Source organism: Streptomyces sp. JLBT605 (assembly GCF_058215555.1).
In genome coordinates, this window is record NZ_CM177087.1 from 2261501 (window position 1) to 2319171 (window position 57671).

Consider the following 57671-nt stretch of genomic DNA (forward strand, 5'->3'; position numbering starts at 1 on the left):
CCTGCCGGTCCAGGAGCGCGGCGGTGCCGGCGAGCGCGGCGTCGAGGGACTGCTCCTGCGGGGACGGGAGCACGACGGCGGACGGCGTGTGCCCGTCGGGCGGCGGAAGTACCAGCTCGCGGCTGGTGACGGCTATCGCGGTGGGCACTCGGCTACCCCGTTCACTTCGGCGCCGGGGGAGCTGTGGCCTTGAGGTCGATCCGGCCCTTCCCCCAGTGCGTCAGCACTTTATCCGTGAATGCGGCGGGAGAGAACAGCTCCTCGGCGGTCCCGCCGGAGGCCGGGTGGAACGCGGAGGGTTGACAAGCCCATTGGTCTGGACCAGCTTGTACGGCACGCTCCTGGGGCCCCGGGGCGCGCACCCGCACGAGTACCTCCACCACCGCACTTCCTCCCAACCCACCCCCACCCCACTTCCTCCCACCCACCCCCACCGGTATACCCCCCACTCGGAGGCAGACGTGGCTCGCGCACGATCACGCATGTACCGCAAGAACCTGCTCGGCGCCCTTACGGCGGCCGCACTGACGGCCGGCGGCCTGATCGCCGTCGGCGGCGCGGGCACGGCCGGCGCCGCCGGCACCGCCGAGGAGCCCTCGGCCGCGGCGGCCGTGCCCCGGAACGCGGTCACCGGTTACTGGCAGAACTTCGACAACGGCGCCACCGTCCAGAAGCTCCGCGATGTGCACGACGGATACGACATCATCGCGGTCGCCTTCGCCGACGCCACCGGCACCCCGGGCGCTGTGGACTTCACCCTGGATCCCGCGCTGCACTACTCCGAAGCGGAGTTCAAGGCCGACATCAAGGCCAAGCAGGCGGCGGGGAAGTCGGTCGTCCTCTCGGTCGGCGGCGAGCGCGGAGCGGTGAGCGTCAACGACGCCTCCTCGGCGGACCACTTCGCCCGGTCCGTCCTCGCGCTGATGGCCGAGTACGGCTTCGACGGCGTCGACATCGACCTGGAGAACGGTCTCAACGCCACCTATATGACGCAGGCGCTCAAGGCGATCCACGCCGAGAAGAGCGATGTCGTGGTCACGATGGCGCCCCAGACGATCGACATGCAGTCCACCTCGAACGAGTACTTCAAGACCGCCCTGGCGGTGAAGGACTTCCTCACCGTCGTCAACATGCAGTACTACAACAGCGGCTCGATGCTGGGCTGCGACGGCAAGGTGTACAGCCAGGGGTCGGTGGACTTCCTCACCGCCCTCGCCTGTATCCAGCTGGAGGGCGGCCTCGACCCCTCCCAGGTCGGCATCGGGGTGCCCGCCTCCCCCCGGGCCGCGGGCAGCGGCCACGTCTCCCCCGCCGTGGTCAACGCCGCCCTGGACTGCCTCACCAGGGGCACCGGCTGCGGCTCCTTCAAGCCGCCGCGCACCTACCCGGGCCTGCGCGGCGCGATGACCTGGTCGACCAACTGGGACGCCACCGCGGGCAACGCCTTCGCCACCGAGGTCGGCTCGCACGTCCACGGCCTGCCGTAGCAGCCGGCCGGCCCGCATCCGCCGGACTCCGCGCTCCCCACGGGCCGCCGCCGCGCACCACGGCGGCGGCCCGTCGCAGCCCGGTCACAGGACTGCCGCAAGACCGAACCCGGGGCGGGGGCACCACCCCGCCGGGCGAGGGGGCTGAGAGGATGGCCGTTGTACCCGCCAGCCATCGCACGGAGATTTGGGAAAGAGACGCCCCGTGAAGAAGATCCTCACCACCGCCGTGGCAGTCACTGGCGCGGCGCTCGTCCTCGCCGCGTGCGGCAGCGACGGGGGCTCCGACGACAAGGACGACATCAAGGGCGCCGAGTCGGCACCCGCCTCGAAGTCGGCGTCCGGGCCGGCCGGGGAAGGCGACCGGCCCGGCCACCCGAAGATCGCGCTGCCCGACGACCTGAAGCTGACCTTCGAAGGCTTCACCACCGGCGACAAGAAGAAGGACGCCGTCCTGGCGGACACCGCCGCGCGGGTCCGCGCCCTGGACGAGGCCAAGGTCGAGGGCGAGACCGAGTCCGACGCGGTGACGTTCTACACGCATCCGATGGCCCAGGCCGGTGCGCGCAAGGTCCTGAAGTTCTACGTCGACGAGGGCTACTCGCTCACCGGCGCGTTCCGCTACTACCAGCCGAACGTCACGCTGGGCAGCAAGAGCGCCCAGGTGACGTACTGCGGCGACGAGAGCAAGGGCTTCGCCAAGGTCCGCAAGACCGGGAAGGTCCTCAAGACCAAGGCGAGCAAGGATTCGTACGTTCTGTACACCGCCATGCTGCGCAAGAGCCCGGCCGGGGTCTGGCAGACGGCGGACATGAGCACGGACAGGGGGGCGGCACAGTGCCGGCCGTGACATCAGCAGGTAAGCGGGCGGCCGCGGTGGCCGCCGCACTCTTTCTCGCCATATCGCCGGCCGTGGCCCACGCGGACGTGCCGGGCGGCGGTTCGGACGAGCAGACGCGGCCCAAGCCCGGCGACGCGCACGGTGGCAGCGACAACGACGAGCACACCATCAACTCGACGGTCCACGGCATCGTCTACGACCGCTCCAAGAACGGCAGCGGCAAGTCGACCGGCCCGGTCACCCCGAAGGTGAACACCGCGCCGCCGCCGAAGTGCTGGTTCTCTCCGAGCATGACGCCCGAGGAGTTCAAGAAGGTCTGGGAACCCCGCCTCGAGCTGTCCAAGGACACCGACTGGGGCAAGCAGAAGATCGACGAGTGGGTGAAGGGCCACCCCATCAAGGACTACAACACCGGCAACGCCGACAAGGGCAACTGGTGGGTCCCGGAGATCAATGACGACCCCAATGCCCAGGGCGACATCGACAAGTGCTGGGAGGACTCCAGCTTCTGGGCGGACAAGGGCGAGAAGCCCAAGGTGAAGGAAGCCATCGACGCCGAGAAGCTCTCCCGGCTGGCCTACGCCGAGCTGCGCGTCCCGGACACCGACATCACGCTGAATCCTTCCGCCGAGGGCAAGCAGACGGTCAACATCCCCACCTGGGCGTGGCTGGACAAGGCCACCTTCAAGCCGGTGTCGGTCACCGCCTCGGTGCCCGAGATCGGTCTCTCGGCGACCACCACGGCCGAGCCCATGGGGGTGACCATCGAGCCGGGCACCTCCGAGGCACAGGTGTACCCGTCCTCCGGCACCTGCGAGATCAGCAAGGACGGCAGCATCGGCACCCCGTACACCCCGGGCCACTCCAAGGACACGCCGCCGTGCGGCGTGACCTACCTGCGGTCCAGCTCGGGTGAGCCGTACCGGTTCAAGGCGACCATCACCTGGAAGATCAGCTGGAAGGCCAGCGACGGCTCCCGCGGTGACCTGCCGGAGGGCACCTTCGGCACCACCACCGACGTCACGGTCCAGGAGGCGCAGGCGGTCAACCGCTGATCCGTGCCCCGGCCACGGGCCGGTTCCCCGCCGAGCGGGCGGGGAACCGGCCTGACGCATGTCTCGGGCGCCTCGCGGCGGTTACGGCTTGGGCAGGGTGCACTCCGGCAGGCTCAGGTCGATCTTGTTGCCCTCGGCGACGCACCGGGTGATCTGGTAGGTCTGCTGGGCGTAGTTGATGCCCTGGTGGACGGTGACGTCGCCGTTCTCGTCGACCTCGCACGGGTTGTTGTCCGTGCAGCGCTCGCCGTCCTCGTTGCCGGTGTTGTTCACCGCGACCACCTTGCCGGTGGCGGTGTCGACGACCGGCGAACCGGAGGTGCCGCCGATGGTCTTGCAGTCCGGGGTGTAGCGGACCGAGTCCTTCCAGATCCACTGGCCCTCGTGCAGCTCGTGGACGAAGCCGTCCACGTTGCAGCTGTAGATCTTCTTCCAGTAGCCGGACACCACGCTGATGGAGGCGGACTGGGCGGGCCGCTCGGCGGAGAGGGCGAGCGGCTTGACGCCGAACTTCTCCTGGATCTCGGCGTAGGTCGCGTCCACCTCGTACAGCGAGACGTCGGTGTCGGTCATCGTGGCGTACGAGATCTTGGTGGCGTGCACGGTGCCCGCGTTGCCCGCGCGCGCGTCCAGCAGGGTGAAGCGCCGGCTGGAGGGCTGGTCGACGATGACCTCGCCCGGGCCGGGGAAACCTTCCTCCAGGCAGTGGCCGTTGGACATGACCAGGGCCGGGTCCTGGTCGGTGGAGTTGGGCATCTTCACGACCGAGCCGGAGCAGTTGCTCAAGGCGACCGTGCCCTCGAAGTTCACGGCCCGCGGCTTCTTGGCGGCGGTCCCGGTGTCCGCCGCGGAGGCGCTCTGCGCGCTCAGCCCGGCTATGCACGCGCCGCTCAGCACCAGGGCCGAGAGCGCGCCGATGAAGGACTTGTTCATGTGGGGGGTTTCCTCCATACCGAAGTGCTCGGATTTGACGTGCGCATTGTGACGTTCGAGTCCATGCGAGAGCAATGGATCGGGCGGCCGGAAAAGGGGCATCGGGGGCGGCCGGGACAGGTGCGCACTCCCCGCACCCTTGACCGTCCCCTCCCGGGCACCAACCATGGGCGCCGGTACTCACCCAGCCCCCAACTACCGCAACAGCCACCTTCAATCACCGGGGGTGAGTGCCCCAACCCCCCACCCGTCGCACTGGAATTCCCAGGAGACGAAAACATGCGACTGCAGATACGCGGCCGGCGGTCCACCGCCCTGGCCGCCCTGTTGGCGATGGCACTCGCGGTGCCCGTCGCCGCCCAGGCCACCGACGGCGCGTCCGCGCGCCACCCCTCCCCCCACACCTCCGCCTCCGGCACCAAGACCCCGCGCGCCTACGAGGTCAGCGGCGCGGACACGGTCGCGCGGCGCACCGCGCTGGCGGCCACCGGCGCGTCGATCGACGCGGTCCGCAGGCATTCGGTGGTGGTCTCGGCCGACGCGGACCAGCTCGGCCGGATCCGTGAACTCGGCTACCAGGTCAAGGAGCTGCCCGCTCCGCCGAAGCGGGGCGGGCCGAGGATGGCCGGCACCCGGGACTTCCCGTCCGACGACGCCGGCTACCACAACCACACCGAGGCGCTGGCGGAGATCGACGCCGCCGTCACCAAGCACCCGGAGATCATCAGCAAGCAGGTGATCGGGAAGTCCCACGAGGGCCGGGACATCACCGCGGTGAAGATCAGCGACAACGTCGGTCAGGACGAGGACGAGCCGGAGGTGCTCTTCACCCACCACCAGCACGCCCGGGAGCACCTGACCGTGGAGATGGCGCTCTACCTCATCAAGGCGTTCGGCGACGGCTACGGCTCCGACGACGCGGTCACCAAGGCGGTCGACGGCCGCGAGATCTGGATCGTCCCGGACGTGAACCCGGACGGCGGCGAGTACGACCTCACCGACGGCGAGTACCAGATGTGGCGCAAGAACCGGCAGCCCAACGAGGGTTCGCAGGAGATCGGCACCGACCAGAACCGCAACTGGGACTACAAGTGGGGGTGCTGCGGCGGCTCCGACTCCGAGCCGGGTTCGGAGACCTATCGCGGGGCGTCGGCCGAGTCGGCGCCCGAGGTGAAGGTCGTCGCCGACTTCGTCCGCAGCCGGGTCGTCGGCGGCAAGCAGCAGATCAAGGCGGCCATCGACTTCCACACCTACAGCGAGCTGGTGCTCTGGCCGTTCGGCTGGACGAACGACGACACCGCCGAGGGCATGACCAAGGACGACCACGACGTCTTCGCCACGATCGGCAAGGACATGGCCGCGAGCAACGGCTACACCCCCGAGCAGTCCAGCGACCTGTACATCACGGACGGCACGATCGACGACTGGCTCTGGGGCGACCAGAAGATCTTCGCGTACACCTTCGAGATGTATCCGGGCGAGAACGGCTCGGACGGCTTCTACCCGCCCGACGAGGTGATCGAGAAGGAGACCAGCCGGAACCGGGAGGCCGTGCTGAAGCTGCTGGACAACGCGGACTGCATGTACCGGGCCATCGGCAAGGAGGACCAGTACTGCTCGGCGAGCTGACCGAGGCCGTTCCCGGCGGCTGAACCAGCCGATCCGGCGATGGACCAAGGGCGCCCCGCGGCCGCGCGGGGCGCCCTTGCGTCGTCCTCTCGCGTCCTTGCGTCGCCCCCTGCGTCGTCCCGGCGTCCCCGCGTCGTCCTCGCGTCGTTCCGGTGTCGTTCCGGTGTCGTCCGCTCGCCGCCGCACCGCCGTGCGTGCACGGAAGCCGGACTCAAGTTGGCGCATTCCGACCACCCGACACCCTTGACCGTGTCATGCCCATGGCCGAACACTGACCCCAGTCGCTACGCCTCTTCACCCCCCACCGCACCCACCGCACCCCCCGCACCCCCGGGGCCCCACACACCCCGGCGCCCGAGCACCCCAGCACCCATGGAGCCACCCCAGGAGCCACTCACCCCCCAGGAGATTCCATGCGACTCCGTATCCGCGGCAGACGGGCCCCCGCTCTCGCCGCCGTGCTCGCCCTCGCCCTCGGCGCCCCGATCGCCGCCCAGGCCGACGACTCGTCCGCTCCGCGCCACACCGCCGCATCCGCCCCCACGGCCGACGAGCCCCAGCGGCAGTACGAGGTGGCGGGCCGGACCACGGTCGACCAGCGCAACGCCCTCGCCGCCACCGGCGTGTCGATCGACGAGGTGGACGCCCGCTCCCTGGTGATCACCGCCGACCCCGCCCAGGTGAAGGCGGTGCGCGCACTGGGCTTCGAGGTCTCCGCGCTGCCCGCTCCCCCGGCCCGTACCGCCGGGGCGCCGCCGAAGCTGTACGACTTCCCCTCGGCGGACGCCAAGTACCACAACTACGCGGAGATGACCGCCGAGATCAACGCGGCGATCACCAAGTACCCGAACATCATCAGCAAGCGCGTCATCGGCAAGTCGTACCAGGGCCGGGACATCATCGCGGTCAAGATCAGCGACAACGCCGGCCAGGACGAGAACGAGCCCGAGGTGCTGTTCACCCACCACCAGCACGCCCGGGAGCACCTGACCGTGGAGATGGCGCTCTACCTGATCCGCGAGTTCACCCAGGACTACGGCACCGACTCGCGCATCACCAACGCCGTCAACGGGCGCGAGATATGGATCGTCCCGGACGTCAACCCGGACGGCGGCGAATACGACATCTCCACCGGCTCCTACCGCAGCTGGCGCAAGAACCGCCAGCCCAACTCCGGCTCCTCGGCCGTCGGCACCGACCTGAACCGGAACTGGAACTTCAAGTGGGGCTGCTGCGGAGGCTCCTCCGGCAGCCCCAGCTCCGACACCTACCGCGGCACCTCGGCCGAGTCCGCGCCCGAGGTGAAGGTGGTCGCCGACTTCGCGCGCAGCCGGGTCGTCGGCGGCAAGCAGCAGATCAGGTCCGCGATCGACTTCCACACCTACAGCGAGCTGGTGCTCTGGCCGTACGGCTACACCAACGCGGACACCGCCCCCGGCCTGACCCAGGACGACCACGACGTCTTCGCCACGGTCGGCAGGAAGATGGCCGCGAGCAACGGCTACACCCCCGAGCAGTCCAGCGACCTGTACATCACGGACGGGTCGATCGACGACTGGCTGTGGGGCAACCAGAAGATCTTCGCGTACACCTTCGAGATGTACCCGTCGTCCTTCGGCGGCGGCGGTTTCTACCCGCCCGACGAGGTGATCGAGCGGGAGACCGACCGGAACCGCGACGCGGTGCTCCAGCTGCTGGAGACCTCGGACTGCATGTACCGGGCCATCGGCAAGGAGCAGCAGTACTGCTCGGGCAGCTGACAGCAAGCTGACGGCACACGCGTGACCCCGGGGCCGGCGTCAGCCCGTCCCCGGGGTCATCACCGTGCGGTGGCACACTTCACACCACCTCCGGCGATCCGGCCACTTTCGAAGCCCGGCGGACCGCGTCGACCGGTATTCCGCATGTGGGTACCGACGGTCGCATTGTGATCGGACAGCCGCCGGGCCGGCGCGGGGCGGGGGCGGCCCCCGGGGCGGGCCGAAACGCCGCGCGGCGCCCGTCGCGGCGCGCGTATCGTGGCGGTCATGCAGGTGATCCAGTCCACGAAGCTCGCCAATGTCTGCTACGAGATCCGGGGTCCGGTACTTGAGGAGGCGATGCGGCTGGAGGCAGCGGGTCACCGCATTCTCAAGCTCAACACCGGCAACCCGGCGCCGTTCGGGTTCGAGTGCCCGCCGGAGATCCTCGAGGACATGCTGCGGACGCTCGGCGGCGCGCACGGGTACGGCGACGCCAAGGGTCTGCTGTCCGCGCGCCGCGCGGTGATGCAGCACTACCAGACCAAGGGCATCGAGCTGGACGTCGAGGACATCTTCCTCGGCAACGGCGTCTCCGAGCTGATCCAGATGTCGATGCAGGCGCTGCTGGACGACGGCGACGAGGTGCTGGTCCCGGCGCCGGACTACCCGCTGTGGACGGCCTCGGTCGCGCTGGCCGGCGGCACCGCGGTGCACTACCGCTGCGACGAGCAGGCGGACTGGCTGCCGGACCTGGCCGACATCGAGCGCAAGGTCACCGACCGCACCAAGGCGATCGTGATCATCAACCCGAACAACCCGACCGGCGCGGTGTACGGGGAGGAGCTGCTGCGCGGGCTCACGGAGATCGCCCGGCGGCACAACCTCGTCGTCTGCTCGGACGAGATCTACGACAAGATCCTCTACGACGGCGCCACGCACACCGAGACCGCCGCCATCGCCCCGGACCTGCTGACGCTCACCTTCAACGGCCTGTCCAAGGCGTACCGGATCGCCGGATACCGCAGCGGCTGGCTGGCGGTCTGCGGCCCCAAGGGGCACGCGGCCAGCTATCTGGAGGGGCTGACCATCCTGGCCAACATGCGGCTGTGCGCGAACATGCCCGCGCAGCACGCGGTGGCCACGGCGCTCGGCGGCCGCCAGTCGATCAACGACCTGGTGCTGCCCGGCGGCCGGCTGCTGGAGCAGCGCGACACCGCCTACGAGCTGCTGACCCAGATCCCCGGCGTGACGTGCGTGAAGCCCAAGGGCGCGCTGTACGCCTTCCCACGGCTGGACCCCAAGGTCTTCAAGATCAAGGACGACCGGCAGATGGTCCTCGATCTGCTGCGCGCCGAGAAGATCATGATCGTGCACGGCACGGGCTTCAACTGGCCCGAGCCCGATCACTTCCGCATCGTCACGCTGCCGGTGAAGGAGGACCTGGCGGACGCGGTCACCCGGATCGGCAACTTCCTGGACGGTTACAGCCAGCCGTGAGCCGGTAAACCTTCTGTAAGTCAGACAACTTTAGACAGGGTCTAAGTTAGGATGGTCTCCTGAGCTTGTCAGGAGGCCATCCCATGTACGAACCGATCCGCACCAAGTCGGTCCACAGCATGGCCGGGCGCGCGGACGACGTCCCGCACCGCTCCCGCCAGGAGGAGCTGGAGATCCGGCTCGCCGGACACCTCACGGCCCTGCTGACCATCAGCGATGAGCTGCGCGCCCTGACCCGGGACACCGCTTGGGACGACGCGGCGCAGCGTCTCGCCGACCAGGTCACCCGGCTGCGGGCGGGCCGCTCCCCGCTGCGGGCGGCGCCGACCGCGGCGCCGGACCGGGACCGGATCGCCGACCGGATCACCCAGCTCCACCAGCGGGCCCACACCCTCGCCGGAAACGCGCTGGTGGTGGCGGCTTCCTGCGGTGACACGGCGGGCGCTCGGCTCGCCGCCGAGCGGATGGACGCGCACGCCGCGGCGCTGGGCATCCAGGGCGAGTGACGACGCGAAGAGGGCCGGACGCTGATGCCAGCGTCCGGCCCCGCTTCATGCGGCTTGCTTCATTCCGCCTCAGCCCAGGCGCTTGACCAGCGCCCGGTACTCGTCCCACAGCTCCGTCGGAGTGTGGTCACCGAAGGTGTTCAGGTGCTCGGGGACCAGGGCGGCCTCCTCGCGCCACACCTCCTTGTCGACGGTGAGCAGGAAGTCCAGGTCGGCGTCGGCGAGCTCCAGGCCGTCGGTGTCCAGCGCGTCCCTGGTCGGCAGGATGCCGATCGGGGTCTCGACGCCCTCGGCCTTGCCGTCCAGGCGCTCCACGATCCACTTGAGCACCCGGCTGTTCTCACCGAAGCCCGGCCAGACGAACTTGCCGGCGTCGTTCTTGCGGAACCAGTTGACGTAGTAGATCTTCGGCAGCTTGGACTGGTCCTTGTCCTTGGCGACCTCGATCCAGTGGCCCATGTAGTCGCCCATGTTGTAGCCGCAGAAGGGCAGCATGGCGAACGGGTCGCGGCGCAGCTCGCCGACCTTGCCCTCGGCGGCGGCGGTCTTCTCCGAGGCGACGTTCGCGCCGAGGAAGACACCGTGCTGCCAGTCGAAGGACTCGGTCACCAGCGGGACGGCGGAGGCGCGCCGGCCGCCGAAGAGGATCGCCGAGATCGGCACGCCCTTGGGGTCCTCCCACTCGGGCGCGATGATCGGGCACTGCGAGGCCGGGACGGTGAACCGGGCGTTGGGGTGGGCGGCCGGGGTGCCGGACTCCGGCGTCCAGTCGTTGCCCTTCCAGTCGGTGAGGTGGGCCGGGGTCTCCTCCGTCATGCCCTCCCACCAGATGTCGCCTGTGTCAGTGAGCGCGACGTTGGTGAAGACCGAGTTGCCCCACAGGGTCTTCATGGCGTTGGCGTTGGTGTGCTCGCCGGTGCCGGGCGCGACACCGAAGAAGCCCGCCTCGGGGTTGATCGCGTAGAGGCGGCCGTCCTCGCCGAAGCGCATCCAGGCGATGTCGTCGCCGATGGTCTCCACGGTCCAGCCGGAGATCGTGGGCTCCAGCATGGCGAGGTTGGTCTTGCCGCAGGCGCTGGGGAAGGCGGCGGCGACGTACTTGGCCTCTCCCTGCGGGGGCGTGAGCTTGAGGATCAGCATGTGCTCGGCCAGCCAGCCCTCGTCGCGCGCCATGACCGAGGCGATGCGCAGCGCGTAGCACTTCTTGCCCAGCAGCGCGTTCCCGCCGTAGCCGGATCCGTAGCTCCAGATCTCGCGGCTCTCGGGGAAGTGCGAGATGTACTTGGTGGAGTTGCACGGCCACGGGACGTCGGCCTGGCCCTCGGCGAGCGGAGCGCCCAGGGTGTGCACGGCCTTGACGAAGAACCCGGCCTCGCCCAGCTCGTCCAGGACGGCCTGTCCCATCCGGGTCATGGTGCGCATGGAGACGGCGACGTACGCCGAGTCGGTGATCTCGACGCCGATCGCGGACAGCGGCGAGCCCAGCGGGCCCATGCAGAACGGGACGACGTACATCGTGCGGCCGCGCATCGAGCCCCGGAAGATCCCCTGCTCGCCCGCGAAGATCTCCCGCATCTCGGCGGGGGCCTTCCAGTGGTTGGTCGGGCCCGCGTCCTCTTCCTTCTCGGAGCAGATGAAGGTGCGGTCCTCCACCCGCGCCACGTCCGTCGGGTCGGAGGCGGCGTAGTAGGAGTTGGGGCGCTTGATCGGGTCGAGTCGCTTGAAGGTGCCCTTCGCGACGAGTTCCTCGGCGAGGCGCTCGTACTCCGCCTCCGAGCCGTCGCACCACACGATCTTGTCCGGCTCGGTGAGAGCGGCGATCTCATCGACCCAGGCGATCAGTTCCTGGTGGCGGGTGGGTGGGGTGCTTGGGGTGGTGAGGGGAGCCGCATTACTGCGCGCCACGATCGCTCCGTTCCGCCGGAACCGACCTGCCCCGGCGTTGACGTTGAGGGTTGGGCGGATACGTGCACGTGTATCCGCTTTTGGAGACAGCTACCCCTTGGGGGCTGCGACCCGGATGCAAGCTCATCCGGTGCCGACCGCGCTCATTTGATCCTCCGGCCAGTGAGCCAATATGTCCAGAGGGCGTTCTGGTGACCATCACCACTCGACACCAGCCGGTAACCTACGGTCGCGTAGGTAGCATGAACGCCATGACTGCCGCCGCGCCCGAAGCCGCCGACGACGTCCCTCCCGCGGGACCGGCCGACCTCACACTCCCCCTGCCGGTCAAGCCCCGACTGCGAGGCTGGCTGCATGCCGGGATGTTCCCCACCGCGCTGATCGCCGGGGTGATCCTCACCGCCCTCGCGGACAGCCCCCGCGGCCGTCTGGCCTGCGCGATCTACACGCTGACCGCCTGTGCGCTGTTCGGCGTGAGCGCGCTCTACCACCGCGGCGACTGGGGCCCGCGGGCCACCGCCGTGCTGCGCCGGCTGGACCACGCCAACATCTTCCTGATCATCGCGGGCACGTACACACCGTTCACCCTGCTGCTCCTGCCGGGCGGCAAGCAGCAGCTGCTGCTGTGGCTGGTGTGGGCGGGCGCGCTGGCCGGGATCACCTTCCGGGTCTTCTGGGTCGGCGCGCCCCGCTGGCTCTACACCCCCTGCTACATCGCGCTGGGCTGGGCCGCGGTCTTCTTCCTGCCCGACTTCATGCACACCGGCGGCATCGCGGTGATGACCCTGATCATCGTCGGCGGGCTGCTGTACAGCGCGGGCGCGGTGATCTACGGGACCAAACGCCCCAACCCGTCACCGCGCTGGTTCGGCTTCCACGAGGTCTTCCACTCGTTCACGCTGGCCGCCTTCGTGGTGCACTACGTCGGCATCTCGCTCGTCGCCTACCAGCACGGCTGAGCGATCAGCCGCGGTCCGGGCCGGCCGGGGGCGGGACGTCCTCGCCGGCGCCCCGGACGGCCGCGGCCAGCACCTTGGGGTCGGCCGTGGGCGCGTCGCAGGTGAAGTTGCGGCAGACGTAGCCGGCCGGACGGCCGCGGAAGAGCGGCCGGCCGGTGAGCAGCGGCACCTCGTCCGAGCCCGGCTCGCCGACGGCGACCACCGCGCCCGGCGCGGTCCCCAGCAGGGCCACCCGGTGCAGGGCCCGGGTCGCCGGGTCGCCGGCCGGGCCGACCACCGCGACCTCGCGCGGCCCGTCCAGCGCCGCCTCGGCCGCCGCCAGGCCCCAGCCGAGGAAGCGGGGCACCCGGGGGCCGAGCGCCTTGACCACACCAAGGGCCCGCTCGGCGGCTTCCCGGTGGCGGCTGCTTCCGGTGACGGCCGCGTAGCTCAGCAGTGCCTGCGCGGCGGCCGTCCACCCGGACGGGGTGGCGTTCTCCGTCGGGTCCTGGGGGCGGCGGATCAGCGCCTCCGCGTCGTCCGCGGTGTCGTAGAGCGTGCCGTCCGCGCCGGTGAAGTGCCGTAGCACGGTGTCCAGCAGCAGCCCGGCGAACTCCACCCAGACGCCCTCGCCGGTCACCGAGGAGAGCGCGAGGAAGCCCTCGGCGACGTCGGCGTAGTCCTCCAGCACCCCCGGGTGCGGGCCCGCGGTGCCGTCCAGCGAGGTGCGGGCCAGCCGCCCCTGGTAGTCCATGTGCACCCGGACCAGCAGGTCGGCGGCGCCGGTGGCCGCCTCGATCAGGTCCGGGCGGTCGAAGTAGGCGCCGGCTTCGGCCAGCGCGGCGATGACCAAGCCGTTCCAGGCGGCGACGACCTTGTCGTCCCGGCCCGGCCGCGGCCGGGCCTCGCGGGCGGCCAGCAGCCGCGCGGTCACCGAGGCGACCTTCTCCGCGTCGGCGAGCTCATCGGTGTCCGGGAGCCGCAGCACCGAGGCGCCCTCCTCGAAGGTCCCCTCCTCGGTGACCCCGAAGCGGCGGGCGGCGAAGGCCGCGTCCTCCTCGCCGAGCACAGCACGCAAGCGCTCCGGCGTCCAGACGTAGTACGCCCCCTCGGCGTGGTGCCCGTCGGCGGTCTCGCTGTCCGCGTCCAGCGCGGAGGCGAACCCGCCCTGCTCGGTGCGGAGTTCCCGCAGCAGGAAGTCGGCGGTGCCCAGGGCGATCCGGCGGGCGAGACCGGAGCCGGTGGCCCGCCACAGGTGCGCGTAGACCCGGCACAGCAGGGCGTTGTCGTAGAGCATCTTCTCGAAGTGCGGCACCACCCAGCCGGCGTCCACCGAGTACCGGGCGAAGCCGCCGCCGAGCTGGTCGTAGATCCCGCCGCGGGCCATCGCCTCACAGGTGGACCGGACCATCTGCAGGGCGGCCTGGGAGCCGGTACGCGCGTGGTGCCGCAGCAGGAACTCCAGCACCATGGACGGCGGGAACTTGGGCGCGCCGCCGAACCCGCCCCGCTTGTGATCGAATTGGCGGGTCAGCTCCAGCAGCGCGGTGTGCAGGTCCTCCGCGCCGGGCGGGCTGGGGGCCTGGTACGGCAGCGAGGTCTCGGCGAGGTCCCGCACGATCCGCCCGGCCACCTCGGCGACCTCCTCCCGCCGATCGGCCCACGCGGCCCGCACACCCTCGAGCACCTGGCCGAAGGAGGGCATGCCGTGCCGGGGCGCGGGCGGGAAGTAGGTGCCGAAGTAGAAGGGTTCGGCCTCGGGGGTGAGGAAGACCGTCATCGGCCAGCCGCCCTGCCCGGTGGCCGCCTGCACCGCCGCCATGTAGACCGCGTCGACGTCCGGGCGCTCCTCCCGGTCGACCTTGACCGACACGAAGTGCTCGTTGAGGAAGTCGGCGGTCGGCTGGTCCTCGAAGGACTCCGATGCCATGACATGACACCAGTGACACGCTGAGTAGCCAACCGACAGCAGAACGGGTACATCACGCCGCCGCGCTTCCTCGAAAGCCTCCGGCGTCCAGGGCCACCAGTCGACCGGATTGTCAGCGTGCTGAAGCAGATAAGGCGAGGTCACGCCAGCCAACCGGTTCATACACCCCAGCCTCTCACAATGCCCATCCCCGCCGGCGAGACCCGCACAGGCTCTGCCTCGCTTGGCCGAGCCGTGCCGTCACGTGGTGGCCAACGTCGACGTTGGCGGGTCGAGCAGGCCGCCACCGGTGTCCCGATCGTCTACACCTACGTCCTCGATCCTGCCACCAAGGCTTACAGGGACGGCGAGATGTTCACCGGCACGGTGAAGGCCATCGCGCCTTTCTCCATCACGGTTGATCTTGGGGATATGTGAGGGCGGAGAGGCTTTCCCCGCTCTCGCTATCCGACCGATAGCGCCCGGACAGTCTTTCGTCGCGAACCAAGCGATCATTGAGCCTTTCCCGATCAGGAACTGATCAAGGTCAGGTTGACGGAAGATCGCACCCGTCGGGGCGGCCGTCTACGAAGCCGACCCAAGGTTTGGCACCCGTTGCGGTTCATCGACGCGAACGGGCTACGGCCGGCCCCCTTCGCCATCGACGACACCAGCGCACCAGTCACGGGCTGGAACCGTGACACTGCCGGTACGAGCCAGCATTTCCGACCGCCAGCCGACCATCCATGCGCGCCACGACCGTGGGGTCGATCGGTGCACTGATCCCACCACACCACTTCTTGTGCAAGTGACAGTAACCGAAGTATCTTGCAGGACATGCAAGATGACGCCTGGTCACCCCCCTCTGTCCTACTGACGGTCGATCTCGTGATCCTGACGCTGCGACAGAGTCGTTTGCACGTCCTCCTGGTGGAGCGGGGCGAAGATCCCTTCCGGGGCATGCTCGCGCTGCCCGGAGGATTCCTGAGCCACGAGGGCGAGGAGATCCTGGACGCCGCTCACCGCGAACTGAGTGAGGAAACGGCCCTGACCTCCGGCTGGGTGCACCTTGAACAGCTCGCCGTGTACGGAAGATCGGGCCGCGACCCGCGGGGTCGAGTCGTCTCCGTCGCTCACCTGGCGATCGCACCAGGGCTGCCCGACCCTGTCGCAGGGACGGATGCCACCAATGCCGCGTGGATTCCCGCAGAAGCCGTCCTGTCCGGCGAGGCAACCCTCGCCTTCGATCACCATCGAATCGCCACTGACGGGATCGAACGCGCACGCACCAAGATCGAATTCTCGGCACTGGCCACCGCGTTCTGCGGGGAGAGCTTCACCATCGCAGAACTGCAGCAGGTGTACGAGGCCGTCTGGGGCACCACACTCGACACCCGCAATTTCTACCGGAAGGTCCAAGCCACGAAGGGATTCATCGTCCCCATCGGCACGGACCGCAGGACCACAGGAGGACGGCCCGCACGGCTGTACCGGGCCGGCCCGAGAACCGTGCTGTTCCCGCCGCTGATCCGACCCGCGCCATCTGCGGCGGAAGAGAACACGAGAGGGGAAGAGGAGTAAATGCCGAAGGGTCCAGTGGTGATTCTCACCGCGCTCAATCTTGAATATCAGTCCGTGCGCCAGAGGCTGGGGGATCTTCTGGTGCATCGCCATGAGCGCGGTACCCGGTTCGAAGTGGGAACCGTACGGGGCACATCGTGCCGCGTCGCGCTCGGCCTGACGAACAAGGGGAACCATTCCGCCGCGGTGATCGCCGAACGTGCGATCCAGGAGTTCTCACCGGTGGCCGTGCTGTTCGTCGGAGTCGCCGGCGCCCTATGGGACGCCACCAGGCTGGGTGACGTGGTGATGGCGTCACACGTGTACGCCTATCACGGCGGGACCAGCGAGGACGACGGGCTCAAAGCCCGTCCCCGGGTGTGGGAAGCGCCGCACGGCATCAGCCAGCTCGCCTCGCACCTGGCCCGTGTGAACGACTGGGCGGACCCCACACCCAGTCACGAGGACGAACCGCAGGTGCGTTTCGGGGCGATCGCCGCCGGCGAGATCGTCCAGAACTCGAGGATCTCGGCCGAGGCGAAGTGGGTCCGACAGCACTACAACGACGCGCTCGCCATCGAGATGGAGGCGGCTGGTGTGGCCCAGGCCGGTCATCTCAGCGGAGCACCGGTGGCCATCGTCCGGGGGATCAGCGACCGGGCGGACGGCACGAAGAACAGCTCGGAGGACCGCAACTGGCAGCCGCGGGCCGCGGCGAACGCGTCGGCGTTCGCCATCCGATTGGCAGTGGAACTGGTGGGCGAGCAGGAGGAGGCCGCAATGCCCCAGGGTGACAGGGCCCGTCCGGCCGACCGGTTCGACCGGCGCGTCAGTAACACCGTCCACAACAGCACCGTCGGCATCATGGCTGGCTTAGTCACGGGCAGCAGTGTCCACATGAACGCGGCCTCGAAGGCATCCGGCCCTGCGGACCTGATCACGGAACTGAACCGCTTCCGCGATCAGCTGGGGTGGCATCGCACCGAGGGCGCCCTCGACGAGGAAAGCTACCAGGAGGCCCTGACCGATCTGGACTCCGCCCTCCGGTCGGCCGGGGAGCGCACCCCTGAATCGACGAAGCGGACGGTCATGACGCTCAAGAGGCTGCGCGGACTGGTCGCAGAGTGCCCGGCGCTGGTGGCCACGCTGGTTCCCATGGTTGCTGCGGCCGGTGACCTGGCATGAGCCACAACGACGGTGCCGCGTACAGCTCGGCCGCGTACAACTCCACCATCGGGATCCAGGCCGAGACCGTACATGACTCCAATATCTACATTGTCCACCCGGACGCCTCGCCGCAGGAGAAGTACCGGGTCGGCGTACAACTCCTGGAGGACGGCGTCCCCAGCCGAGCCCGAGAAATGATCACTGATGCGATCGTCCGCGGTCACGACAGCACGGAGGTTCGTTTCCATTGGGTGCTCGCCATGCTCAGCGCACGCACGCACCACGACCTGAGCACCGAAGAGGTCCAGCGGCTGCGCTACACCTCCAGGCTCGTACGGGCCTACCCCGAGGACGAGTGGAAGGAAGCCCTGCGCGTCACTTTCGACCTGTTGGCGGCGCTCAGCACCACCGGCAGCGAGACCGGCCCCGTGCTGAAGCAGCTGCAGGACCTGCCGCGCCGCCAGCACGACGCGATCCTCCGCCACCTCGACCTCATGCTCACCGGAGGGCTGAAGGACGACCTGTGGGCGGAGACTCTCGAACGGGCCCATGCAGAACGCTTCGGCAATGACCGGGGCCGACGGGTCTGGGCCTACTTCGCGCCCATCCCGATCGGGGCGCGGGCCCTTCCACCTCGCCCGAGCACTGCTGCCGCAGCCAAGGCGGCCCTCCCTGTCCGGGCGGCCCTGTTCGTCGTCAGCAGTGCGCTCCTCTGGGGCCTGGCGCTGATCGCGGATCCGGCCCAGGCGATCGTCGAGTTATCGGTGGCACTCGGCGCGGGTCTGACTGCGGCCCGCTTCGGCGTCCGGTGGTGGGGTCGGAAGCCCAAGCCGGGTCTCGCGTCCGGGGCCCGCGTCCCGCACCCGCGCGACCCCGCACTCGCCGAGGACGGGTTCACCAAGGGCGTCCGCCATTCGTTCGATCACTACTTCAGTGTTCGCAGGCCGCACGGGTTCACCTCGGACGCCTGGCTCGCCCACACGGCGCAGATCCGCAGCAGTCTCGCCGCCGAAATCGGGGACCTCTATCGGGAGAGCCGGATTGGTGTGGACCGGGTCGACTGGCTGATCCGGTACCTCGCCGAGGACGCCCGAGATCGCTACAACAACGGCACGCTGTTCGATCAGCACCGCCAGGAGCAGACTCCGGGCAGGACGAAGGCCCTGACCATTGTGGCCCTCGCGGTTCTCGGTGCGGCGGCTCTGTCCGGGTTCGGCACGGCGGCCTCCGGGGCCGCCCAACCGCAAGCTCTGTGGGCGTTCCTGGCCGTGCTCGGTGCGGCCTGGTCCGGGCATGAGACCGCTTACCGATGGCTGGAGGTACGGCGTGAAGAGCACCGGCTGGACCGGGAGGCTCAGGAGTACACGGAGAATCTGACCGCACGACAGATCGCCTACCAGCGTTGGAAGTCGTTTCTAGACACCACGCGCCCCAGCGAGCTGGAGATGGAGACCTGGCTGGCTTGCGATAAGACGACCTTCGTCGATGAGGCACTCCGGCACCACCGGCTCACCTGGCGCGACCTCATCACCCACACCATCCTGGTAGCCCCGGCTCCTTCGTACAAACGGGGCCGGGTCCGAGGCGGCCCATGGCGGTACTCGCACTACGTCTTCCGTCTGTTCCTGTTCACCCAGGACGGTATCCGCGAGATCAGTTCCGAGTTCAACTTTTCCGACGCGACGCGCAGGAACGAGGAGCGGAGCAACTACCGGTTCGACGCACTGACCTCCGTGCAGGTGACGGAGAACGCCGACATCGGATACGACCTGGAGCTCGTCCTCACCAACGGACCGGCCAAGAAGATCCGCGTCAAGGACGCCGACGCCCATCAACTGGCACCGACCGAGGATTCCCAGGAAATCTCCGAGATCAACCTCAGCGCGGCCGGCTCCACCCACACCTTCCGCCTCCTGGAAGGGATAGCGGCGGACGGGAAGAGCTGGCTCGAACGGCACGGCCCCGACAGCCTGGCGCCCTTCCAGATCGCCGACTGATCCTTGACTCGAGCATAGGAGCGCCTGTGACCTGCACGGATGACGTCACCGAGGGCAAGATCCTGCTGGCCGAGTACGACCGACTCAAGGAGGAACAGAAGACCCGTATAGGGTTTCGCGACAACCTGCTCTACTTCACGCTCGCCGCAGCCACTGCGGTTGTGGCGATCACCACCCAGAGCGGACAGTCGCGGCTGTTGCTCTCCGTCCCCGCGATCTGTCTGATCCTGGGCTGGACCTACCTGGTCAACGACGAGAAGATCTCGGCGATCGGCTGCTACGTCCGCGACCGGCTGGGACCGCGCCTAGGGGAACTCACCTCCGCCCACGGCGCAGTGTTCGGCTGGGAGATCTACCATCGCAACGTTGCGGGCCGCACAGTGCGCAAGCGGCTTCAAACTGCGGTGGACCTGTTCACGTACCTGGTCCTGCCCATGGTCTGCACGACCGCGTTCTGGTGCTCTCCCGTCGTTCAGCCCCTGCCCATGCTCGCTTCTCTCGGGCAGACGCTCGCCCTGGCTGTACTGGGCTGGCAATTCCTGCGCCGTACGGAGCGGTAGCACCAGGCCTCGCCAGGCACGCGTACGATACCTCCGGCCGCGCCCCGGCGTACGGACCCGCCGTAGCGGCAGTACTTCGCAGTGCAACCCCTTGTGCGAGTTCACTGCCACCGGTGGCACGAGCTATACCCGACGATGAGCAGCACGGGCTGTGCACCCCGCCGGCCCGTCCCAGCCTTCCCTGGCCATCCCCGGCGAAGCAATCGTCCGGAATCCGCATCGATGCCGGACGCAGCTCTGCGATGATCACAGCGTTCCGAGGCAGGCGACCGGGAGACCTGATGGCTGATACCGATGACGCAGTGGACGGCAGTGCGGACGAGCCTCTGGGACGAGCCTCCTATCTGCTCGAAGGGCGGCGGGTGCTACTTTCCGACCTCGTCCGCGCCGGCCTGCTGAGCGCGGGGACGCACCTCACTTTCCGGCAGCGGCGGGCCGGGCAGGAACACCTCGCTCAGGTGACCGCAGACGGCAGGATCCAGCTGAGTGACGGCCAGCGGTTCAAGTCTCCTTCGGCGGCAGCAGCCGCCGCCACGGGGCGCGGGCCCTACGACGGCTGGACAGCCTGGGCACTGGACGACGGCACCCTGCTGGACGTTGTGCGGCAGAGGCTCCTGGACACGGCGGCGGAGCTGCCGCCTTCCGGCGATGTCTCGGCGGCAGACTCCGCCGCCCGGCACGCCCGTTTGAAGGACGCCCGGAGGCAGGCGGACGCCGACGCACCGGTCACAGTCACCGTCCGGGACCTGCTGGGCTGGTGGGGGGCATCCCGGCGCGGCTACCTGGTGACCGAGCGGGTAGCCGCCGAGCTGGCCAACCACGGCCTGTCCACAGTGCCGGACTTCGCAGCCGTGGGGATCGATGACCGGGTCACCTTGACCGGTCCGTCCGGAGACACCGAGAACGGGGAGGAGGCGGCCGAGGAGGGGCTGGGGGCGGGGCAGGAGGAGCCGAGGGAATCCGGCACACCGGGGCCTGGCGCCACCTCCGGCGATGAGGAATACAAGGAGGAGCCCGTCCAGGGCCAGACGGTCGGCAACCTGCCCTCGGCCCTCAAGGGAGTGGTGTCGGTTTCCTCCTCGGCGAGCTTCGAGGAGGCGTTCACCAAAATGCGGCTCAACGGGTACTCGCAACTGCCGGTGCTGAACGGGCCTCGGAACCTGCGGGGTGCCGTCACCTGGGAATCCATCGCTCGCGCGCGCTACGCGCACTCGGAGGCTCCTTTCTCCGATGCCATCGTCCCCGCTCACGCGGTCAGCTATGCCGACCACCTGATCGACGTCCTGCCCGATCTGGAGCGGTTCGGCTTCCTCCTGGTCAAGGACCAGACGAGTCAGATCGCCGGCATCATCACCGTCGCCGACGTGGCCGCGGAATACGGCGCCACGGCCCGGCCATTCCTGCTCATCGGAGACCTCGACCGGCAACTGCGACGGGCCATCTCGGAGGGTCTGGACCTCACGGAGGTGGTCGCGCTCTGCGATCCGGACGGACGCCGGAAGCTCACGACCTTCGATCAGCTGTCCTACGGGGATTACCAGCAGGTCCTGGGCAATCAGGAACAGTGGGACAAGCTGGGCTGGCCACTGGACCGCAAGTCCTTCATCGCCCGCCTCGACGAGCTGCGCGAGATCCGCAATGAACTGATGCATTTCAACGACAAGGACAAGGCCGGCGACTCGGCCATACCAATGCTCCGCAATATGATCGACCTCCTGCGCGAGCACGGCGGCTGAGGCGAGGCGGTCACCCGGCTCCGGCCGGGTGACCGCTGCACAGAGACGGTCTCCCGCCCGGGTGACCGCAGGGCGTCGAAAGCTTCCACTCCGCCATGGAACCCTCCCTGTAATAGAGACTGTCTTACAGTGGGGCCATGAAGCCGATCCGAGCCGGGACCACTGAGAACATCTCCGTGTCCATGCCCACCGAGCTGGTCAGCGAACTCCGCTCCCGAACCGGTCGCCGCGGGCTGTCCAGCTACATCACCGAGGCTGTCAGGCACCAGCTCGCCATGGACGGGCTCGCTGAGATCGTCGCGGCCCACGAGGAAGAGCACGGCGCGCTCACGGAGCAGGAGGTCGAAGCCGCTCGTCGCGAGCTGTTCGGGGACGAGGACGCCGAGCTGGGCGCCGCGTGAAGGAGCAGCCGGCCCGCTCGCTGGTGCTCGACTCCGAAGCTCTGTCCCTGCTCCTACGCAATGACCGCAAGATGGCGGCCCGCATCGAGGCGGCCCGGCAGGTCGGGGTCCCCATCCTCGTGTCCGCACTGACCATCGTTGAGGCTGTGCAGGGAAAAACCGATCTGGCGCGCTTGAAGTGGGTGCTCTCCCGATTGCGGGTGGAACCGGTCAGTCAGAAGGATTCCCTGACGGCCGTGGCGCTGCTTCGGGACGCAGGCGGGCTGCACGGGCACAAGTACGCGATCGACGCCCTCGTCGCCGCGCTCGCGCTCCGCGTCCCGGCCCCCGTGATCGTCCTGACCTCCGACCGGGACGACTGGTCGAAGCTCTGCGGGAAGCACGTGATCATCAGAGACGTATAAGCACCGCCGACTACCGGGTTCGCGAGTTCATTGGCACCAGTGACAGCTGCTGTACCCCACGCTGAGCAGCACCGGCACGCCCCGGCGGCGCGCCTCGGCGAACGCCTCGGGGGCCCACGGCCACCAGTCGACCGGGTTGTCGGCGTGCTGGAGGAGGTAGGGGGACGTCTCGTGCGCCAGACGGTTCGGCATGGGTCCATCCTCCCCCACACGGCCCGCATCGCCGGGAGGCACCGGCCCCGTGCCGGAAGATTGCGGCCGCGATCGGCGACTGAGGGCCGGCGCCGGACGCGTGCGCGGACGGATGCGCGCTGGTGCTGGACCGGGGCATGGAGCCGGAGCCGGGGTGGCAGGCATGGCGGCTCGGCATGATGCCGAGCCGCCGGGCCCGCGAGGTCATGGCGGTGCTGCCCGCCTCATGACCGCCGGTGCGCTCCGTGACTCCCGGGGCTCCGCCCCGAGCGTCAGGCGCTGGAGGGGCTGGAGGCGCTGGATTCCGCCTCCGCACCCTCCTTGGGGGTCTCCTCGAAGTCGACCTTCTGCATGTGCTTGTTCATCGACTTCATCAGCATCCACACGGCCGCGCCGAGGGCTGCGAAGACGATGAAGCCGAGGACGCCCGGCGTCACCTTGTCCTTGTCGAGCTCCTTGGCGAACTCGAAGACGGGCGACGCGTGCGTCAGGGCGAGGGAGCTGGTCACGCTCATCATGGGCTCAATTGTTGCGGATGCCCGCGAAGAGGTCGTCCTCGGGGAGGGAGGTGTCCACCAGAGACTTGGCCAGCTCGTACTCCTCGGTCGGCCAGACCTCCTTCTGGATCTCCATCGGGACGCGGAACCAGCCACCGTCGGGATCGATCTGGGTGCGGTGCGCGATCAGCGCCTTGTCCCGGATCTCGAAGAAGTCCGCGCACGGGACGTAGGTGGTCAGGGTGCGCTCGCGCCGCTGGAACTCCTTCCACCGCTCCAGCCACTCGCCGTACGGCGACTCCAGGCCGCGCGCCAGCAGCGCCTCGTGCAGGGCCGTGGTGCGCGGCCGGTTGAAGCCCTGGTTGTAGTAGAGCTTCTGCGGCTGCCAGGGCTCGCCGGTGCCCGGGTACTTCTCCGGGTCCCCGGCGGCGTCGAAGGCCACCATCGTGATCTTGTGGGTCATGATGTGGTCCGGGTGCGGGTAGCCGCCGTTCTCGTCGTAGGTGGTGATCACCTGCGGCCGGAACTCGCGGATCAGCTTCACCAGGCGGCCGGCGGCCTCCTCGACGTCCTCCAGCGCGAAGCAGCCCTCGGGCAGCGGCGGCAGCGGGTCGCCCTCGGGCAGCCCGGAGTCGACGAAGCCCAGCCACTCCTGCTTGACCCCGAGGATCTCGCGCGCCTCGTCCATCTCCTTGGCGCGGACCTCGTGGATGTGCTCCTCGATGTAGGCGTCCCCCTGGAGCTTGGGGTTGAGGATGGAGCCGCGCTCTCCGCCCGTGCAGGTGACGACCAGCACGTCCACCCCCTCGGAAACGTACTTCGCCATGGTCGCCGCGCCCTTGCTCGACTCGTCGTCGGGGTGTGCGTGCACGGCCATCAGTCGCAGCTGCTCAGTCAAGGCTCGATCCTCAGTGATTCGTCGCGATACTTCGTCGGCCGCCCCGGGGTGGCGGTGGGCGGTGGGCGGGCGGCTTCTATAGTGACCCAGACCAGGGGCGAAAAATTCCGTGTCCCATCAGGAGGACGATCATGGCGACGGTGCCGGCGGGTGTACCGGACGGGCGCTACGGCCGGTCGGCCGATGAGCGCGCCGACCGGAAGCTCAAGATCGTCGGCGCGGTGCTCGGCGCCCTGCTGCTCGCGGTGATCGGCTGGTTCGGCTACTCCTACATCGCCGGCACGGACGTCAGCGGCCGGCTGATCAGCTTCAAGGTGGTCTCCGACGACGCCGTCGAGGTCCATCTGGAGGTCCGCAAGGACAAGGGCACCACGGGTGTCTGCACCCTCCGCTCACTCGCCGAGGACGGCTCCGAGGTGGGCTGGAAGGACTTCACCTTCGCCCAGCGCCAGGAGCAGGTGGACGAGGTCGTCACCCTCCGCACCACCGCCCGCGCCACCAACGCCGAGCTGGTCGGCTGCAAGACCGCCTCGGACGACTGAGCGGCGCCGGCAAGGCCCTTTCGGGCCGGGCTCGGCCCGGGGCGGCGAGGCAGCGCATCTACGCGTTCGATACGTCACGCTCCTCCCCCTTTGGCCCCGGAATTGTTAGGCTCGTGGTTTCGCCCCGCTGGGAAGGCGCACCCTTCTGAGTAGGGCGTTCATTTGTATTCCCAGTACCGCTGTATTCCCAGTACCGACGAGGAGCACCTGTGACCCAGACCAGCGAGAACGTCACCTGGCTGACCCAGGAGGCGTACGACCAGCTCAAGGCCGAGCTGGAGTACCTGTCGGGTCCCGCACGTGTCGAGATCGCGAAGAAGATCGAGGCCGCCCGGGAGGAGGGTGACCTGCGGGAGAACGGCGGGTACCACGCCGCCAAGGAGGAGCAGGGCAAGCAGGAGCTCCGCGTGCGCCAGCTGACCCAGCTCCTGCAGCACGCCAAGGTCGGCGAGGCCCCGGCGGACACCGGCGTGGTCGCCCCCGGCATGGTCGTCACGATCGCCTTCGACGGCGACCCGGACGACACTCTCAGCTTCCTGCTGGCCTCCCGCGAGTACGCGAGCTCGGACATCGAGACCTATTCGCCGCAGTCCCCGCTGGGCTCGGGTGTGAACGGCAAGAAGGTCGGCGAGGACGCCATGTACGAACTGCCGAACGGCAAGACCGCGTCGGTGCGCATCCTGGAGGCCAAGCCCTACCAGGCGTGACGCCGGCTTCGACGGAGACGCACGGGACCCCTGGCGCGGGCGCGCCGGGGGTTTCGTGCGTCTGGGCGTCCATCACCGGACGTCCGCCCCCGGGCCTCCGCCCTCCGGCATCCGCCCGCGGGCCCAGCCGGCCGGGGACTCAGCCGGCCGCTGAGCGGTACCGGCGCACCGCCAGGGTGCGGAAGACCGCCAGGATCAGCAGAGACCAGAGCACCGAGGCCAGGACCGGGTGACGCATGGGCCAGGCATCCGGGACCGGGTAGCCGGGCGGCAGATTGCCGAACAGCTCGCGGCACGCCTGCACGGTGGTGCTGAACGGGTTCCACTCCGCGATGTGCCGCACCACGCCCGTCATGTTCTCCGACGGGACGAAGGCGTTGGAGACGAAGATCATCGGAAAGGCCCAGATCAGCCCGCCCGAGGTGGCGGCCTCCGGGCTGCGCACCGACAGGCCGATGAGCGCACCGATCCAGGAGAAGGCGTAGCCGAGAAGGAGCAGCAGCCCGAATCCGGCGAGCCCGCTGAGGATCCCCTGATCGAGCCGCCAGCCCACGATGAACCCGATCGACGCCATCACCAGCAGCGTGAACGCGGTCTGCACCAGATCCGAGAGAGTGCGGCCGGTGAGCACCGCGCCGCGCGCCATCGGCAGCGACCGGAAGCGGTCGACGAGGCCCTTGGACATGTCCTCGGCGACGCCGGAGCTCGCCCCGGCGGTGGCGAAGGTGACGGTCTGCGCGAAGGTGCCCGCCATCAGGAACCGGCGGTAGGTCTCCGGGTCGGTGTCCCCCGCGACGTCGATCGAGCCGCCGAAGACGTAGGCGAACAACACCATGCACATGATCGGCTGGATCAGCCCGAAGACCACCAGTTCCGGCATCCGGGACATGCGGATCAGGTTGCGCCCGGCGATGACGAGCGAGTCGTGCACGGACTGCGCCACCCGGCCACGCCGGCGCCGGTCCGCGGGCGCGTCCGCGGACCGGGTCCCGGTCCGGTCGATGACGGTCATCCGCCGGCCTCCCCGCTCGGCTCGCCCTCCGGGACGGCGTCGGCGCGCCGGCCGGTGAGCGAGAGGAACACGTCGTCCAGGGTCGGGCGGCGCAGCCCGATGTCGTCGATCTCCACCCCGCGGCTGTCCAGCTCGCGGATGACCTCGGCCAGCAGCCGGGCGCCGCCGCTGATCCGGGCGGTCACCTTGCGGGTGTGCTCCCACACCGCGGTCTCCCCCTCGCCGAGGGCGCGCAGCACCGCTTCGGCGGTGCCGAGCCGCGACCGCTCGCGCACCACGACCTCCACCCACTCCCCGCCGGTGCGGGCCTTGAGCTGGTCGGAGGTGCCGCGGGCGATGACCTGACCGTGGTCCACGACGGCGATGTCGTGCGCGAGGTGGTCGGCCTCCTCCAGGTACTGGGTGGTGAGCAGCATCGTGGTGCCCTGGGCCACCAGGTCCCGGATGACGTCCCACAGTGCCTGCCGGTTGCGCGGGTCCAGGCCGGTGGTGGGCTCGTCCATGAACATCACCGGCGGGCGGACGACCAGGGCGGCAGCGAGGTCCAGGCGGCGGCGCATGCCGCCGGAGTAGGTCTTGGCGATACGGTCGGCGGAGGCGGTCAGGTCGAACCGCTCCAGCAGCTCGGCCGCGCGGGCCTTCGCGGCACGCCCGCTCAGCTGGTGGAGCCGGCCGACCATCCGCAGGTTCTCCCGGCCGGTCAGGTACTCGTCGACCGCGGCGAACTGCCCGGACAGCCCGATCGATCTGCGGACCTCGCCGGGATGCCGGAGGACGTCCACGCCGGCCACGACCGCCCGCCCACGGTCCGGTCTCAGCAGCGTCGTCAGCACGCGCACCGCGGTGGTCTTCCCGGCGCCGTTCGCGCCGAGCAGCCCGAGCACGGTGCCTTCCGGCACGTCGAGATCGACGCCGTCCAATGCCCTGACCTGGCCGAAGTGCTTCACCAGACCTTCGGCATAGATGGCGCCCGGCATACAGCCCCCATCGGTCGTGGTGCCTCACCGCGTCGATCGTATGCGCGCAGCCACGCTCCGGCATCGGCTGCACACCCACGGTTACGGCATCTGGCCCGCCCGACCGCTCGTGCGGAGGCCCCGGCTACCGCGTCCGCTCCCCCATCGCCTACCGCGCCATGATCACCGCGTCCCGGTCACTGCATCACGATGTAGCCCGCCTCGCCGAGCGCCTTGGCGACCTCGGCGCAGTGCTCCGGGCCCTTCGTCTCCAGATGCAGCTCCACCTCCGCCTCGGTGAGCCCCAGCCGCGGATCGGTCCGTACGTGGCTGACGTCGAGCACATTGGCGTCCAGCACCGACAACACGCCCAGCAGGGTGGCGAGCGCCCCGGGCCGGTCGGTCAGCCGCAGCCGCAGCGACAGGTAGCGGCCCGCGGCGGCCATGCCGTGCCGCAGGATGCGCTGCATCAGCAGCGGGTCCACGTTGCCGCCGGACAGCACCGCCACCACCGGGCCGGAGAAGGCGTCCGGCTCCGACAGCAGGGCCGCCACCGGGCTGGCGCCGGCCGGCTCCACGACCAGCTTGGCCCGCTCCAGGCAGAGCAGCAGCGCGCTGGAGAGCGCGTCCTCGGAGACCGTGCGGACCTCGTCGACCAGACGGCCGATGATCTGGAACGGCACGTCGCCGGGGCGGCCCACCTTGATGCCGTCGGCCATCGTGGCCGGCGCCTCGATGGACACCGGACGGCCTGCGGCCAGCGAGGGCGGGTAGGCGGCGGCGCCCGCGGCCTGCACACCCACGATCCGTACGTCCGGCCGCAGCGCCTTCACCGCGACCGCGATGCCGGCGGCCAGACCGCCGCCGCCGACGCCCACCACGATGGTGCGCACCTCGGGGCACTGCTCCAGGATCTCCAGGCCCACGGTGCCCTGGCCGGCGATGATGTCGGGGTGGTCGAAGGGGTGGATGAAGACCGCGCCGGTCTGCCGCGCGTACTCCTGGGCGGCCCGCAGCGTCTCGTCCACCACCTGTCCGTGCAGCCGCACCTCGGCGCCGTACTCGCGGGTCGCGGCCACTTTCGGCAGCGGTGCGCCCTGCGGCATGAAGACGGTGGAGCGCACATTGAGCAGCGCCGCCGCCAGCGCCACGCCCTGCGCGTGGTTGCCGGCGCTGGCCGCCACCACGCCCGCCGCCCGCTCCCCCGGGGTCAGCCCGGCGATCCGCACATAGGCGCCGCGGACCTTGAAGGAGCCGGTGCGCTGCAGGTTCTCGCACTTGAGGTGCACCGGCGAGCCGATCAGCCCGGTCAGGAAGCGGCTTCCCTCCAGCGCCGTGGTGCGGGAGATCCCGGTCAGGATCCGCTGCGCCGCGCGCACGTCGTCGAGGGTGATCGGGGGCGCCCCGGTGGGCACGTGCGGGGTGCCGTCGGCCGTGGCCCCGTCCCCGTCACGAACACTTTCAGCCATGGATCAAGTCTGGCAGCTCGCCGCGGCCGGGCGCGCGCCCGTCGTTTTCCGGACGGCAGGTTTGTGCAGCGCGGGTACGGGTAAGGCCGCGGCCGCGTACTCTGTGCCCCATCCCACAGACCACCGCACGAAGTGAGCCCCAGGCCATGCCCACCTCATCGGACATGACGACTCAACTCGACACGACGCCGGACCCGAACGTCCTCGACGTCCTTCAGCACCAGGTCGCCCTCTTCGCCCGCCGCGCCGAGCAGACCCGTCTCGGCGGCGTCGGCCAGGCCCGCAACTCCATGGACCGGGCCGCCTACCTGCTGCTCAACCGCTTGGACCAGGACGGGCCGATGGGGGTCAAGGCGCTCGCCGCGGGCATGGGCATCGACTCCTCCACGGTGACCCGGCAGGTCGCGCCGCTGGTCGACTCCGGCATGGTCAAGCGCACCTCGCACCCGGAGGACGGCCGGGCGGTCGTCCTCCAGCTGTCCCCGCGCGGCAAGACCCGGCTGGAGGAAGTACGGTCCTCCCGGCGCGAGTTGATGGCTCTGGTGACCGAGGAGTGGACAGCGGAAGAGCGCGATGTCTTCTGCGATCTGCTGACCCGTTTCAACGTCGCGCTGTCCGACATCCTCAGCCCGCTGCCGCAGCCCGCTCCCGCCTCTTGACCGGCGGCCGCTCCCTGCCGTGTCCTGAAAAGCACCTGGCCTGTCGTGAGGTGGTGACGGCACACCGGGAGGCGGGGAGGCGCGGTGCGAGAGCGGCGAGCGGAGCAGGGACGCCGCCGGGCCCGGGAGTTCGACGGATTCGTCGCGGGCGCCGGAGGGCGGCTGCTGCATGCCGCCGCGCTGCTGACCGGTGAGCCCCCGGACCGCTGCCCGGCCGCCGAAGCCCTGCTGACCCACGCGCTCGCCCGCACCTACGCGGCCTGGGATGGGCTGCGCGGCGAGGACCCGTACGACCGCGCCCGCCAGGAGCTGGTGGCCCGCTTCGCCCGCACCGGCCGGCGGCACCGGGAGCCACGCGGGGGCCGGCTGGACCGGCTCACCCCGCAGGAGCGGCTGGTGGTGGTGGTCCGGCTGTACGAGGGCGTCGCCGAGGAACAGGCCGCCGCCCTGCTCGGGCTGTCCGCCGACCGGGTCCGCGCGATCTGCGCCCGCGCGGTGGCCGCCCTGCTCACCGCCGCCCGCCACGACCGGTCCGGTCTGCCGCTGCGCGCACCCCGGACCGCCCCATGAGCCGACCGGGTCGCGCGGGGATCAGGGGCAGCGGCCGACCGGCTCGCGTGCGGGACGGATGCCCGGGGCGGACCGGACCGGGAGCAGGGCCGGGCGCCATGAGCCGACCGGATCATCAAGGGCATCTCGCGCCATGAGCGGGCTGGACCGCAAGGAGGACGAGGTGCGCCGGCTGCTGGACCGGCCGCCCCGCCCGGTGCTGCCGCCCCGGCTGGCGGCCGCGGCCGCCGAACGCGGTGACCGCCTGCTGCGGCGCCGCCGGGCGGCGCGGCTCGCGGGTTGGTGGCTGCTGTGCGCCGCCGTGCTCGCGTTCGCGGTGTGGGCGGCGGCGGTGGAGCCGTGGCAGGCACCACCGACGGACACCACCCCGCCGCTGGACGGCTGGTGACCGAGGCACGCGTCACGGCCCCGGCCCCCGAGGCGCACGCGCGGCCCGGCGCTGGGCCGGGCCGCGACGCGGCCTCGGGCCGATCCCGATCGTCAGCCCAGCGCCTGCGTGAGGTCCGCGAGCAGGTCGTCCGCCGACTCGATGCCGACCGACAGCCGGACCAGGTCGGCGGGCACCTCCAGCGCCGAACCGGCCGCCGAGGCGTGCGTCATCCGGCCCGGGTGCTCGATCAGCGACTCCACGCCGCCCAGCGACTCACCGAGGGTGAACAGCCGCGCCCGGTTGCACACCTCGACCGCCGCCTCCTCGCCGCCCGCGACCTGGAAGGAGATCATGCCGCCGAAGTTCTTCATCTGCTTGGCGGCGATCTCGTGCCCGGGGTGCTCCGGCAGGCCCGGGTAGAGCACGCGGGTCACCTTGGGGTGCCGGGTGAGCATCTCGGCGATCCGGGTGGCGTTCTCGCTGTGCCGGTCCATCCGGACGGCCAGCGTCTTGATGCCGCGCAGCACGATCCAGGAGTCGAAGGGTCCGGCGACCGCGCCCATCGCGTTCTGGTGGTAGGCGAGTTCCTCGCCCAGCGCGGCGTCCGCGGTGACCAGCGCGCCGCCGACGACGTCCGAGTGGCCGCCCATGTACTTCGTCAGCGAGTGCACGACGATGTCCGCGCCCAGCGCCAGGGGCTGCTGGAGGTAGGGGCTGGCGAAGGTGTTGTCGACGACCAGCCTGGCGCCGGCCGCGCGGGCGATGTCCGCGACGGCGGCGATGTCGGTGATGCCGAGCAGCGGGTTGGAAGGGGTCTCCACCCAGATGACCTTGGTCTTGTCGGTCAGCGCGGCCCGTACCGAGTCCGGGTCGGAGGTGTCGGCGACCGACCACTCCACGCCCCACCGGGAGACGACCTTGGCGAACAGCCGGAACGTTCCGCCGTAGGCGTCGTTCGGGATGACGACGTGGTCGCCGGGGACCAGGAGGGTGCGCAGCAGGCAGTCCTCGGCGGCCAGCCCGGAGGCGAAGGCGAGCCCACGGCGGCCGCCCTCCAGGGCCGCCAGGTTCTCCTCCAGCGCGGTGCGGGTGGGGTTGGCGGAACGGCTGTACTCATAGCCGCCGCGCAGGCCGCCCACGCCGTCCTGCTTGTACGTGGACACCTGGTAGATCGGGGGGACGACGGCGCCGGTGAGCGGGTCCGCCTCCTGTCCCGCGTGGATGGCGAGCGTCTCGAAATTCTGTGACGCGTGCTGCTGATGGCTCTGCTGGTCGGTCATGTGCCCGAGCGTAGTGCCCGTCGGCGGTCCCGGTCGGCGACCGGCCTGCATACGCTGTACTGCGAGCACACCACCGGCACAGCATGAGGCAGAGCGTCGGCGCGGCACCAGGCGGCGCGTCGGGCACAGCGTCAGGCACGCCACCGCTACGGGGACAGGTCACAGGGGTCACAGGTCATGGAACTACTCATCATCCTGATCGGCATCGTCATGATCGGCGCCGTGCTCGTCGTGCCCGCCGTGCGGCGGGCGCGCGCCGGGAAGGCGGTCCAGCGCGGCGGCGCGCTCGCCGAGGACCTCAGCGCGTACGGCTTCCTGCCCGCGGAGCGCCTCGACCCGCGGCTGCCCGGCCCCGACCCGCGGCTGACCGAGGTGCTCTCCGAGCTCCGCGGCAGCCAGGAGTGGGAGTCCGCCGCCCGGCTGCTGGCCCTCACCGACACCGCCTCGGAGCAGCGCTGGCAGCGCGTGCAGACCCTGGCCGGGGCCGCCGCGCACGAGCTGGCCCAGTCGCCCGGCCAGGGCGGTGTGTGGCTGCGGACCTGGCGGGTGCAGGCTCCCGAGGACCCGGGCGGCGCGGCGCTGCAGGCCCAGTTCCTGGTGGTCCAGGCGCTGCGCGACCCGTCCTCCGAGGACTTCCGGATGATCATGGAGGAGGCCCGTACGGTCTGTGCCGAGGCGGCCCGGCTGGCCCCCGGCGACCCGATCCCGCTCATCATCGAGCTGGCCGTCGCGCGGGGCCTGGCCTACCGCGAGGCGGACTTCCAGGAGCTGTGGGCCAGGGTGCACGAGCTCGCGCCCCAGCACATGGGCGCCCACCTGGCCGCGCTCTCCTACTGGTCGCAGAAGTGGCACGGCTCGCAGGAGCAGGCCGAGAGCTTCGCCCGGAGGGTGGCGGCCTCCGCGCCCGAGGGCAGCCTGCTCTCCGCCCTTCCTCTCTTCGCCGTCTTCGACCACCTGCCCGAGGTGAACCTGGTCGGCACGCTCTTCCAGAGCGCGGTGATCACCGAGGCCATCGAGGGCGCCCGCTACGCCGTCCACCACGCCCCGGCCGACCATCCGATGGCGCCGCACGTCCGGCACCTGCTCGCCTGGTTCCTGATCCAGGCCGAGCGGTACGGGGAGGCGATCGAGCAGCTGCGGCATGTGGACGGGCACGTCGGCGCGCTGCCGTGGTCCTTCCACGCGGACCCGGCATCGGCCTACGCGGCCCACCGCGCGGTCGCGGTGGCCGGCTGGGAGCGCCGCGGCGGCACCGCCGCCCAGCTCCCCCGCCCCTGACCGGCCGGCTCAGGGGGGTCCGACGGGTCTCCGCGGCGTCGCGGCCACCCACCGGACACGCCCGAGGCCTCCGCTCCGCCCGGAATCGAGCGGCACCCCGCAACGTTCCACCAGACGTACGCCACCAAGCCCGTCGCCCCTCCCCCTCCATCCCGCCCGCGAGGAGTCCAGATGCTGTTCAGCCGGCACGAGAACCGCCTCCCCTCCGCCGAGGAAGCCCTCCGGGGCCGCGCAGAGCCGGAGTTCTCCGTCCCCGAGCGCCACACCGTCCTGGGCAACGCCCTGGCCGGCCCCTACCCGGCCGGGCTGGCCGTCGCCGACTTCGGGCTGGGCTGCTTCTGGGGCGCCGAGCGGAAGTTCTGGCAGGCCCCGGGCGTGTGGACCACCCTCGTCGGCTACCAGGGCGGCCACACGCTCAACCCGACCTACGAAGAGGTGTGCAGCGGCCTGACCGGCCACACCGAGGCCGTCCGCGTCGTCTTCGACCCGTCCGCCGTCTCCTACGGCACCCTGCTCAAGCTGTTCTGGGAGTCCCACGACCCCACCCAGGGCTTCCGTCAGGGCAACGACGTCGGCACCCAGTACCGCTCCGCGATCTACACCCACTCCGAGCAGCACCAGAAGGAGGCCGAGGCGTCCCGCGCCGCCTACCAGTCCGTGCTGACCGCCTCCGGCTACGGCGACATCACCACCGAGATCCTCCCCGCCGGCCCCTTCTACCCCGCCGAGCCGTACCACCAGCAGTACCTCGACAAGAACCCGGCAGGCTACTGCGGCATCGGCGGAACGGGCGTCTCCTGCCCGATCGGCATCGCCCCCGCCGGCGGCTGAATTGCCACTCGTCCCCCCAGCCGCCTGCCACCGTCACGGCCCTCCGCCAGACCATCACGCACATCGCACCCGTCGCGCTGCCTGCCTTCACACGAGAGCTGGATCAGGCCGCAGATCAGTCCCGCCAGAGTTCGGACCTGGCCCCGCTCCAGCGGTTCATCGCCCAGTGGGCTGTCTACGTCCATATCCAGCGGCAGCCGAAACTCGCGAAGGAGCTCCGACACTGGGAGCACACCGCCGAGACGGGTGACGCTACGCAGGCCCGACGCGCCGCGTCCGCGATCGGCAAGATCCTGGACGACGCGCACACCGCCCTCGCCCTGCCTCCGCAGTGAGCAGCGACTGGACCCCGACCGGGCGGCCTGCGTCGTATGGACGCCTCAGATGGCTGGTTCTACTTCGTGGGGGCACCCGGACACCATCCGGACCGTGATCGTCCCCCGCCGACAGCTGAAATCGTCCGTCCTCACTCGTTCGGAGGTGTCCGACGGAGAGGGTTGGGCGGACGGGGCGGGGCCCGGCACGGTGTGCCGGGCCCCGGGGTGGTGGGCGGGTCAGTCCGTGGTGCAGGCGGAGACGACCACGCCGGGCACGTCGACGGTGACGGTCTGCGGGCCGACCACGATGGTCTTCTGCTGGCCGTCGGTGCCGGTGCCCGTCGCGGTCACCTTGACGGAGGCGCTGGCCGCGGTGTCGGAGGTCACCTTGATCGCGGCGCCTATCCGGCCGTCGGGGCAGGCGGACTTGGTCAGCACGACCGGCTGCACGGAGACATCCGTGGTGGCCTCCGCCTTGAGGGTCACGTTCAGCATCGGGGTGGTGGGCGTGCAGGACGCGTCGAGACAGACCTCGACCGGGACGGACGGGACGACCACCGGTCCGACGGTGAGGGTGACCGTGTTGCCGACCGCCGAGGCCGGGGTTGTGAGGGCAGCCAGGGGAAGCACGCCGAGGGCGATGACACCGAGCACCTTGGCACCGCGATGCTGAATTCTCATGACTCTCCCGTTCGATTGCCGACGACCGTCGCCGGACGCGGCAAAGACTGGCCAGCGGGGAATTCGCAGGTCAAGGAAGGCCGGACGTCGCGGAGATCACGCGGTGGGGTGGATTCGGAATTCGCCGGCGGGGGCACGACCGGCGCCTTGTCCGTATTTCTCCAGGGCCTTTTCCGCCGGGCCCGGAGCATCCGCGCGCTCCGGGCCCCGAGCGGTCACCGAGCACGCTTTTCCAGCGGTCACGGTGATGCCGCGTCAGCGGACAGTCCATCTCCCGTTGAGGACCCGCGGCCGGATCCGGTGCCGGGCGATCTCGGTGAGCCCCTCCAGGTCGGCGACGACGGACAGCTCGCCGAACGCGGCGCGTAACCACACCTCGGCGCCCGCCAGACCGGACGGCACCGGGTACGCCGTCCCGTCGAACGTGACGGTGCCGTCCTCGGCGACCTGGGCCGGGCGGCCGAGCCCGGCGGTGTAGGGGGCGGCAGGCAGCGGGTGCAGCCGCGCGCGCTCCGCCGCGGCCCGCTCGAGCGGGGCCCGGAGGTTGCTCCGTTCGGTGAACGCGGCGCAGTCCGTGCGCAGTTCCGTGAACGACGGGTACTCCCGGCGCAGCTCCGCCTCGGTGGGCACCAGCTCCGGCGCGGCGATCCGCACCTCGGAGAGCCTGCCGCCACCGGCCGACTCCGGTTCGTACGGAGCGCACACGCGGACCTGGGTGCCGTAGTGCCGTCCCGCCGCGACCAGGTCCGGGTGCCGGATGCCGGCGTGGTGGCGCGGCCGGGTCAGCAGATAGGTCGGCGCGCCGCCCAGGGCGCGGAGCGTGGTGTCCAGGGCGCAGGTCACCGTGGCCAGGGACCGGTCCCAGCAGGGGATGACGACCCGCAGCCGCGACCAGGGCAGCCAGGCGCAGAACAGCGCGGTGCGGCGCCACTCGCCGTCGGGCCCCGGCACCGCCGGGCCCTCGCCCCAGTCGAACTGCAGCCACAGGCCCGGCTCGCTGATCCAGGGCCGGAAGGTCCGCCGGTTGCCGGCCCGCCAGCGGGTCTTGGCGTCGGAGACGGCACGGCGGGTGGTGCGTTCGCTGCCGGTGTAGCCCATGGCCAGCAGCCGCTGGTACGCGCGGACGGCGCTGATGTGTCCCTCGGAGCGGTCCACCCACTCCTCGATCTTCTCCATGTACGCGTCGATCTCCCGGGAGCGGCGGGACGGGCCGGTCACCGGGCGGCCGGCGTCGCGCGCGGCCACATACCGCCGCACGGTCTTCGGATCGCAGCCGGCCACGCGCGCGGCTGAGTGCGCGCACTCCGTGGCGTCGTAGGCCACCAGGATCTCGATGATTTCCTCGTCCGACTTCTTCATGGCCGCTCCACGGAGACAGGGGGGAGGGAAGGGGCGGGGAAGGAAGGTAAGTCGGCGGGGCGGTCGGGGCGGGGCGGCATGGGCCGCGCAGGGCAGAGGAGCATCGGATTGCTTTCCGTGTGGAATGGGCTTGGGTTTCGCGGCGGCGCGTTTCGTCGCGCGGCCGGATCAGCCCGGCAGTTCGGCCACGTCGTGCGGGCGGGTCCGCAGCGGCCAGGCGCGGTCCGGCCGCCTGGGCTCGGTGTGCGCGGCCCGGCTCGGCGGACGGACCGGGGTGCCGGGTGCGGGGCCGGCCATCCGCTGCGTCTGATCGGCGCCGCCCGGCTCCACGGAGAAGTGGCGCGGCCCGAGTGGCAGCGGCCCGCCGCCCGGTGGGTGGCGATGCGAGGCCGAGAGCGCGGCCGCTGCCTGGTGCGCGGCAGACGCGGGCCGCTGGAAGGCCGGCACGCCACCGTCGGCCCGTACGCAGCCACCCGGCGGGCACGGCCACGCTGGGGCGGGGCCGGGGCCGCAGTCGGGGCAGGGAGCGGAGTCCGCGCCGGATGTCGCCTTGGCCGGGGACGAGTCGCAGGAGCCGGGCGGGCCGCAGGGGCCGACCGGGTGCGCCCGGCCGCCGTCGCCGTCACCGGGGCCGGGCTCGGACGGGCCGGGCAGCGTGGACAGGGCCGGGGGAAGCGGCGGCGCGGGCAGCCCCGCCTCGGTGGCGGGCGCCTCCACGGGAGGCAGGCGGTTTGGCAGTTCAGCCGGCAGATGGCCGGGCACATGGCCTGGTGGATGGCCCGGCAAACGGCTTGGCAGGTGGCTTGGGAGGTGGCCGGGCGCCTGGCCGGGAAGACCGTGCGGGAGCCGCTCCGGCCGGCCGGGCAGACCACCCGGGCCTGCCGGGCGACCCGGGCCGCCCGGGCCGCCCGGAAACCCTTCGGGAGGGCCGGGCCGGCCGTGCGGCAGCCCCTTCGGCACGCCGGGCCGTGCGGGGCCTCCGATTCCGGGTGGCGGCAGGCCACCACCCGGACCGGAACCGGCCTTCCGGGCCCCGGCCTTGCCCGCCGTCCCACCGAACCGCCCGGCGGTCTCGGGGAGGGCACGCCGCACCGGCGGCGCCGCCTCGCTCACCACGCTCACCGCGTCCGCCGACCGCGCCGACCCTGCCGACGGAGCGGATCGGGCGGGCGGCGCCTGCGGTGGCGCCGCATGGTGGACCGTCGCGCTCGCGCCGCCGCCGACGGGATCAGGGGTGGTGCCGCGGGCCTGAGACGCCTGTGCCCGTCCGGCGAGAACCGTGAACAGGACGAGGAGCGCGCCGAACAGGAGCAACACCAGGCCCAGGCGCTTCGCGGCGGCCGTACACCGGGTCAGGCGCATGCCGGTGGCAGCGGAGGCACACGCCGTCACGGTGAGGTCCTCCCCCTTGGCTCACGAAACGCGCGGAGTACGCCCGTATCGAACACGAACGCTCCAGCGGGGCGCAACCCCCCGCAACTCCCCGCTCACGCTGCGGTGTTGTGGCCTCGGCGGCGCCGGCGCGGCGAGGGTGATTCGGGAGCCGACGGCGGGGCTGACGGCGGGGCCGACGGCCGACCGCGCGGACGCCCGCACGCACTACTGTGAGATGCCATGCGACCAGCGCCTTTGGACATCCGGAGCGACCGCGCCGAGGACGTGCTCACGCTCGCCCGGCTGGCGGCCAGGCGTCGGGCGGTGCGCGAGATCATCGCGTGGCTGGCCCGGCGCACCGCGGGGGTGGTAGCGGTGGTCGGGCCGGAGGGCGAGGTGCTCGCGTCGGCGTCGGAGGCGCCGCCCGCGGGAGGCACGCTCGCCCTCGCCGGCTCGGCCGCCGCCGATCTGCACCGGCGCGGCACGCCGTCGGCCGTCCTGGGCGGCTCGATCGCGGGCGCGGACGGGGCGGAGGGCCGGACGGGCAGAGTCCATCTGGTCAGCCTCGGATGTGAGGGAGCGGCCGGGGCGTCCCCGTACCTCGCCGTCGTCGAACCGGCCGACGGCACCCGGACGTCGAGCGTGCTGCTGGCCGACACCGCCCGCACCCTCGCCCTGTGCTGGCGCGTGGAGGAGGCCGAACGCCACCGGCGGCGGGTGGAGTTCGCCGAGGCGCACAGCCGGGAGGCGGTGCTCCATCTGCTGATGGTGGGCAGCGTGCCCGCCGCCCAGCGGATCGCCGCGGCGCTGGGCCGGGCGCTGCCCGGCCTCAACCGGGTCTACGTGGTGGAGTGCCCCGGCCATCGGCGCCGGGAGATAGCGGAGCAGATCGCGCGCGCCGCGCGCGGCCTGGCGTGGATCGTGCCCTGCCCGGTGCGTCCCCAGCATCTGGTCGCGCTGGTGCCCGCCGAGGCGGATCAGGAAGCGGGTCGGGAGACGGGCCGGGAGACGGGTCGGGAGACGGGTCGGGAGGATGATCCGGATCGGGAGCGGCGGCTGGACCGGCTGATCACCCGGCGGATCCCCTCCTGCCGGGTCGGGGTGAGCGCCGCGGTCCCGCTGCGGGACACACCGGTCGGCTACGAGCAGGCGTTCCACGCGCTGGCGGTGGCGCGCAACTCTCCCGAGGGCTGCGCCAGTTTCGGACGGCACACCGACAGCTCGGTGCTGTCCACCCCCGAGGGACGTGCCTGGGCGGCGGAGCTGCTGGGCCCCTGCCTGCGGCACGTCCCGTCCCGGCGTGCCGACCCCGGCCCGCAGGAGCTGCTCGGCACGCTCGGCTCCTGGTTGAGCTTCGGCGGCGCCGCCACGCTGCATCTGAAGATCCACCGCAACACGCTCGCCGCCCGGATGCGGCAGCTGGACGACCTGCTGGGGCTGGACCTGGGGCGCAGTCTGGCCGATCAGTCCGCGGCCTGGCTGGCGCTCCAGCTCCACTCCACGGCTCACTGGCATGCCCCTGCCGCGCCCGGGGGGCCGGCGACTCTGGAAGCGGTACTGGGCACCCCGGCCGCCGGGATCTGGGCGCGGACCCAACTCGATCCCCTGGAGCGGGCGAAGGTGACCGCCGGCCCGGAGACCGTGCGGGCCTGGCTGGCGGCCGACGCCCGGCTCCCGGCGGCGGCCGGCGCGCTGGGCATCTCGCTGCCCGGCGCCCGGAAGCGGCTGGCCAGGGCGGAAGAGGCGCTGGGGCGCTCGCTGCTGCGGGCCCCGAGCGCGAAGTACGAGCTCTGGCTGGCGATGCGGGCGCTGCGCCGGCTGTGACCGGGCCTGGCAGCCTTGCGCCGCCCGGTGGGCCGCGGCCTGGCACCCTCGCTCCGCCGGTGAGCCGGGGCCTGACAGCCTCGCGTCGCCGGTGAGCCCAGCCCGGCCGACCCTGTGACCGGGCCCTGTGCACGGCCCCGGTGCCGGCCTTCGCGGTTCTCAGCGCAACCGGCTCGGGGCTTCACTGTGCACAGTGTTCCTCGCGGCGCCGCTCCGGCGGGCATAGCGTCGGGGACACGCCCCGGCGGACCCTTGGTGAAGTCGACCTCGCATCTCCCTGAGCGCCGCACGATTGAAGGACCCCCCCTTGCCGTGCGGTCATGGCCGACCGGTCCGCCGGGCGCCTGACGTCCGCCTCCTCGGCAGAACAGGGCCGGTGACGCGTCAGGGGCCAGGCGCGAGCGCGGACACGGGGGTGTCGCGCGGCGACTTCCCTGACATCCGGCGCGCCGAAGGCGGGGGTGCCCGATGGGTGTCCGGTGGATCTCCGCGGCGTCGCGGCGACCCACCGGAAACCCCCTCAGGAACCCAGGATCGAGGTCAGGAACTCCCCGGTCCAGGCGAGCAGTTCCCGCCCGACCACCGGCTTGCCGCCGACCCGGGCCGTCATCGGGCGCGGTACCAGCACCTGCCCGGTGGCCGGCTTGATGACCGTGCGCGGGTAGAGCCGCTTGAGCCGCAGCTCCTGCGACTCGCGCAACTCCACCGGTCCGAAGCGGATGTTGGTGCCCTGCAAGGTGATGTCCGAGACGCCGCAGGCACGGGCCAGCAGCCGCAGACCCGCGACGAGCAGCAGGTTCTCCACCGGCTCGGGGAGCTTGCCGTACCGGTCGGTGAGCTCCTCGCGGACGGCCGCGATGTCCTGCTCGTTGTTGGCCGAGGCGATGGCCCGGTACGCCTGGAGGCGCAGCCGCTCGCCGGGGGCGTAGTCGTGCGGGACGTGCGCGTCCACCGGCAGCTCGATCTTCACCTCAAGCGGCGGCTCCTCCTCGACGCCGCCCTCCAGCGAGGCGCGGTAGTCCGCGACCGCCTCGCCGACCATGCGGACGTAGAGGTCGAAGCCGACCCCGGCGATGTGGCCGGACTGCTCGCCGCCGAGGAGGTTGCCCGCGCCGCGGATCTCCAGGTCCTTCATGGCGACGTACATGCCCGCGCCCATCTCGGTGTGCTGGGCGATGGTGGCCAGCCGCTCGTGGGCGGTCTCGGTCAGCGGCTTCTCCGGCGGGTAGAGGAAGTACGCGTAGCCGCGCTCGCGGCCACGGCCGACCCGGCCGCGCAGCTGGTGCAGCTGGGAGAGGCCGAAGTTGTCGCCGCGCTCCACGATCAGGGTGTTGGCGTTGGAGATGTCGATGCCGGATTCCACGATCGTGGTCGACACCAGCACGTCGAACTTCTTCTCCCAGAAGTCGACGACGACCTGCTCCAGGGCGGTCTCCGACATCTGGCCGTGGGCGGTGGCGATCCGCGCCTCGGGCACGAACTCGCGGAGCTTGGCGGCGGCCCGGTCGATGGACTCGACCCGGTTGTGGATGTAGAAGACCTGGCCCTCGCGGAGCAGTTCACGCCGGATCGCGGCGCCGATCTGCTTCTCCTCGTACGGGCCGACGAAGGTGAGCACCGGGTGGCGCTCCTCCGGCGGGGTGGTGATGGTCGACATCTCGCGGATGCCGGTCACCGCCATCTCCAGGGTGCGCGGGATCGGGGTCGCGGACATGGTCAGCACGTCGACGTTGGCCCGCAGCTTCTTCAGCTGCTCCTTGTGCTCGACGCCGAAGCGCTGCTCCTCGTCGACGATGACCAGGCCCAGGTCCTTGAACTTGGTCTCGGAGGAGAACAGCCGGTGGGTGCCGATGACGACGTCGACCGACCCCTCCCGCAGACCTTCCAGGACCGCCTTGGCCTCGGTGTCGGTCTGGAAGCGGGAGAGCGCCTTCACCACCACGGGGAACTGCGCGTAGCGCTCGGAGAAGGTGCCGAAGTGCTGCTGGACGAGGAGGGTGGTGGGCACCAGGACTGCGACCTGCTTGCCGTCCTGCACGGCCTTGAAGGCCGCGCGCACGGCGATCTCGGTCTTGCCGTATCCGACGTCGCCGCAGATCAGCCGGTCCATCGGGACCGACTTCTCCATGTCCTCCTTGACCTCGGCGATGGTAGTGAGCTGGTCGGGGGTCTCGGCGTACGGGAAGGCGTCCTCCAGCTCCCGCTGCCAGGGTGTGTCGGGGCCGAAGGTGTGGCCGGGGGCGGCCATCCGGGCCGAGTACAGCTTGATCAGGTCGGCGGCGATCTCCTTGACCGCCTTCTTGGCGCGCGCCTTGGTCTTGGTCCAGTCGGCGCCGCCGAGCCGGTGCAGGGTCGGGGCCTCCCCGCCGACGTACTTGGTGACCTGCTCCAGCTGGTCGGTGGGGATGTAGAGTCGGTCGCCGGGCTGGCCGCGCTTGGCGGGGGCGTACTCGACGAGCAGATACTCGCGGGTGGCGCCCTGCACGGTGCGCTGCACCATCTCGATGTAGCGGCCCACGCCGTGCTGCTCGTGGACGATGTAGTCGCCGGCCTGGAGGGTGAGCGGGTCGATGGTCTTGCGGCGGCGGGCGGGCATCCGGGCCGCGTCCTTGCCGGCCGCCTTCTGGCCGGACAGGTCGGTCTCGGTGAGCACGGCCAGCTTGCGGGCCGGGTCGATGAAGCCGTAGTCGATGGAGCCGCAGGCGACCTGCACCACGGACGGGGTGATCTCGGCGAGATCGGCCTCCAGGCGGGCCGGGATGCCTTCGCCGCCGAGCACCTCGACGGTGCGGGCAGCGGTGCCATGCCCCTCGGTGACGTAGACCGTGCGCCAGCCGTCGGCGAGCCAGCCCTTGGTGTCGGCGAGGGCGCGGGCGGTGTCGCCGCGGTAGCTCTCGGGGGCGTGCATGCCCAGGCGGAGGGTATCCCCGTCCAGCTCGGTGCCGCTGCCGTCCGGCTCGATGTCGCCGGCGGCGAACGGGCTCACCGACCACCACATCATGCCCAGCTCGCGGGCCCGGTCGCGGACGTCCGCGATGCCTCGCAGCGAGGCCGCGCCGACGTCGATCGGCGCCTCGCCGCCCCCGGCGGACGCGGCCCAGGACGCCATGAGGAACTCCTGGCTGGTGGCCACCAGGTCGGCCGCCCGGGTACGGACCCGCTCCGGGTCGCACACCACCGTCATGGCGCCTTCGGGCAGCACGTCGAGGAGCAGCTCCATGTCGTCGACCAGCACCGGGGAGAGGGATTCCATGCCCTCGACGGCGATCCCCTCGGCGATCTTGCCGAGCAGCTCGCCCAGCTCGGGGTGGGCCTCGGCCAGCGCCGCGGCGCGCCCCCGGACCTCGTCCGTCAGCAGCAGCTCGCGGCAGGGCGGGGCCCACAGACCGTGCTCGGCGACCTCCAGCGAGCGCTGGTCGGCGACCTTGAAGTAGCGGATCTCCTCGACGTCGTCGCCCCAGAACTCGATCCGCAGCGGATGCTCCTCGGTGGGCGGGAAGACATCGAGGATGCCGCCGCGCACCGCGAACTCACCGCGCTTCTCGACCAGTTCCACCCGGGAGTAGGCGGCGGCCGCCAGGCCCTCGACGACCTTGCCCAGATCGGCGGTCTGCCCACTGCGCAGACTGACCGGCTCCAGCTCGCCCAGCCCCTTGACCTGCGGCTGGAGCACGGAACGGACCGGGGCGACGACCACCGACACCGGCCCGGCCGCCGGGTCGTCCGCGCTGGGGTGCGCCAGGCGGCGCAGCACCGCCAGCCGCCGGCCGACGGTGTCCGACCTCGGCGACAGCCGCTCGTGCGGCAGGGTCTCCCAGGCCGGGTACTCCACCACCGAGTCTTCCCGGCCCGGCGGCATCATGCTGCGCAGCGCGGCGGCCAGGTCCTCGGCCTCCCGGCCGGTGGCGGTGACCGCGAGCACCGTGCGCCCGGTGGACCGGGCCACGGCCGCGATGGCGAAGGGGCGGGCGGCCGGCGGGCCCACCAGGTCGACATGGGTGCGGCCGCCGTCGGCGGCGGCCCGCACCGCCTCGGCCAGCGCGGGGTCTTCGATGACGGCGTCGAGCAGACCGTGCAGGCTCATGAGGCAGTTCCCGTCCCAGGTAGGCGCAGGTGTGCGGGTGTGGACAACGCGAATCGCCCGACGCGTCGAAACGGGCCGGGGTATCCCAGACTACGACGCCCCACCGACAGCCGCGCCGGACGCCGGGGCCGGACGCCGAGGCGGCGGCCGGCCCGGAGGCTGACAGCGAAGCGGCCCGGTCCGGTGCGCTCCCCCGTGAGCGCACCGGACCGGGCCGCGAAGCTCACCCCGTCGCCGGGGCAGCAGCCTGCCTGGTTGTGCCTAGTCCGTGGCGATGGCCTTCAGGACGTTCATCCGGCCCGCCCGGAAGGCGGGGGCCAGGGCGGCGATGAGGCCGACCACGGCCGAGCCGATGAAGACCGTGATGATCGTCGGCCACGGGATCTCCAGGGTCTTCAGACCCTCCAGCGCCATCAGCTTCTGCGCGGTGGCACCCCACGCCATGCCCAGGCCGAGGCCGAGCAGCGCGCCGAAGAGGGCGATCACCACCGACTCCAGGCGGATCATGCGGCGCAGCTGGCGGCGGGAGAGGCCGATGGCGCGCATCAGGCCGATCTCCCGGGTCCGCTCGACGACCGACAGCGCCAGGGTGTTCACCACACCGAGGATGGCGACGATGATCGCCAGACCCAGCAGCCCGTAGACCAGGTTGAGCAGCTGACCGACCTGGTCCTCCATGAGCTTCTTGTAGTCGGTCTGGTTGCGGACCTTGATCTGCGGGGTCTTCTTCAGCGCCTTCTTCAGCGAGGCGTAGGCGGCCTCGTCCTGCCCGTCCTTGGCCGCCGCGAACATCATGTCGTCGGCGGGCATCCGCTTGGCCGGGACGTACTTCTCGGCGGTCTTGATGCCGACGTAGAACGCGCCCTTGTTGAAGGTGACGTCCTCGGAGGTGACGGCGGCGACGGTGAGCTTGGCCGCCCGGCCGCCCGTGAGGGTGACGGTGAGGGTGTCGCCCTGCTTGACCTTGTGGTCCTCGGCGAAGCCCTCGGGCACCGAGATGGCGTCCGGACCGAAGCCCTCGGTGAGGTTGCCGGAGATGACCGGAGTGCGCAGGTCCTCGGCGAAGGTGGGGTCGGCGGCCTGCACCTCCTTCTTGGTGGTCTTGCCGTCCGGCGAGGTGATCCGGACGCCCTTGAACATCTTCAGGTCCGTGACGTGCTCCAGGCCCTGGGCGCGGTGCACCTTCTGCGCGGTGGCGTCCGTGATCGGGAGCATGCCCTGGTCGGACTGGATGATGAAGTCCGCACCCACCGACTTGTCCAGCTCGTCGCTGGCGGAGGCGACCATCGAGGAGCCGACCACCGACAGGCAGGCGACCAGGGCGAGGCCGATCATCAGCGCGGAGCCGGTGGCGCCGGTGCGCCTCGGGTTGCGCAGCGCGTTGCGCTCCGCCAGCCGGCCGACGGAGCCGAAGGCGCGCAGCAGGATCGCGGAGAGCACCCGGACCAGGAAGCCGGAGAGCAGCGGGCCGATGACGATGAAGCCGATCAGGGTCAGCAGCACGCCGCCGGCCAGGAACATCGAACCGTCGGCGGCCTTGTCGGCGCCGGCGGCCATCACCAGGGCGGCCGCGCCGCCCGCGGTGAGCAGCAGGCCCACGGCGGCCCGGATCCGGCCGGAACGGGCGTCCGCCGGGGTGCCGGCGTCGCGCAGCGCGGCCATCGGGGAGATCTTCCCGGCCCGGCGGGCGGGGATGTAGGCGGAGATCACGGTGACCACGACGCCGATGAGCAGGCCGATGATCGGGGTGGAGCTCTTCACCGTCAGCTCGTCGGTGTCCAGCTCAAGGCCCATGCCGCCCATCAGCTTCATCAGTCCGATGGCCAGTCCGATGCCGCCGAAGATGCCCAGGACGGAGCCGATGACGCCGAGCAGCAGGGCCTCGATGAGCACCGAGCGGTTGATCTGCTTGCGGCTCGACCCGATGGCGCGCATCAGGCCGATCTCGCGGGTGCGCTGGGCCACCAGCATGGAGAAGGTGTTGACGATGAGGAAGATGCCGACGAGGACGGCGATCCCGGCGAAGCCGAGCATCGCGTACTTCATGATGTCGAGCCAGTCGCCGACGCTGTCCCGGGCCTTGTCGGCCGCCTCGGCCTTGGTCAGCACCTTGAAGTCGGGGCCGATCTGCGCGATGACGGCCTTCTTCAGCTGCTCGTGGCTGACGCCGGGCTGGGCGGTCAGGCCGAAGCTGGTGTAGGCGTCCGGGACGCCGAGCACGTACTTCTGCGCGGTGGCGTCGTCCAGCCAGATGATGGTGGAGCCGGGGTTGGTCACCGTGAAGGTGGCGATGCCGACGATCTTGACGTTGAAGTCGCCGGGGAGGGCGATGACCCGCAGCCGGTCACCGATCTTCAGGTCCTTCTTCTCGGCGGTGTCGGCGTCGAGCAGCACCTCGGTGGGGCCGCGCGGCGGGTGGCCGGAGGTCAGCTCCACCGCGCGCAGCTCGTTGCGGTCCCAGTTGCTGGCGATCGTCGGGCCGCCGCTGGTCGGGCCGATGTTCTCGTCGTTGCTGTCGACGACGGTGATGGAGGAGGAGGACGTCTCCCCGGTGACGTCCTTGACGCCCTTGATGCCCTTGAGCTGGGCGATCTGCGAGGCGGGCAGCGTCGGCGGGGTCCGGGTCTTTAGGACCTCGTCGGGGTCGGGTGCGTTCTTCGGAGCGACGGTGACGTCCGGCGAGGTCGCGGCGAAGAGCTTGTCGAAGGTGGCGTTGGTGGTGTCGGTGAAGACGAGGGTGCCGCAGACGAACGCCACGGACAGCAGGACGGCGACGGCGGAGAGCGCCATCCGGCCCTTGTGCGCGAAGAAGTTGCGCATCGAGGTCTTGAGGACGGTCATGACACCCGCCCACGGGCGTCGAAGCTCTTCATCCGGTCCAGGACCTGGTCGGCGGTCGGGTTGTACATCTCATCGACGATCCGGCCGTCGGCGAGGTACAGCACCCGGTTGGCGTAGGAGGCGGCGACCGGGTCGTGGGTGACCATCACGATGGTCTGGCCCAGCTCGTCCACCGAGCGACGCAGGAAGCCGAGCACCTCGGCGCCGGCCCGCGAGTCCAGGTTTCCGGTCGGCTCGTCACCGAAGATGATCTCGGGGCGGGCGGCGAGCGCGCGGGCCACCGCGACGCGCTGCTGCTGACCGCCGGAGAGCTGGTTGGGGCGGTGCTTGAGACGTCCGGCCAGCCCCACCGTCTCCACGACCCGGTCCAGCCAGGCGCGGTCCGGCTTCCGGCCCGCGATGTCCATGGGGAGGGTGATGTTCTCGATGGCGTTGAGGGTGGGCAGCAGGTTGAACGCCTGGAAGATGAAGCCGATCCGGTCCCGTCGCAGCTGGGTGAGCTTCTTGTCCTTGAGCCGGGTTATCTCGGTCTCGTCGATGTAGATCTCGCCGGAGGTGACGGTGTCCAGCCCGGCGAGGCAGTGCATCAGGGTCGACTTGCCCGAGCCGGAGGGGCCCATGATCGCGGTGAACTGACCGCGGGCGATGTCCACGTCGACGTGGTCGAGCGCGACGACCCGGGTCTCGCCGGAGCCGTACGCCTTGACGACCTGGCGTCCCCTGGCGGCAACAGCCGTATGCCCTCCGCTGCCCCCGGTCTTGGGAATCGATACAGCCGTTGTCACGGTAAGTCTCCTTGGTCGTTTGCCGCACGGTGATCCGTGCTCCGATCACCCCCTGAAGCCTGCTGGAAGCGGCGGGGTGGCCGCGATGGTGCGCGGCTCCGTATTCATGGGGGTGCTAGCCCCACCCCCCGGGTCGGGCCGTCCGGAGTCGGACATGACAACCGTAGGGCCCTCAGGAGGGCCGCTCGTCATCCGCCGGTACGAGACGCGAGTAGGAGGAAACTCGGAACATCCCCTAGGGGTCGGACGGTTAGAGTCATTCATGGGCCGTACAGGCAGGTGACGGAGGGGGCGTTCAGGTGGGCGGCACCGCACGGCGGCGGACGGACACGAACCCGGCACTCCCGGCCCCTGCCTCCGCGCCGCCGGACGGGCGCGGGCCGGTGGTCGCCGCGCTGATGCTCGCGATGGCCCTCGCCGCGCTGGACGCCACCATCATCGCCACGGCCGTTCCGCAGATCGTCGGCGACCTGGGCGGCTTCTCGGTCTTCTCCTGGCTGTTCTCCGGCTATCTGCTCGCTGTCACCGTGACCCTCCCGGTGTACGGCAAACTCTCCGACACCTTCGGCCGCAAGCCGGTCCTGATCGCCGGGATCATCGTCTTCGTCGCCGGTTCGCTGCTCTGCGCGATGGCGTGGAACATGGCCGCGCTGATCGCCTTCCGCATCGTCCAGGGGCTGGGCGGCGGCGCGCTGCAGGGCACCGTGCAGACCATCGCCGCCGACCTCTACCCGGACAAGGAACGCCCGAAGATACAGGCCCGGCTCTCCTCGGTGTGGGCGCTCTCCTCGGTGCTGGGACCGGCCGTCGGCGGGCTGCTCGCGGGTTACGCCGACTGGCGCTGGATCTTCCTGATCAACCTGCCCCTCGGGGGCCTGGCGCTCTGGCTGGTCGCCCGCCATCTGCACGAGCCGGCGCGGCCGGTGCGCGCCCCGGGCGAGCGGCCCCGGGTCGACTGGGCCGGGGCGCTGGCCATCTTCGCCTCCGGTGGTCTGCTGCTGACCGCGCTGGTCCAGGGCGGGGTGGCCTGGCCGTGGCTTTCGGCGCCGTCGCTGACACTGCTGGGGCTCACGGCGGTGTGCGTGGCGGGCACGGTGTGGATCGAGCGGCGGGCCGCCGAACCGATCATCCCCGGCTGGGTCTGGCGCCGCCGGACGATCGCGGCGGTCAATCTGGCGCTCGGCGCCCTGGGGTTGCTGATCATCGCGCCGAGCGTCTTCCTGCCGACGTACGCGCAGTCGGTGCTGGGGCTGGGGCCGATAGGTGCCGGCCTGGTGCTGGGGGCGATGTCGCTGAGCTGGCCGATCTCCGCCGCGCTCAGCAACCGCGTCTACACCCGCATCGGCATCCGGTGGTGCGCGATCGCGGGCATCGCGGTGGCCACCATGGTGCTGCTGGCGTTCCCGCTGCTCCCCTACCCCGGTACGGCCTGGCAGCTCGGACTGCTGATGCTGGCGCTCGGCGCGGGCCTCGGCCTCTTCCAGCTGCCGCTGATCATCGGGGTCCAGTCCTCGGTCGGCTGGTCCGAGCGCGGCACGGCGACCGCGTCCGTCCTCTTCTGCCGCCAGGTCGGCCAGAGTGTCGGCGCGGCGCTGTTCGGCGCGGTCGCCAACGCCACGCTGGCGGCCCGGCTGGACAAGGCGCCGGAGGCGATACGCCCCGGGCTGCCGGACGACCTCGACTCCGTCTCCGACGCGCTGGAGCACCAGGGCGGCCTCAGCGACCAGGCCGCGGACTACCTGCGGCGCGCGGTCGGCACCGTCATCGACCACGTCTACCTGGGCTCAGCCGCGGCCGGCGCCCTCGCCCTGCTGACCCTGCTCCTGCTCGCACCACGCCGCTTCCCGGTCTGGCGCGAGGACGCGGAAGCGGCGAACGCCGCGGAGGTGGCGGGGGTAGCGGAGGCTGCCGGGGCCCGGGCCTCGTCGGCCGCGCCAGGGGCGGCGGGTACGGCTGGCGCGGCGGGCGCGGCGGGCGCGGCCCAGGCCGCGGGCCCATTCGGCACGGCCGGCACACCGGGTACGGCGGGCGCCGCCGGTGCCGGGGCCGGGGCGGCCGGGACAGAGGCGTCGGCCACGGCGGAGGCGTAGGCCGCGTGGGCGGGGCGGGCGCCGGGTGAAGCGAGCCGGGCGGGCGCGTCGGCCACCTCGACGCGGCGGGCCCCGCGTCCGGACCGGCGGGGCAGAGGCACAGGCCCAGCCCAGCCGCGCCCGGCCCCGGCGGAGGCAGGCCGGACGGCGGCCGGACGCAGGCGGTCCGGGCGCCGGAGAAGCGCGCAGGGCGGGGACGTCGACCACCTCGACGCGGCGGGCCCTGCGTCTGGACAGGCGCGGCAGAGGCACAGGCACGGCCCAGCCGCGCGCGGCCCGGGGCGGAGGCGGGCAGGGCGGGGGCGTCGGCCACCTGGACCGGAGCCCCTGGCCTGGACAGAGGTAGCAGAGGCGCAGGGGCGCGCGGCCCCGGCGGAGGCGGCCCGGGCGCCGGGCTGGGCTGCGGGCGCGGCGGGGTCAGTCGGAGGTGGGAGTGGGCTTTGCCGGGCCGGGGACTCGGCCGGTGGGGGCGGCGGGGCGCTCCGGGTCGGCGGCCGGCTCGGGGCGGGGTGCGCAGGCCGCGGCGGGGTCGGCCGACGGGCCGGCGTCCGGGCCCGGGTCGGGCTCGGGGACCGTCGCGGCGCGGCCGGCGGACTGCCCGCGGCTCGCGTCCGGGCCCGGGTCGGGCTCCGGGACCGTCGGGGGCCGGCCGGTGACGGCCATCAGGCTGCCGCGGATGTGCTCCAGGTGCGCGCGCAGCTCCTCCTGCCGGACCGCGTGCTCGCGCAGGGTGCGTTCGGTGTCGCGCTCCACCCGCTGCTCCTGGATCCGGGCCTGGGCAATGATCTCCTCACCCCGCGCCCCGGCCTCCTCCAGCTGGTGCCGCGCGGCCTCGCCGACCGCCGCGTACGCCCGCTCCGCCTCGACCAGCCCGGCCAGCGCGTACTCCTCCAGCTCCGCCCATCGCGCGTCCGCCGCCACCTGCAGATCCGCGCACTCGCGTTCCAGTGCCTCCCACCGCTCGGCGTGCCCGCGCTCCTGGGCCGCCAGGAGGGCCGCGGCCCGCTCGCGCGCCTCCCGGAGCTCGTCGTGCGCCTCGGTGCGCACCGCCTTGGCGTCCCGCCGGGAGGCCGTCCGCAGCTCCTGCACCATCACCTGCGCCTCGTCCAGGACGCGCCGCTCCGCCTCCTCGGCGGCGGCGCGCAGCCGGCCGGCCTCCTCCTGGGCGCTCTCCCGGAGCGTCCGGGCCTCGGCCTGGGCGGCCTCCCGGCTCTGCCGCGCCGCGTCCGCCGCGCGCGCCCGCAGCCCCGCGGCCTCCTGCTCGGCCACCGCCAGGATCAGCTGGGCGCGTTCGCCGAGCGTCTCGTAGCTCGGCGGGGCGAGTTGGGCGACGGCCTCGCGCAGCTGCTCGAGCTTGCCGGTCATCTGGTTGGCGAGGACGGTCAGCCGGGCCGCGCGTTCCCACGCCAGATCGCGCTCCCGGGACAGGTCCGCCAGCCGACGGTCGACCTGATCGGGACGGTAGCCACGGCCGCCCCGGCCGACGACGGGAATGCCATGCGGTGACACCGACGGACTCATCCTTTACGACCCCTTTGGTACGGCGGGCAACGCGGTCCGGCGCACATCTTGATGGATGCGAGCGAATCGCCCATAACGCGACACTCCGCTCAGCCATCCGGTCAGGGGTGCGTTCCCAGTGCCTCCTCAGGGGCGCGAGGGGGCAAAAAGCCGCCACCACACGGGGTGATCGGGAACGCGAAGGCGCCCGGCCGGTTTCCCGGCCGGGCGCCTGGTCCTGCCCGGGATCCACTCCGCCGGAGCAGACCCGAGGGCCGGTGACGGCTCGCCAGTGAGGGGTCTCAGCGGCGGGGCGTCAGAGCAGTCCGTCCCACATCTGCTCCAGCAGCACCGCCCACCAGTTGTCCGGCGCGGCGAGCGCCGCCGGATCGAGCGCGGCGAGCTGCGCCTGGAAGTCGACCGTCCAGTGCCCGGCCTGCTCCGGCGTCAGCCCGTACCGCAGCCGCCACATCCGGCCCAACAGGGCCATGCAGCGCACGAACTCCGGCAGCCCGGTGTTCACGAACTGCGGCGGCACCGGCTGGCCGCCGGGGCCCGCCTCCGCGGGCACGGCCACGATGTGCGCGGTGCCGTACTGCACGCACAGCTGGCGACCGAAGTCGTTGCCCATCACCAGGTACGAACCGGCGTCCGCGGCGGGCTGCACGCCGCGCTCCGCCGCAAGCTCAGCCAGCGTCGGCACCGGGCGGCCCGGCTGGGCCTGCGCCCAGAAGAACGGGCCGAAGTCCACCGGTAGTCCGGCCCACACCAGCGTCTGCGCGACCACCTCGGGCACACCCATCCGGGACACCGCGCGCTGGTCGAAGCGGAAGATGCCCTGCGGGCCGAATGCCTGGACCAACTCCTGGGCCAGCCCCTCCGGCGGGACCGGGGGCACCGGCTGCACCTGGCTCGGGTGCGGCAGCGGCACCCGGTTCGGCGCCGGGCGGGCCGGGCCGTCGGCCACCTGGTGCAACTCGCCCTGATGCTCGATCAGATGACGGACGCCCTGCTGGCGGGTGGCGTGGTCGCGGCCGTACGCGGCGGTGTGGCTGATCCGCACCTGCGGCCAGGACTCGCGGATCATGCGTGCGCAGTAGCCGCCGGGCAGATCGCAGGACTCCAGCTCGGTGTGGAGCTCCAGCACCTGCTGCGGCGGCACGTTCATGGCGCGCAGCTCGTGCAGGATCTGCCACTCGGGGTGCGCGGTGCCGGGCGCGGAACGGCGGATGAGCTGCTGCTCGGAGCCGTCCTGCGCGCGGTAGCGGAGCACCGCCATATAACCGGGGCCGACCGTGGGCAGCCCGCTGGGCGCCTGCGGATAGCCGTACGGCTGGCCCGGCGCACCCGGGGCGCCGGGCATTCCCGGAGCCCCCGGCATGCCGGGCTGCCCCATGGCTCCGGGCATACCGGGGGCCATGGGGGCCCCGGGCGTGCCCGGGGCGCCGGCGAGCATGGTGGCCGCGGCGTGCACGCCGGGCGGCGGGGTGCCCGGCGAGACCAGCGGCGGGGTGTGCGGACCGGCGCCCGGAGCACCGGGACCACCGGGCTGCCCCGGCACTCCGGGGGCACCAGGGGCACCCGGGGCTCCGGCGAGCATGGTGGCGGCGGCGTGCATGCCGCCGTCGGGCGAGGCTGGGGCTCCCGGAGTGCCGGGCGGCGCGGCGTTCGGAGCACCGGCACCGGGCGCTCCGGGCGCACCGGGCGGCTGCATGCCGGGCGCGTGGGGTACGCCGGGGGCACCGGGCACACCGGGGGCACCAGGCGCGTGCGGCATGCCGGGGGCGCCGGGGACACCAGGCGCGCCGGACGCGTGCGGCATGCCGGGGGCACCGGGCGGGCCGGGGACCCCGGGAGCGGCGGGCGCGCCGGGCACACCCGGGCCCCCGGGCGCGTGCGGCACGCCGGGCGCACCGGGGACGCCCGGCGGCAGCGGACCCGGCTGACCGGGCGCGCCGGCCAGCATGGTGGCGGCCGCGTGCACCTCACCGGCGGGGGCACCGGGGGTGCCGGGCGCACCGGGAACGCCGGGCGGCGCGGCGTTCGGCCCACCCACACCAGGCGCCCCGGCACCAGGCCCACCCGGAGCGGGCGCACCGGCACCGAGGCTCTCCGCGTCCAGGGCGGAGACCATCTGGGTCGGCACATAGCCGCCCGCGGGCGCGCCGGGAGCACCGGGACCGGTGGGCGGCGGCGTGTTCGGCCCGACGCCCGGCTGACCGCCCGGGGCACCGGGCATCCCGGGAGCCCCCGGAGGAGTAAGCGCGCCGGGCACGGGCGGGGCGCCGGCGGGGCCGGGTGCGCCGGGGCCCGGCAGGTCCAGTGCGGGGGCGATGGCGGTGGGCGGCAGCGCGCTGCCCGCGGACATCAACTCGGTCTTGGCGTCCGGCCGTACGCCCGGAGGCGGGGTGTCCTCGTCGTCGGAGCCGGTGAGCGGCGGGGCGAAGACGGTGGCCGGCGGGACGACCGAGCGGTCCGCGTCCGCGCCACCGGCGTTGGTGTCGGCCCACGGGCTTCCGCCGGTACCCGCGACGGACGGCGCCGGGCCGGACGCGCCACCGAAGGGGCCGGGCGCGGACGTGCCGGAGCCGGGCGGCGCGGGTGCCGCCCACGGGCTGCTGTCCTGGAGCCCCGAGGAGGCGCCGGACGGGACGCCCGGCGGCTGCGCACCCGGCGCGTCGCCGGCCGAACCGGCCGTGCCGCCGGGGATGTTCAGGGCCTTGCCGCCGCCGGGGCCACCGGCCGGGGATCCGTCCGGGGCCGTCCCGCGGGCCTCCGCTCCGCGCGCCTGCGCGCGGCCGGCCGCTGACGCCCCGGACCGCCGGTCCGGGATGCCCATGGCGTCGGCGGCCTCCTGGAGCCACTCCGGCGGGGTCAGCAGGAAGGAGGTCGCGTTCAGGTCGATGCGCTGCGGCGGGGCGGCCGGGGCCGGAGCCTCGTCGGCAGCGCCGTACTCCTCCTCGTACCGGCGGATGACCTCACCGACCGGCAGCGCCGGCCAGAGCGTGGTCTCCCCGCTGTCGCGGGCTATGACCAGCCGCGCGCCGTCGGCCGCGGAGTCCGAGACCGGTCCCTGCTCGCGGTCCTCGGCCCAGGCCACGAAGCCCAGGTCGAACTCCCGCACCCGCACCTCGCGCTGCTGGTAGGCGGGGACACCGCCGTTGATCCACAGCTCGGCGCGCTCCTGTGCCTGCGCGAACGTCACCACCGCGCTCACCCCTCCACCGGGACGGCGTACGCGAAGCCGCCGTCCACCATCAGATGCGCCACGGTCTCCAGCTCCGGCGGGTTGCCCGCCAGTCGCAGCAGGAAGGCGTCGAAGTCGTCACCGCACGGGAGCAGCAGCCGCTCGGAGCGGTCGCGCACCGTCCAGCCGTCCTGGTCGCGCGCGTCGTCGTACGCGCAGAACCACACCGAGCCGATCGCGTCGCCCTTGACCTTCACGGCTATCACTCCGCCCTGGACGAAGCCGACACCGAGGAAGTCCTTGGTGAAGTGGTCCCGCAGGCACTTGTTGACGTAGACGAGGTCGTTGTCCGCGGCCTGGTCGCGCACCGTGAAGAAGGGCTGGTCGACCAGGAGTCCCAGCTCCGGATCGAGTGCGGCGCCGACCGGGGCGCAGCCGCCGGCCGCCTTGAGGAAGGCGCGGTAGGCGGCGGGCAGCCGGTAGCCGAGGTCCTCCTCGGCACCGAGCACCTGCTCCTCGGTGACCGAGATCCCGCGCTTGGGCAGGCCGAAGTGGACCGGCCGGGTCTCCTGGAGCGGCCGCGTGCCGCGCTTGTCCTGGTCGACGTGCGCGGTGGCCAGTCCGCCGTGGTGGCGCAGCAGCGCCTTCACCTCGACGGGGATCAGCTCCATCCGGCGGGTGCCGGCGACATGGTGCCAGGTCCAGCCGTGCGGGGTGGCGACCGAGGGGATGCCCTCCCACAGTTCGTGTCCAGCGGCGTGCAGCGCGGCGTTCGCGGACACGAAGTCGGTCAGCCGGAGTTCGTCGACGCCGAAACCCTCGGGGGGTTCGGCTATTTCGGCAGCTGCCCGGGCGTAGGGTGAGAAGTCCGGAAATCCGCCGTCGTCGACCCGCACACCCTTGGGATGCCGAGCCGCCCGGACCGGGTCCGGGAAGTGCACGACCTGCCCGGCGTAGGCCGTGTTCGGTGGCGCGGGCGGTCCCCCGGCCGGACGGCTGGGAGGTGCGCCCAGCCCTTGGCGACCTGTCGTCATGGCGGTATTGCCCCCTGCTGCTGCTGGCTACTGACGGACAGACTATGTGGTGCCGCAACCCCTGGCCCCGCCCGGCACCCACAGTCACCACGCCTACCCCCGCGACGCGCCCGGAGGACACCTGACTTCCGCACCAGCCGCCCCATTTGGCAGGCTGGCCCCCGCAACTGGGGGATTGCGCAAGGATTGCGCGCAGATTGCGCGGGAGGGGAAAACCGTCATGCACACTACGGAGGGTCGCGGCGCCGCCGCATCCGAGCCGGCCTCGGGCGAGCCCGCGGGGGACGGAGGGGACGACCCCCGGCTCCGCTGGAGCGGCACCGGGGAGGCCGCCGGGCCGCCGCCGCTGCTGCACCGCCGGGACAGCATCCTGCCCACCGTCGCCGCCGCGCTCGCGGTCCGTGGCGAGACCCTCACCTGCACCGCGGGCAAGGCCGACCAGCCGCCCGCGCTCCACCCGCTGGTCCAGGACTTCTTCGACACCCTCGGCACCGCCCAGCGGGAGCGCTTCACCGGCCGCTGCCCGGAGGCCGTGCTGCTCACCCGCCACCTGAACGCCGTGGAGGGCTCCCGCAGCAAACGTGCCTCCCGCAAACCGCTCAGCCAGGGCGAGGCGCGGCGCTCCCTGAAACACGCCAGGATCACCGCGCGCCGGATCCGCGAGGACGGAGATCCGCAGCACGGCGGCTACGCCCCGCCCTGCCGGTCCTGCGCGGCGCTGCTGGCGCACTTCGGCGTGGCCGGCGTGGAGAGTTTCGAGACCGCCCGCCCGTCTGCCGCCTCCACCTTCGACCGGAACCGCTCCGCCCTCTCCCGTTCGGCCAGGGGCTGATCGATGCGCGCCTTCGAACGTACTGCGGCGACCCGCTTCCCGGTGGCCGTCGACGCCGCCCTGCGGGAGGCGGGCTGGCAGCCCGGCCGCTGGGACATCCGGCAGGCCGAGGTCTGGGCCGACGCGCTGCGCGCCCACGAGTCCCCCGCCGGTCACCGGCACAGCGTCTTCCCGGCCGCGGTGGAGGCGTGGGCGGAGTTCGGCGGGCTGTCGGTCCGGCCGCCGGGCGCGGGGCGGCAGATCGCGCCGACGCCCTTCCTGATCGACCCGATGAGCGGCCTGCACCTCGCCCGGACACTGGAGGATCTGGGGCGCGCGCTGGGCACCGGGATCGCCCCGCTGGGTGAGGAGGCGGACGGCCAGGCGCTGCTGACCATAGACACCGAGGGCCGGGTGTACAGCCTGGACCACAGCGGCGACTGGTATCTGGGGCCGGACATCGACGCGGCCCTGGCGAGCCTGGTGACCGGCGCCCTGCCCGTCCGCCTCTCCCGCCCCTGACCGCGCCGGCCGGGCGCCTCCGCGGGTCGCCCCGGTCCCGGCCGGGGCGGCCGCCCGGGACCGCCGACTCGGCCCGAACCGCCGACGCCCGCCCGGCCCCCGCCGCCGGCCGCCCGCGGGCACGGGCGGGGCACGGCCCAGGAGCCAGGCGCGGCCTAGACGCCGGCCACGGCCAGGGGCCCGCCGCGACCCGCACGGCGGCCACGGCTCAGGTGCCGACCACAGCCAGGGGCCCGGCGCGGACCGGACGCCGGCCGTGGCCCAGGCCCCCGGCGGCCGGTGGGGTCAGGCGCGGACCGCGCCCGGGATGGCCGGGGTGGCCGGGGTGCGGTTCGGTATCACCGCGGAGACCCGGAAGCCGCCGGAGTCGGTGGGGCCCGAGACGAAGCCGCCGCCCAGTGTGGCGACCCGCTCCTTCATGCCGATCAGGCCGTTTCCCCCGCTGGGCAGCCCGGGCTCCGCCGCGCCGCGCTCGGAGGGGCCGTTCTCCACCAGCACCGCGACCTCCGCGCTGCGGCGGGCGAGCCGGATCCGGGTCCTGGCGCCGGGCGCGTGCTTGTGCACATTGGTGAGCGCCTCCTGCACCACGCGGTACGCGGTCTGCTCCACGCGCGGTGAGTAGGCGCGCTCGTCCCCCTCCACGGACAGCTCGACCTCCATCCCGGCCATCCGGGACTGCCCGACCAGTGCCTCCAGCTCGGCCAGGCGGGGGCCGCCGGCCGCCTCGTCCGCGGCGGCCGAGGCGGCGGCGGTGACCGCGGCCAGCGGCGCCGACTCCTGGGGCCGGCGGGCGGCGGCCGGCGCCGTGGCCGGGGCGTCGTGGGAGCGCAGCACGCCCAGCATGGTGCGCAGTTCGGTCAGCGCCTGACGGCCCATGTCGCCGACGAGCCCGGCGTTCTTCGCGGCCTTCTCCGGGTCCTTCAGGGCCACCGCTTGGAGCGCGGCGGCATGCACCACCATCAGGCTCACCCGGTGCGCGACGACGTCGTGCATCTCCCGGGCTATCCGGGTGCGTTCCTCGTTCCGCGCCCACTCGGCTCGCTCCTCCGCCCGCTCGGCGAGCAGCGACAGCTCGCGTTCCAGGCCGTCGGCGCGCTCCCGCAGGCTCTCCACGAGCCGCCGCCGGGCGCCGACGTAGAGGCCGAGCAGCACCGGCGGGGCGGTGATGCCGACCGCCATCGTGGTCGCTATCAGCGGGGCCACCCACCCCGGCGGCTGCCAGCCGTCCTGCTCCATGTCCCGGTGCAGGCTGATCATGGTCATGATGATCGTGCCGACCACCGACATCGAGGCGAGCACGGCGGTGATCCGGCGCGGAATGTCGGAGGCGGCGAGGGTGTAGAGGCCCACGATGGCGAGGAGGAAGCCCATCTCCGCGGGCGTGATCGCGATGGTGATCAGCACCACCGCGAGCGGCCAGCGCCGCCGCAGCACCAGGGTCAGGCCGACGACGATGCCGAGCGACACCCCGAGCGCCGCCGGCACCTCGGCTTCACGCGCGAAGGGGATCCCCTCGAAGGCGCATTCGACAGCCGACGCCAGGGCCAGCAGAACGTCCAGGACGACACTCCGCCGCCGCGGCCACCACCACAATCCGCCGGACGCGCGCGGCGCGTCCTGGTCAACGGCTTCCCCCGATCCGCTCATACGCACCAGACTACGGCCGCCCGCCACCGGTTTTCCCGGGCGCGCGGGAGTGCGCGGCGTGTCCCGGGCCGGTGGGGCGTCACCGCT

47 protein-coding genes and 2 pseudogenes (1 of these 49 cut by a window edge) are annotated in these 57671 nt (G+C 71.9%); 28 read left to right on the forward strand and 21 right to left on the reverse strand.

Features of this window, described 5'->3' with window-relative positions; genetic code table 11:
• Positions 1-148, reverse strand: partial view of a hypothetical protein gene (locus AC4BDD_RS10145; protein ID WP_490690665.1) — the 5' end (the start) only. It extends 737 nt beyond the left edge of the window; the window shows 148 of its 885 coding nt (coding positions 1-148); the start codon lies at positions 146-148; its stop codon lies off the left edge, out of view.
• A gap of 334 nt (positions 149-482) precedes the next feature.
• On the opposite strand from AC4BDD_RS10145, the gene AC4BDD_RS10150 reads away from it, so the two are divergent.
• The 3 genes from AC4BDD_RS10150 (at position 483) to AC4BDD_RS10160 (ending at position 3383) form a co-directional block, all read left to right on the forward strand.
• A complete protein-coding gene (locus AC4BDD_RS10150) occupies positions 483-1487 on the forward strand; it encodes a chitinase (protein WP_490690666.1) in 1005 nt (334 codons plus the stop codon).
• 205 nt (positions 1488-1692) lie between these two features.
• A complete protein-coding gene (locus AC4BDD_RS10155; protein ID WP_490690667.1) occupies positions 1693-2337 on the forward strand; it encodes a hypothetical protein in 645 nt (214 codons plus the stop codon).
• Positions 2334-3383 carry a hypothetical protein gene (locus tag AC4BDD_RS10160; protein WP_490690668.1) on the forward strand — a complete coding sequence of 350 codons (1050 nt, stop codon included), beginning with the start codon at positions 2334-2336 and terminating at the stop codon, positions 3381-3383. The genes AC4BDD_RS10155 and AC4BDD_RS10160 overlap by 4 nt, the downstream gene beginning before the upstream one ends.
• 81 nt (positions 3384-3464) lie before the next feature.
• Here AC4BDD_RS10160 and AC4BDD_RS10165 read toward each other — a convergent pair whose 3' ends face one another.
• Positions 3465-4316 (reverse strand): S1 family peptidase, encoded by an 852-nt coding sequence (locus tag AC4BDD_RS10165; protein WP_490690669.1) that lies wholly within the window; start codon positions 4314-4316, stop codon positions 3465-3467.
• A gap of 279 nt (positions 4317-4595) precedes the next feature.
• On the opposite strand from AC4BDD_RS10165, the gene AC4BDD_RS10170 reads away from it, so the two are divergent.
• The 4 genes from AC4BDD_RS10170 to AC4BDD_RS10185 all read left to right on the forward strand — a co-directional run bounded on the left by AC4BDD_RS10170 (position 4596) and on the right by AC4BDD_RS10185 (position 9690).
• Positions 4596-5945, forward strand: a complete 1350-nt coding sequence (locus AC4BDD_RS10170; protein WP_490690670.1) for a M14 family metallopeptidase — start codon at positions 4596-4598, stop codon at positions 5943-5945.
• A 413-nt stretch (positions 5946-6358) separates the two neighbouring features.
• On the forward strand, positions 6359-7705 hold the full coding sequence (locus tag AC4BDD_RS10175) for a M14 family metallopeptidase (RefSeq protein WP_490690671.1): 1347 nt from the start codon (positions 6359-6361) through the stop codon (positions 7703-7705).
• A 267-nt stretch (positions 7706-7972) separates the two neighbouring features.
• A complete protein-coding gene (locus AC4BDD_RS10180) occupies positions 7973-9184 on the forward strand; it encodes a pyridoxal phosphate-dependent aminotransferase (RefSeq protein WP_490690672.1) in 1212 nt (403 codons plus the stop codon).
• Positions 9185-9267: 83 nt separating this feature from the next.
• Positions 9268-9690 (forward strand): SCO4983 family protein, encoded by a 423-nt coding sequence (locus AC4BDD_RS10185; RefSeq protein WP_490690673.1) that lies wholly within the window; start codon positions 9268-9270, stop codon positions 9688-9690.
• A 69-nt stretch (positions 9691-9759) separates the two neighbouring features.
• On the opposite strand, the gene AC4BDD_RS10190 is transcribed toward AC4BDD_RS10185, so the two are convergent.
• Positions 9760-11595 (reverse strand): phosphoenolpyruvate carboxykinase (GTP), encoded by a 1836-nt coding sequence (locus tag AC4BDD_RS10190; protein WP_490690674.1) that lies wholly within the window; start codon positions 11593-11595, stop codon positions 9760-9762.
• Between the two features lie 251 nt (positions 11596-11846).
• Between AC4BDD_RS10190 and trhA the strand changes: the two genes are divergently transcribed.
• On the forward strand, positions 11847-12554 hold the full coding sequence (gene trhA / locus AC4BDD_RS10195; protein WP_490690675.1) for a PAQR family membrane homeostasis protein TrhA: 708 nt from the start codon (positions 11847-11849) through the stop codon (positions 12552-12554).
• Positions 12555-12558: 4 nt separating this feature from the next.
• On the opposite strand, the gene AC4BDD_RS10200 is transcribed toward trhA, so the two are convergent.
• Positions 12559-14625 carry a thioredoxin domain-containing protein gene (locus AC4BDD_RS10200; protein WP_490690676.1) on the reverse strand — a complete coding sequence of 689 codons (2067 nt, stop codon included), beginning with the start codon at positions 14623-14625 and terminating at the stop codon, positions 12559-12561.
• Positions 14626-14727: 102 nt separating this feature from the next.
• Here AC4BDD_RS10200 and AC4BDD_RS10205 point away from each other — a divergent pair.
• From AC4BDD_RS10205 to AC4BDD_RS10240, 8 genes and pseudogenes are all read left to right on the forward strand, one after another.
• Positions 14728-14880 (forward strand): annotated as a pseudogene (locus AC4BDD_RS10205) (Uma2 family endonuclease); the annotation flags it as partial.
• 399 nt (positions 14881-15279) lie between these two features.
• Complete coding sequence (locus AC4BDD_RS10210) at positions 15280-16023, forward strand: NUDIX hydrolase (RefSeq protein WP_490690677.1); 744 nt, start codon at positions 15280-15282, stop codon at positions 16021-16023.
• Complete coding sequence (locus AC4BDD_RS10215) at positions 16024-17187, forward strand: 5'-methylthioadenosine/S-adenosylhomocysteine nucleosidase family protein (RefSeq protein ID WP_490690678.1); 1164 nt, start codon at positions 16024-16026, stop codon at positions 17185-17187.
• Positions 17184-19166, forward strand: a complete 1983-nt coding sequence (locus AC4BDD_RS10220) for a hypothetical protein (protein ID WP_490690679.1) — start codon at positions 17184-17186, stop codon at positions 19164-19166. The genes AC4BDD_RS10215 and AC4BDD_RS10220 overlap by 4 nt, the downstream gene beginning before the upstream one ends.
• Before the next feature lie 26 nt (positions 19167-19192).
• Positions 19193-19726, forward strand: coding sequence for a hypothetical protein (locus AC4BDD_RS10225; protein ID WP_490690680.1), 534 nt, complete (start codon positions 19193-19195; stop codon positions 19724-19726).
• 281 nt (positions 19727-20007) lie between these two features.
• Complete coding sequence (locus tag AC4BDD_RS10230; RefSeq protein WP_490690681.1) at positions 20008-21462, forward strand: restriction system modified-DNA reader domain-containing protein; 1455 nt, start codon at positions 20008-20010, stop codon at positions 21460-21462.
• Positions 21463-21599: 137 nt separating this feature from the next.
• Positions 21600-21863, forward strand: a complete 264-nt coding sequence (locus AC4BDD_RS10235; protein ID WP_490690682.1) for a hypothetical protein — start codon at positions 21600-21602, stop codon at positions 21861-21863.
• Complete coding sequence (locus AC4BDD_RS10240; protein WP_490690683.1) at positions 21860-22267, forward strand: PIN domain-containing protein; 408 nt, start codon at positions 21860-21862, stop codon at positions 22265-22267. The genes AC4BDD_RS10235 and AC4BDD_RS10240 overlap by 4 nt, the downstream gene beginning before the upstream one ends.
• Positions 22268-22300: 33 nt before the next feature.
• Here the strand turns inward: AC4BDD_RS10240 and AC4BDD_RS10245 are convergent.
• From AC4BDD_RS10245 to mca, 3 genes and pseudogenes are all read right to left on the reverse strand, one after another.
• Positions 22301-22459, reverse strand: a pseudogene (locus tag AC4BDD_RS10245) (DUF255 domain-containing protein); the annotation flags it as partial.
• Between the two features lie 272 nt (positions 22460-22731).
• Entirely contained in the window at positions 22732-22977 is a 246-nt protein-coding gene (locus tag AC4BDD_RS10250; RefSeq protein ID WP_490690684.1) for a hypothetical protein, read from the reverse strand.
• A gap of 4 nt (positions 22978-22981) precedes the next feature.
• The gene (gene mca, locus AC4BDD_RS10255; RefSeq protein WP_490690685.1) at positions 22982-23854 is read right to left on the reverse strand and encodes a mycothiol conjugate amidase Mca; all 873 of its coding nucleotides are present in this window, start codon (positions 23852-23854) and stop codon (positions 22982-22984) included.
• Positions 23855-23985: 131 nt separating this feature from the next.
• Between mca and AC4BDD_RS10260 the strand changes: the two genes are divergently transcribed.
• Positions 23986-24396, forward strand: coding sequence for a DUF4307 domain-containing protein (locus AC4BDD_RS10260; protein ID WP_490690686.1), 411 nt, complete (start codon positions 23986-23988; stop codon positions 24394-24396).
• Positions 24397-24605: 209 nt separating this feature from the next.
• A complete protein-coding gene (gene greA, locus AC4BDD_RS10265) occupies positions 24606-25103 on the forward strand; it encodes a transcription elongation factor GreA (protein WP_490690687.1) in 498 nt (165 codons plus the stop codon).
• A 139-nt stretch (positions 25104-25242) separates the two neighbouring features.
• Here greA and AC4BDD_RS10270 read toward each other — a convergent pair whose 3' ends face one another.
• The 3 genes from AC4BDD_RS10270 to ilvA all read right to left on the reverse strand — a co-directional run bounded on the left by AC4BDD_RS10270 (position 25243) and on the right by ilvA (position 28540).
• Positions 25243-26115: an ABC transporter permease gene (locus tag AC4BDD_RS10270; protein ID WP_490690688.1), complete on the reverse strand. Its 873-nt coding sequence runs from the start codon at positions 26113-26115 to the stop codon at positions 25243-25245.
• On the reverse strand, positions 26112-27092 hold the full coding sequence (locus tag AC4BDD_RS10275; RefSeq protein WP_490690689.1) for an ATP-binding cassette domain-containing protein: 981 nt from the start codon (positions 27090-27092) through the stop codon (positions 26112-26114). The genes AC4BDD_RS10270 and AC4BDD_RS10275 overlap by 4 nt, the downstream gene beginning before the upstream one ends.
• 176 nt (positions 27093-27268) lie before the next feature.
• A complete protein-coding gene (gene ilvA / locus AC4BDD_RS10280; RefSeq protein WP_490690690.1) occupies positions 27269-28540 on the reverse strand; it encodes a threonine ammonia-lyase in 1272 nt (423 codons plus the stop codon).
• A 146-nt stretch (positions 28541-28686) separates the two neighbouring features.
• Here ilvA and AC4BDD_RS10285 point away from each other — a divergent pair, with 146 nt between their 5' ends.
• The 3 genes from AC4BDD_RS10285 to AC4BDD_RS10295 all read left to right on the forward strand — a co-directional run bounded on the left by AC4BDD_RS10285 (position 28687) and on the right by AC4BDD_RS10295 (position 30157).
• Positions 28687-29199: a MarR family winged helix-turn-helix transcriptional regulator gene (locus AC4BDD_RS10285; protein WP_490690691.1), complete on the forward strand. Its 513-nt coding sequence runs from the start codon at positions 28687-28689 to the stop codon at positions 29197-29199.
• Between the two features lie 84 nt (positions 29200-29283).
• A complete protein-coding gene (locus tag AC4BDD_RS10290; RefSeq protein ID WP_490690692.1) occupies positions 29284-29769 on the forward strand; it encodes a sigma factor-like helix-turn-helix DNA-binding protein in 486 nt (161 codons plus the stop codon).
• Between the two features lie 133 nt (positions 29770-29902).
• Complete coding sequence (locus AC4BDD_RS10295) at positions 29903-30157, forward strand: hypothetical protein (RefSeq protein WP_490690693.1); 255 nt, start codon at positions 29903-29905, stop codon at positions 30155-30157.
• Positions 30158-30249: 92 nt separating this feature from the next.
• Here AC4BDD_RS10295 and AC4BDD_RS10300 read toward each other — a convergent pair whose 3' ends face one another.
• Positions 30250-31419: a cystathionine gamma-synthase gene (locus AC4BDD_RS10300; RefSeq protein WP_490690694.1), complete on the reverse strand. Its 1170-nt coding sequence runs from the start codon at positions 31417-31419 to the stop codon at positions 30250-30252.
• A gap of 177 nt (positions 31420-31596) precedes the next feature.
• Between AC4BDD_RS10300 and AC4BDD_RS10305 the strand changes: the two genes are divergently transcribed.
• The 3 genes from AC4BDD_RS10305 (at position 31597) to AC4BDD_RS10315 (ending at position 33863) form a co-directional block, all read left to right on the forward strand.
• A complete protein-coding gene (locus AC4BDD_RS10305) occupies positions 31597-32697 on the forward strand; it encodes a tetratricopeptide repeat protein (protein WP_490690695.1) in 1101 nt (366 codons plus the stop codon).
• 171 nt (positions 32698-32868) lie between these two features.
• The gene (msrA, locus tag AC4BDD_RS10310; RefSeq protein WP_490690696.1) at positions 32869-33528 is read left to right on the forward strand and encodes a peptide-methionine (S)-S-oxide reductase MsrA; all 660 of its coding nucleotides are present in this window, start codon (positions 32869-32871) and stop codon (positions 33526-33528) included.
• A complete protein-coding gene (locus tag AC4BDD_RS10315) occupies positions 33525-33863 on the forward strand; it encodes a DUF6247 family protein (protein WP_490691728.1) in 339 nt (112 codons plus the stop codon). The genes msrA and AC4BDD_RS10315 overlap by 4 nt, the downstream gene beginning before the upstream one ends.
• A gap of 219 nt (positions 33864-34082) precedes the next feature.
• On the opposite strand, the gene AC4BDD_RS10320 is transcribed toward AC4BDD_RS10315, so the two are convergent.
• The 3 genes from AC4BDD_RS10320 to AC4BDD_RS10330 all read right to left on the reverse strand — a co-directional run bounded on the left by AC4BDD_RS10320 (position 34083) and on the right by AC4BDD_RS10330 (position 36602).
• Positions 34083-34526 carry a hypothetical protein gene (locus AC4BDD_RS10320; RefSeq protein ID WP_490690697.1) on the reverse strand — a complete coding sequence of 148 codons (444 nt, stop codon included), beginning with the start codon at positions 34524-34526 and terminating at the stop codon, positions 34083-34085.
• A 255-nt stretch (positions 34527-34781) separates the two neighbouring features.
• Positions 34782-35885, reverse strand: coding sequence for a Mu transposase domain-containing protein (locus tag AC4BDD_RS10325; protein ID WP_490690698.1), 1104 nt, complete (start codon positions 35883-35885; stop codon positions 34782-34784).
• A gap of 168 nt (positions 35886-36053) precedes the next feature.
• Positions 36054-36602, reverse strand: coding sequence for a hypothetical protein (locus AC4BDD_RS10330; protein ID WP_490690699.1), 549 nt, complete (start codon positions 36600-36602; stop codon positions 36054-36056).
• Positions 36603-37499: 897 nt separating this feature from the next.
• On the opposite strand from AC4BDD_RS10330, the gene AC4BDD_RS10335 reads away from it, so the two are divergent.
• On the forward strand, positions 37500-39083 hold the full coding sequence (locus AC4BDD_RS10335; RefSeq protein ID WP_490690700.1) for a helix-turn-helix domain-containing protein: 1584 nt from the start codon (positions 37500-37502) through the stop codon (positions 39081-39083).
• 520 nt (positions 39084-39603) lie between these two features.
• On the opposite strand, the gene mfd is transcribed toward AC4BDD_RS10335, so the two are convergent.
• The 3 genes from mfd to AC4BDD_RS10350 all read right to left on the reverse strand — a co-directional run bounded on the left by mfd (position 39604) and on the right by AC4BDD_RS10350 (position 46793).
• Complete coding sequence (gene mfd / locus AC4BDD_RS10340; RefSeq protein ID WP_490690701.1) at positions 39604-43167, reverse strand: transcription-repair coupling factor; 3564 nt, start codon at positions 43165-43167, stop codon at positions 39604-39606.
• 261 nt (positions 43168-43428) lie between these two features.
• Complete coding sequence (locus AC4BDD_RS10345) at positions 43429-46008, reverse strand: ABC transporter permease (protein ID WP_490690702.1); 2580 nt, start codon at positions 46006-46008, stop codon at positions 43429-43431.
• Complete coding sequence (locus AC4BDD_RS10350; protein WP_490690703.1) at positions 46005-46793, reverse strand: ABC transporter ATP-binding protein; 789 nt, start codon at positions 46791-46793, stop codon at positions 46005-46007. Before AC4BDD_RS10350 ends, AC4BDD_RS10345 begins: the two co-directional genes overlap by 4 nt.
• Before the next feature lie 299 nt (positions 46794-47092).
• On the opposite strand from AC4BDD_RS10350, the gene AC4BDD_RS10355 reads away from it, so the two are divergent.
• On the forward strand, positions 47093-48883 hold the full coding sequence (locus AC4BDD_RS10355; RefSeq protein WP_490690704.1) for an MFS transporter: 1791 nt from the start codon (positions 47093-47095) through the stop codon (positions 48881-48883).
• Between the two features lie 417 nt (positions 48884-49300).
• On the opposite strand, the gene AC4BDD_RS10360 is transcribed toward AC4BDD_RS10355, so the two are convergent.
• From AC4BDD_RS10360 to AC4BDD_RS10370, 3 genes are all read right to left on the reverse strand, one after another.
• The gene (locus tag AC4BDD_RS10360) at positions 49301-50392 is read right to left on the reverse strand and encodes a cellulose-binding protein (protein WP_490690705.1); all 1092 of its coding nucleotides are present in this window, start codon (positions 50390-50392) and stop codon (positions 49301-49303) included.
• Between the two features lie 307 nt (positions 50393-50699).
• Entirely contained in the window at positions 50700-53591 is a 2892-nt protein-coding gene (locus AC4BDD_RS10365) for an SUKH-4 family immunity protein (protein WP_490691729.1), read from the reverse strand.
• 5 nt (positions 53592-53596) lie between these two features.
• Complete coding sequence (locus AC4BDD_RS10370) at positions 53597-54604, reverse strand: SMI1/KNR4 family protein (RefSeq protein ID WP_490690706.1); 1008 nt, start codon at positions 54602-54604, stop codon at positions 53597-53599.
• A 220-nt stretch (positions 54605-54824) separates the two neighbouring features.
• Here AC4BDD_RS10370 and AC4BDD_RS10375 point away from each other — a divergent pair, with 220 nt between their 5' ends.
• Both AC4BDD_RS10375 and AC4BDD_RS10380 read left to right on the forward strand, forming a co-directional pair.
• Entirely contained in the window at positions 54825-55436 is a 612-nt protein-coding gene (locus tag AC4BDD_RS10375) for a YwqJ-related putative deaminase (RefSeq protein WP_490690707.1), read from the forward strand.
• A gap of 3 nt (positions 55437-55439) precedes the next feature.
• On the forward strand, positions 55440-55937 hold the full coding sequence (locus AC4BDD_RS10380; RefSeq protein WP_490690708.1) for an SUKH-3 domain-containing protein: 498 nt from the start codon (positions 55440-55442) through the stop codon (positions 55935-55937).
• 285 nt (positions 55938-56222) lie between these two features.
• Here AC4BDD_RS10380 and AC4BDD_RS10385 read toward each other — a convergent pair whose 3' ends face one another.
• Positions 56223-57584 carry a sensor histidine kinase gene (locus AC4BDD_RS10385; RefSeq protein ID WP_490690709.1) on the reverse strand — a complete coding sequence of 454 codons (1362 nt, stop codon included), beginning with the start codon at positions 57582-57584 and terminating at the stop codon, positions 56223-56225.
• Positions 57585-57671 lie beyond the last annotated feature (87 nt).

Excerpts from the sequence above, each read along its gene's own strand:
- AC4BDD_RS10150 (WP_490690666.1), top strand. The coding sequence starts at position 483 with ATGTACCGCAAGAACCTGCTCGGCGCCCTTACGGCGGCCGCACTGACG.
- AC4BDD_RS10165 (WP_490690669.1), bottom strand. The coding sequence starts at position 4,316 with ATGAACAAGTCCTTCATCGGCGCGCTCTCGGCCCTGGTGCTGAGCGGC.
- AC4BDD_RS10170 (WP_490690670.1), top strand. The coding sequence starts at position 4,596 with ATGCGACTGCAGATACGCGGCCGGCGGTCCACCGCCCTGGCCGCCCTG.
- AC4BDD_RS10175 (WP_490690671.1), top strand. The coding sequence starts at position 6,359 with ATGCGACTCCGTATCCGCGGCAGACGGGCCCCCGCTCTCGCCGCCGTG.
- AC4BDD_RS10180 (WP_490690672.1), top strand. The coding sequence starts at position 7,973 with ATGCAGGTGATCCAGTCCACGAAGCTCGCCAATGTCTGCTACGAGATC.
- AC4BDD_RS10185 (WP_490690673.1), top strand. The coding sequence starts at position 9,268 with ATGTACGAACCGATCCGCACCAAGTCGGTCCACAGCATGGCCGGGCGC.
- trhA (WP_490690675.1), top strand. The coding sequence starts at position 11,847 with ATGACTGCCGCCGCGCCCGAAGCCGCCGACGACGTCCCTCCCGCGGGA.
- AC4BDD_RS10200 (WP_490690676.1), bottom strand. The coding sequence starts at position 14,625 with ATGAACCGGTTGGCTGGCGTGACCTCGCCTTATCTGCTTCAGCACGCT.
- AC4BDD_RS10210 (WP_490690677.1), top strand. The coding sequence starts at position 15,280 with ATGCAAGATGACGCCTGGTCACCCCCCTCTGTCCTACTGACGGTCGAT.
- AC4BDD_RS10215 (WP_490690678.1), top strand. The coding sequence starts at position 16,024 with ATGCCGAAGGGTCCAGTGGTGATTCTCACCGCGCTCAATCTTGAATAT.
- AC4BDD_RS10220 (WP_490690679.1), top strand. The coding sequence starts at position 17,184 with ATGAGCCACAACGACGGTGCCGCGTACAGCTCGGCCGCGTACAACTCC.
- AC4BDD_RS10230 (WP_490690681.1), top strand. The coding sequence starts at position 20,008 with ATGGCTGATACCGATGACGCAGTGGACGGCAGTGCGGACGAGCCTCTG.
- AC4BDD_RS10235 (WP_490690682.1), top strand. The coding sequence starts at position 21,600 with ATGAAGCCGATCCGAGCCGGGACCACTGAGAACATCTCCGTGTCCATG.
- AC4BDD_RS10250 (WP_490690684.1), bottom strand. The coding sequence starts at position 22,977 with ATGATGAGCGTGACCAGCTCCCTCGCCCTGACGCACGCGTCGCCCGTC.
- AC4BDD_RS10260 (WP_490690686.1), top strand. The coding sequence starts at position 23,986 with ATGGCGACGGTGCCGGCGGGTGTACCGGACGGGCGCTACGGCCGGTCG.
- AC4BDD_RS10270 (WP_490690688.1), bottom strand. The coding sequence starts at position 26,115 with ATGACCGTCATCGACCGGACCGGGACCCGGTCCGCGGACGCGCCCGCG.
- AC4BDD_RS10275 (WP_490690689.1), bottom strand. The coding sequence starts at position 27,092 with ATGCCGGGCGCCATCTATGCCGAAGGTCTGGTGAAGCACTTCGGCCAG.
- ilvA (WP_490690690.1), bottom strand. The coding sequence starts at position 28,540 with ATGGCTGAAAGTGTTCGTGACGGGGACGGGGCCACGGCCGACGGCACC.
- AC4BDD_RS10285 (WP_490690691.1), top strand. The coding sequence starts at position 28,687 with ATGCCCACCTCATCGGACATGACGACTCAACTCGACACGACGCCGGAC.
- AC4BDD_RS10295 (WP_490690693.1), top strand. The coding sequence starts at position 29,903 with ATGAGCGGGCTGGACCGCAAGGAGGACGAGGTGCGCCGGCTGCTGGAC.
- AC4BDD_RS10300 (WP_490690694.1), bottom strand. The coding sequence starts at position 31,419 with ATGACCGACCAGCAGAGCCATCAGCAGCACGCGTCACAGAATTTCGAG.
- AC4BDD_RS10305 (WP_490690695.1), top strand. The coding sequence starts at position 31,597 with ATGGAACTACTCATCATCCTGATCGGCATCGTCATGATCGGCGCCGTG.
- msrA (WP_490690696.1), top strand. The coding sequence starts at position 32,869 with ATGCTGTTCAGCCGGCACGAGAACCGCCTCCCCTCCGCCGAGGAAGCC.
- AC4BDD_RS10320 (WP_490690697.1), bottom strand. The coding sequence starts at position 34,526 with ATGAGAATTCAGCATCGCGGTGCCAAGGTGCTCGGTGTCATCGCCCTC.
- AC4BDD_RS10325 (WP_490690698.1), bottom strand. The coding sequence starts at position 35,885 with ATGAAGAAGTCGGACGAGGAAATCATCGAGATCCTGGTGGCCTACGAC.
- AC4BDD_RS10335 (WP_490690700.1), top strand. The coding sequence starts at position 37,500 with ATGCGACCAGCGCCTTTGGACATCCGGAGCGACCGCGCCGAGGACGTG.
- mfd (WP_490690701.1), bottom strand. The coding sequence starts at position 43,167 with ATGAGCCTGCACGGTCTGCTCGACGCCGTCATCGAAGACCCCGCGCTG.
- AC4BDD_RS10345 (WP_490690702.1), bottom strand. The coding sequence starts at position 46,008 with ATGACCGTCCTCAAGACCTCGATGCGCAACTTCTTCGCGCACAAGGGC.
- AC4BDD_RS10370 (WP_490690706.1), bottom strand. The coding sequence starts at position 54,604 with ATGACGACAGGTCGCCAAGGGCTGGGCGCACCTCCCAGCCGTCCGGCC.
- AC4BDD_RS10375 (WP_490690707.1), top strand. The coding sequence starts at position 54,825 with ATGCACACTACGGAGGGTCGCGGCGCCGCCGCATCCGAGCCGGCCTCG.
- AC4BDD_RS10380 (WP_490690708.1), top strand. The coding sequence starts at position 55,440 with ATGCGCGCCTTCGAACGTACTGCGGCGACCCGCTTCCCGGTGGCCGTC.
- AC4BDD_RS10385 (WP_490690709.1), bottom strand. The coding sequence starts at position 57,584 with ATGAGCGGATCGGGGGAAGCCGTTGACCAGGACGCGCCGCGCGCGTCC.